At 48.3% G+C, this 53927-nt stretch carries 73 protein-coding genes, 2 tRNA genes and 2 pseudogenes (2 of these 77 running past the window's edge); 9 read left to right on the top strand and 68 right to left on the bottom strand.

Annotated elements, in window-relative coordinates; genetic code table 11:
- The 51 genes and pseudogenes from FZP57_RS02395 to FZP57_RS02145 form a co-directional block, all read right to left on the bottom strand.
- Positions 1-673 carry the beginning of an RNase J family beta-CASP ribonuclease gene (locus FZP57_RS02395; protein ID WP_074358606.1) on the bottom strand. Its footprint begins 680 nt before the window's first position, so only the first 673 of its 1353 coding nucleotides appear in the window; its start codon is at positions 671-673; its stop codon lies off the left edge, out of view.
- 2 nt (positions 674-675) lie between these two features.
- Positions 676-1725 carry a type 2 isopentenyl-diphosphate Delta-isomerase gene (gene fni / locus FZP57_RS02390; RefSeq protein WP_074358605.1) on the bottom strand — a complete coding sequence of 350 codons (1050 nt, stop codon included), beginning with the start codon at positions 1723-1725 and terminating at the stop codon, positions 676-678.
- Positions 1726-1839: 114 nt separating this feature from the next.
- The gene (locus FZP57_RS02385) at positions 1840-2640 is read right to left on the bottom strand and encodes an isopentenyl phosphate kinase (RefSeq protein ID WP_074358604.1); all 801 of its coding nucleotides are present in this window, start codon (positions 2638-2640) and stop codon (positions 1840-1842) included.
- Positions 2641-2675: 35 nt separating this feature from the next.
- A complete protein-coding gene (mvk, locus tag FZP57_RS02380; RefSeq protein ID WP_191216397.1) occupies positions 2676-3602 on the bottom strand; it encodes a mevalonate kinase in 927 nt (308 codons plus the stop codon).
- A 15-nt stretch (positions 3603-3617) separates the two neighbouring features.
- Positions 3618-4457, bottom strand: a complete 840-nt coding sequence (gene amrB / locus FZP57_RS02375; protein ID WP_191216396.1) for an AmmeMemoRadiSam system protein B — start codon at positions 4455-4457, stop codon at positions 3618-3620.
- Positions 4458-4466: 9 nt separating this feature from the next.
- The gene (gene rpsB / locus FZP57_RS02370) at positions 4467-5063 is read right to left on the bottom strand and encodes a 30S ribosomal protein S2 (protein WP_074358601.1); all 597 of its coding nucleotides are present in this window, start codon (positions 5061-5063) and stop codon (positions 4467-4469) included.
- Between the two features lie 26 nt (positions 5064-5089).
- Positions 5090-6346: a phosphopyruvate hydratase gene (gene eno / locus FZP57_RS02365; protein ID WP_074358600.1), complete on the bottom strand. Its 1257-nt coding sequence runs from the start codon at positions 6344-6346 to the stop codon at positions 5090-5092.
- A 51-nt stretch (positions 6347-6397) separates the two neighbouring features.
- Positions 6398-6577, bottom strand: a complete 180-nt coding sequence (locus FZP57_RS02360; RefSeq protein WP_074358599.1) for a DNA-directed RNA polymerase subunit K — start codon at positions 6575-6577, stop codon at positions 6398-6400.
- A gap of 50 nt (positions 6578-6627) precedes the next feature.
- Positions 6628-6751: transfer RNA gene (locus FZP57_RS02355), tRNA-Pro, on the bottom strand.
- Positions 6752-6919, bottom strand: a complete 168-nt coding sequence (locus tag FZP57_RS02350; protein WP_074358598.1) for a DNA-directed RNA polymerase subunit N — start codon at positions 6917-6919, stop codon at positions 6752-6754.
- Between the two features lie 58 nt (positions 6920-6977).
- On the bottom strand, positions 6978-7379 hold the full coding sequence (locus tag FZP57_RS02345) for a 30S ribosomal protein S9 (RefSeq protein WP_074358597.1): 402 nt from the start codon (positions 7377-7379) through the stop codon (positions 6978-6980).
- A gap of 18 nt (positions 7380-7397) precedes the next feature.
- Positions 7398-7820: a 50S ribosomal protein L13 gene (locus FZP57_RS02340; protein WP_074358596.1), complete on the bottom strand. Its 423-nt coding sequence runs from the start codon at positions 7818-7820 to the stop codon at positions 7398-7400.
- A gap of 11 nt (positions 7821-7831) precedes the next feature.
- A complete protein-coding gene (locus FZP57_RS02335; protein ID WP_074358595.1) occupies positions 7832-8197 on the bottom strand; it encodes a 50S ribosomal protein L18e in 366 nt (121 codons plus the stop codon).
- A gap of 3 nt (positions 8198-8200) precedes the next feature.
- A complete protein-coding gene (locus FZP57_RS02330) occupies positions 8201-8995 on the bottom strand; it encodes a DNA-directed RNA polymerase subunit D (protein ID WP_074358594.1) in 795 nt (264 codons plus the stop codon).
- Between the two features lies 1 nt (position 8996).
- Positions 8997-9389: a 30S ribosomal protein S11 gene (locus tag FZP57_RS02325; protein ID WP_074358593.1), complete on the bottom strand. Its 393-nt coding sequence runs from the start codon at positions 9387-9389 to the stop codon at positions 8997-8999.
- A gap of 17 nt (positions 9390-9406) precedes the next feature.
- Positions 9407-9922 carry a 30S ribosomal protein S4 gene (locus FZP57_RS02320; RefSeq protein WP_074358592.1) on the bottom strand — a complete coding sequence of 172 codons (516 nt, stop codon included), beginning with the start codon at positions 9920-9922 and terminating at the stop codon, positions 9407-9409.
- Between the two features lie 16 nt (positions 9923-9938).
- Complete coding sequence (locus tag FZP57_RS02315) at positions 9939-10388, bottom strand: 30S ribosomal protein S13 (protein WP_191216395.1); 450 nt, start codon at positions 10386-10388, stop codon at positions 9939-9941.
- 99 nt (positions 10389-10487) lie between these two features.
- Positions 10488-10572 (bottom strand) — tRNA-Ser (locus FZP57_RS02310).
- A gap of 91 nt (positions 10573-10663) precedes the next feature.
- A pseudogene (locus tag FZP57_RS02305) lies at positions 10664-11622 on the bottom strand (RNA-guided pseudouridylation complex pseudouridine synthase subunit Cbf5).
- Positions 11623-11652: 30 nt separating this feature from the next.
- Positions 11653-11880: a 50S ribosomal protein L14e gene (locus FZP57_RS02300; RefSeq protein WP_074358590.1), complete on the bottom strand. Its 228-nt coding sequence runs from the start codon at positions 11878-11880 to the stop codon at positions 11653-11655.
- Entirely contained in the window at positions 11880-12398 is a 519-nt protein-coding gene (cmk, locus tag FZP57_RS02295; protein ID WP_191216394.1) for a (d)CMP kinase, read from the bottom strand. Before cmk ends, FZP57_RS02300 begins: the two co-directional genes overlap by 1 nt.
- Positions 12398-12664, bottom strand: coding sequence for a 50S ribosomal protein L34e (locus tag FZP57_RS02290; RefSeq protein WP_074358588.1), 267 nt, complete (start codon positions 12662-12664; stop codon positions 12398-12400). Before FZP57_RS02290 ends, cmk begins: the two co-directional genes overlap by 1 nt.
- Positions 12665-12684: 20 nt before the next feature.
- Positions 12685-13248 (bottom strand): EMC3/TMCO1 family protein, encoded by a 564-nt coding sequence (locus tag FZP57_RS02285; protein WP_074358587.1) that lies wholly within the window; start codon positions 13246-13248, stop codon positions 12685-12687.
- 21 nt (positions 13249-13269) lie between these two features.
- Positions 13270-13827 carry an adenylate kinase gene (locus FZP57_RS02280; protein ID WP_074358586.1) on the bottom strand — a complete coding sequence of 186 codons (558 nt, stop codon included), beginning with the start codon at positions 13825-13827 and terminating at the stop codon, positions 13270-13272.
- 31 nt (positions 13828-13858) lie between these two features.
- On the bottom strand, positions 13859-15229 hold the full coding sequence (gene secY, locus FZP57_RS02275) for a preprotein translocase subunit SecY (protein WP_084531149.1): 1371 nt from the start codon (positions 15227-15229) through the stop codon (positions 13859-13861).
- A gap of 18 nt (positions 15230-15247) precedes the next feature.
- Complete coding sequence (locus FZP57_RS02270; protein ID WP_191216393.1) at positions 15248-15688, bottom strand: uL15m family ribosomal protein; 441 nt, start codon at positions 15686-15688, stop codon at positions 15248-15250.
- A gap of 16 nt (positions 15689-15704) precedes the next feature.
- Positions 15705-16163: a 50S ribosomal protein L30 gene (rpmD, locus tag FZP57_RS02265; RefSeq protein ID WP_074358583.1), complete on the bottom strand. Its 459-nt coding sequence runs from the start codon at positions 16161-16163 to the stop codon at positions 15705-15707.
- Positions 16164-16175: 12 nt separating this feature from the next.
- A complete protein-coding gene (rpsE, locus tag FZP57_RS02260) occupies positions 16176-16820 on the bottom strand; it encodes a 30S ribosomal protein S5 (protein ID WP_191216392.1) in 645 nt (214 codons plus the stop codon).
- A gap of 2 nt (positions 16821-16822) precedes the next feature.
- Positions 16823-17401: a 50S ribosomal protein L18 gene (locus FZP57_RS02255; RefSeq protein WP_074358582.1), complete on the bottom strand. Its 579-nt coding sequence runs from the start codon at positions 17399-17401 to the stop codon at positions 16823-16825.
- Positions 17402-17412: 11 nt separating this feature from the next.
- Positions 17413-17859: a 50S ribosomal protein L19e gene (locus FZP57_RS02250; RefSeq protein WP_074358581.1), complete on the bottom strand. Its 447-nt coding sequence runs from the start codon at positions 17857-17859 to the stop codon at positions 17413-17415.
- Positions 17860-17960: 101 nt separating this feature from the next.
- Complete coding sequence (locus FZP57_RS02245; protein WP_074358580.1) at positions 17961-18287, bottom strand: 50S ribosomal protein L32e; 327 nt, start codon at positions 18285-18287, stop codon at positions 17961-17963.
- 13 nt (positions 18288-18300) lie between these two features.
- Positions 18301-18834 (bottom strand): 50S ribosomal protein L6, encoded by a 534-nt coding sequence (locus FZP57_RS02240; protein ID WP_074359710.1) that lies wholly within the window; start codon positions 18832-18834, stop codon positions 18301-18303.
- A gap of 9 nt (positions 18835-18843) precedes the next feature.
- Positions 18844-19236, bottom strand: a complete 393-nt coding sequence (locus FZP57_RS02235; protein WP_074358579.1) for a 30S ribosomal protein S8 — start codon at positions 19234-19236, stop codon at positions 18844-18846.
- Between the two features lie 15 nt (positions 19237-19251).
- A complete protein-coding gene (locus FZP57_RS02230) occupies positions 19252-19404 on the bottom strand; it encodes a 30S ribosomal protein S14 (protein WP_010875659.1) in 153 nt (50 codons plus the stop codon).
- 2 nt (positions 19405-19406) lie between these two features.
- On the bottom strand, positions 19407-19913 hold the full coding sequence (locus FZP57_RS02225) for a 50S ribosomal protein L5 (RefSeq protein ID WP_074358578.1): 507 nt from the start codon (positions 19911-19913) through the stop codon (positions 19407-19409).
- Positions 19914-20642 (bottom strand): 30S ribosomal protein S4e, encoded by a 729-nt coding sequence (locus FZP57_RS02220; protein WP_074358577.1) that lies wholly within the window; start codon positions 20640-20642, stop codon positions 19914-19916.
- A gap of 3 nt (positions 20643-20645) precedes the next feature.
- Positions 20646-20999 carry a 50S ribosomal protein L24 gene (gene rplX, locus FZP57_RS02215; RefSeq protein WP_074358576.1) on the bottom strand — a complete coding sequence of 118 codons (354 nt, stop codon included), beginning with the start codon at positions 20997-20999 and terminating at the stop codon, positions 20646-20648.
- A gap of 10 nt (positions 21000-21009) precedes the next feature.
- Complete coding sequence (locus FZP57_RS02210) at positions 21010-21408, bottom strand: 50S ribosomal protein L14 (protein WP_191216391.1); 399 nt, start codon at positions 21406-21408, stop codon at positions 21010-21012.
- 1 nt (position 21409) lies between these two features.
- Positions 21410-21730, bottom strand: a complete 321-nt coding sequence (locus tag FZP57_RS02205; RefSeq protein WP_074358574.1) for a 30S ribosomal protein S17 — start codon at positions 21728-21730, stop codon at positions 21410-21412.
- 10 nt (positions 21731-21740) lie between these two features.
- On the bottom strand, positions 21741-22022 hold the full coding sequence (rnp1, locus tag FZP57_RS02200; protein ID WP_074358573.1) for a ribonuclease P protein component 1: 282 nt from the start codon (positions 22020-22022) through the stop codon (positions 21741-21743).
- Between the two features lie 10 nt (positions 22023-22032).
- Complete coding sequence (gene yciH, locus FZP57_RS02195; RefSeq protein WP_074358572.1) at positions 22033-22338, bottom strand: stress response translation initiation inhibitor YciH; 306 nt, start codon at positions 22336-22338, stop codon at positions 22033-22035.
- Positions 22339-22350: 12 nt separating this feature from the next.
- Complete coding sequence (gene rpmC / locus FZP57_RS02190; RefSeq protein ID WP_074358571.1) at positions 22351-22545, bottom strand: 50S ribosomal protein L29; 195 nt, start codon at positions 22543-22545, stop codon at positions 22351-22353.
- A 45-nt stretch (positions 22546-22590) separates the two neighbouring features.
- Complete coding sequence (locus FZP57_RS02185; RefSeq protein WP_074358570.1) at positions 22591-23364, bottom strand: 30S ribosomal protein S3; 774 nt, start codon at positions 23362-23364, stop codon at positions 22591-22593.
- A 3-nt stretch (positions 23365-23367) separates the two neighbouring features.
- Entirely contained in the window at positions 23368-23829 is a 462-nt protein-coding gene (rplV, locus tag FZP57_RS02180; RefSeq protein ID WP_074358569.1) for a 50S ribosomal protein L22, read from the bottom strand.
- A 12-nt stretch (positions 23830-23841) separates the two neighbouring features.
- A complete protein-coding gene (gene rpsS / locus FZP57_RS02175; RefSeq protein WP_074358568.1) occupies positions 23842-24252 on the bottom strand; it encodes a 30S ribosomal protein S19 in 411 nt (136 codons plus the stop codon).
- A gap of 15 nt (positions 24253-24267) precedes the next feature.
- Positions 24268-24993, bottom strand: a complete 726-nt coding sequence (locus tag FZP57_RS02170; protein WP_074358567.1) for a 50S ribosomal protein L2 — start codon at positions 24991-24993, stop codon at positions 24268-24270.
- Between the two features lie 22 nt (positions 24994-25015).
- Complete coding sequence (locus FZP57_RS02165; protein WP_191216390.1) at positions 25016-25276, bottom strand: 50S ribosomal protein L23; 261 nt, start codon at positions 25274-25276, stop codon at positions 25016-25018.
- Positions 25277-25299: 23 nt separating this feature from the next.
- Positions 25300-26064 carry a 50S ribosomal protein L4 gene (rpl4p, locus tag FZP57_RS02160; RefSeq protein WP_191216389.1) on the bottom strand — a complete coding sequence of 255 codons (765 nt, stop codon included), beginning with the start codon at positions 26062-26064 and terminating at the stop codon, positions 25300-25302.
- A gap of 12 nt (positions 26065-26076) precedes the next feature.
- Positions 26077-27090 (bottom strand): 50S ribosomal protein L3, encoded by a 1014-nt coding sequence (gene rpl3p, locus FZP57_RS02155; RefSeq protein ID WP_074358564.1) that lies wholly within the window; start codon positions 27088-27090, stop codon positions 26077-26079.
- A 4-nt stretch (positions 27091-27094) separates the two neighbouring features.
- Positions 27095-27916, bottom strand: a complete 822-nt coding sequence (locus FZP57_RS02150; protein ID WP_074358563.1) for a putative RNA uridine N3 methyltransferase — start codon at positions 27914-27916, stop codon at positions 27095-27097.
- 375 nt (positions 27917-28291) lie between these two features.
- Positions 28292-28927, bottom strand: coding sequence for an METTL5 family protein (locus FZP57_RS02145; RefSeq protein ID WP_074358562.1), 636 nt, complete (start codon positions 28925-28927; stop codon positions 28292-28294).
- 159 nt (positions 28928-29086) lie between these two features.
- Here FZP57_RS02145 and FZP57_RS02140 point away from each other — a divergent pair, with 159 nt between their 5' ends.
- Together FZP57_RS02140 and FZP57_RS02135 are read left to right on the top strand one after the other, a co-directional pair.
- On the top strand, positions 29087-30562 hold the full coding sequence (locus tag FZP57_RS02140; RefSeq protein WP_074358561.1) for an acetyl-CoA carboxylase biotin carboxylase subunit: 1476 nt from the start codon (positions 29087-29089) through the stop codon (positions 30560-30562).
- A 4-nt stretch (positions 30563-30566) separates the two neighbouring features.
- The gene (locus tag FZP57_RS02135; RefSeq protein WP_074359709.1) at positions 30567-31349 is read left to right on the top strand and encodes a biotin--[acetyl-CoA-carboxylase] ligase; all 783 of its coding nucleotides are present in this window, start codon (positions 30567-30569) and stop codon (positions 31347-31349) included.
- A gap of 158 nt (positions 31350-31507) precedes the next feature.
- Here the strand turns inward: FZP57_RS02135 and rtcA are convergent, their stop codons facing one another.
- From rtcA to FZP57_RS02105, 6 genes are all read right to left on the bottom strand, one after another.
- Positions 31508-32464 (bottom strand): RNA 3'-terminal phosphate cyclase, encoded by a 957-nt coding sequence (gene rtcA, locus FZP57_RS02130; RefSeq protein ID WP_370518332.1) that lies wholly within the window; start codon positions 32462-32464, stop codon positions 31508-31510.
- Positions 32465-32560: 96 nt separating this feature from the next.
- A complete protein-coding gene (locus FZP57_RS02125) occupies positions 32561-33697 on the bottom strand; it encodes a TIGR03576 family pyridoxal phosphate-dependent enzyme (RefSeq protein WP_074358559.1) in 1137 nt (378 codons plus the stop codon).
- A 54-nt stretch (positions 33698-33751) separates the two neighbouring features.
- Positions 33752-34270, bottom strand: coding sequence for a TIGR00288 family NYN domain-containing protein (locus tag FZP57_RS02120; RefSeq protein ID WP_074358558.1), 519 nt, complete (start codon positions 34268-34270; stop codon positions 33752-33754).
- A 91-nt stretch (positions 34271-34361) separates the two neighbouring features.
- On the bottom strand, positions 34362-34688 hold the full coding sequence (locus FZP57_RS02115) for a hypothetical protein (RefSeq protein ID WP_191216388.1): 327 nt from the start codon (positions 34686-34688) through the stop codon (positions 34362-34364).
- A 234-nt stretch (positions 34689-34922) separates the two neighbouring features.
- On the bottom strand, positions 34923-35702 hold the full coding sequence (locus tag FZP57_RS02110) for a DUF6282 family protein (RefSeq protein WP_191216387.1): 780 nt from the start codon (positions 35700-35702) through the stop codon (positions 34923-34925).
- A 71-nt stretch (positions 35703-35773) separates the two neighbouring features.
- Entirely contained in the window at positions 35774-36367 is a 594-nt protein-coding gene (locus tag FZP57_RS02105; RefSeq protein WP_074358556.1) for a FumA C-terminus/TtdB family hydratase beta subunit, read from the bottom strand.
- 101 nt (positions 36368-36468) lie between these two features.
- Between FZP57_RS02105 and FZP57_RS02100 the strand changes: the two genes are divergently transcribed.
- On the top strand, positions 36469-38286 hold the full coding sequence (locus FZP57_RS02100; protein ID WP_074358555.1) for a DUF2070 family protein: 1818 nt from the start codon (positions 36469-36471) through the stop codon (positions 38284-38286).
- 148 nt (positions 38287-38434) lie between these two features.
- Here FZP57_RS02100 and FZP57_RS02095 read toward each other — a convergent pair whose 3' ends face one another.
- The gene (locus FZP57_RS02095) at positions 38435-38725 is read right to left on the bottom strand and encodes a DUF5379 family protein (RefSeq protein WP_074358554.1); all 291 of its coding nucleotides are present in this window, start codon (positions 38723-38725) and stop codon (positions 38435-38437) included.
- A gap of 132 nt (positions 38726-38857) precedes the next feature.
- Here FZP57_RS02095 and rqcH point away from each other — a divergent pair, with 132 nt between their 5' ends.
- Entirely contained in the window at positions 38858-40813 is a 1956-nt protein-coding gene (gene rqcH / locus FZP57_RS02090) for a ribosome rescue protein RqcH (RefSeq protein WP_191216386.1), read from the top strand.
- Between the two features lie 113 nt (positions 40814-40926).
- On the opposite strand, the gene FZP57_RS02085 is transcribed toward rqcH, so the two are convergent.
- The 5 genes from FZP57_RS02085 to FZP57_RS02065 are packed head-to-tail and all read right to left on the bottom strand — an operon-like array spanning position 40927 to position 44220.
- Complete coding sequence (locus FZP57_RS02085) at positions 40927-41217, bottom strand: Zn-ribbon domain-containing protein (RefSeq protein ID WP_191216385.1); 291 nt, start codon at positions 41215-41217, stop codon at positions 40927-40929.
- Positions 41201-41569 (bottom strand): DUF2073 domain-containing protein, encoded by a 369-nt coding sequence (locus tag FZP57_RS02080; RefSeq protein WP_074358551.1) that lies wholly within the window; start codon positions 41567-41569, stop codon positions 41201-41203. The genes FZP57_RS02085 and FZP57_RS02080 overlap by 17 nt, the downstream gene beginning before the upstream one ends.
- A gap of 9 nt (positions 41570-41578) precedes the next feature.
- Complete coding sequence (locus FZP57_RS02075; protein ID WP_074358550.1) at positions 41579-42199, bottom strand: Era-like GTP-binding protein; 621 nt, start codon at positions 42197-42199, stop codon at positions 41579-41581.
- Positions 42200-42226: 27 nt separating this feature from the next.
- Positions 42227-42922 (bottom strand): metal-dependent hydrolase, encoded by a 696-nt coding sequence (locus tag FZP57_RS02070; protein WP_191216384.1) that lies wholly within the window; start codon positions 42920-42922, stop codon positions 42227-42229.
- Positions 42922-44220 (bottom strand): hypothetical protein, encoded by a 1299-nt coding sequence (locus tag FZP57_RS02065; RefSeq protein ID WP_074358548.1) that lies wholly within the window; start codon positions 44218-44220, stop codon positions 42922-42924. Before FZP57_RS02065 ends, FZP57_RS02070 begins: the two co-directional genes overlap by 1 nt.
- 195 nt (positions 44221-44415) lie before the next feature.
- On the opposite strand from FZP57_RS02065, the gene FZP57_RS02060 reads away from it, so the two are divergent.
- A complete protein-coding gene (locus FZP57_RS02060; RefSeq protein ID WP_074358547.1) occupies positions 44416-44595 on the top strand; it encodes a class III signal peptide-containing protein in 180 nt (59 codons plus the stop codon).
- Between the two features lie 27 nt (positions 44596-44622).
- Here the strand turns inward: FZP57_RS02060 and FZP57_RS02055 are convergent, their stop codons facing one another.
- Positions 44623-45171, bottom strand: coding sequence for a hypothetical protein (locus FZP57_RS02055; protein ID WP_191216383.1), 549 nt, complete (start codon positions 45169-45171; stop codon positions 44623-44625).
- 155 nt (positions 45172-45326) lie between these two features.
- Here FZP57_RS02055 and FZP57_RS02050 point away from each other — a divergent pair, with 155 nt between their 5' ends.
- Both FZP57_RS02050 and FZP57_RS02045 read left to right on the top strand, forming a co-directional pair.
- Positions 45327-45509 (top strand): Flp family type IVb pilin, encoded by a 183-nt coding sequence (locus FZP57_RS02050; RefSeq protein ID WP_191216382.1) that lies wholly within the window; start codon positions 45327-45329, stop codon positions 45507-45509.
- Positions 45510-45534: 25 nt separating this feature from the next.
- Positions 45535-45708, top strand: coding sequence for a class III signal peptide-containing protein (locus FZP57_RS02045; protein ID WP_084531147.1), 174 nt, complete (start codon positions 45535-45537; stop codon positions 45706-45708).
- A 312-nt stretch (positions 45709-46020) separates the two neighbouring features.
- Here the strand turns inward: FZP57_RS02045 and FZP57_RS02040 are convergent, their stop codons facing one another.
- From FZP57_RS02040 to FZP57_RS02025, 4 genes and pseudogenes are all read right to left on the bottom strand, one after another.
- On the bottom strand, positions 46021-48090 hold the full coding sequence (locus tag FZP57_RS02040; protein ID WP_084531145.1) for an STT3 domain-containing protein: 2070 nt from the start codon (positions 48088-48090) through the stop codon (positions 46021-46023).
- A complete protein-coding gene (locus FZP57_RS02035) occupies positions 48090-50201 on the bottom strand; it encodes an STT3 domain-containing protein (RefSeq protein ID WP_191216381.1) in 2112 nt (703 codons plus the stop codon). Before FZP57_RS02035 ends, FZP57_RS02040 begins: the two co-directional genes overlap by 1 nt.
- A 16-nt stretch (positions 50202-50217) precedes the next feature.
- Positions 50218-50750, bottom strand: a pseudogene (gene yjjX, locus FZP57_RS02030) (inosine/xanthosine triphosphatase).
- Between the two features lie 7 nt (positions 50751-50757).
- Positions 50758-51252: a phosphopantetheine adenylyltransferase gene (locus FZP57_RS02025; protein WP_074358541.1), complete on the bottom strand. Its 495-nt coding sequence runs from the start codon at positions 51250-51252 to the stop codon at positions 50758-50760.
- A 201-nt stretch (positions 51253-51453) separates the two neighbouring features.
- Between FZP57_RS02025 and FZP57_RS02020 the strand changes: the two genes are divergently transcribed.
- Complete coding sequence (locus FZP57_RS02020; protein WP_191216380.1) at positions 51454-53004, top strand: radical SAM protein; 1551 nt, start codon at positions 51454-51456, stop codon at positions 53002-53004.
- A 94-nt stretch (positions 53005-53098) separates the two neighbouring features.
- Positions 53099-53927 carry the 5' portion of a guanitoxin biosynthesis PLP-dependent (S)-gamma-hydroxy-L-arginine cyclodehydratase GntC gene (gntC, locus tag FZP57_RS02015; protein ID WP_145924508.1) on the top strand. 287 nt of this gene lie beyond the right edge of the window, so only the first 829 of its 1116 coding nucleotides appear in the window; the start codon lies at positions 53099-53101; its stop codon lies off the right edge, out of view.

The raw sequence follows: 53927 nt of genomic DNA, 5'->3' as shown, positions 1-53927 counted from the left end.
TCCTTGCAACCTTCTCTGAGTGTGTTTTGACCTCCTGCTTCTCTGTCGCCCTTGTGGTCTCAACGATCATTGCAAGGACGCCCTTCCTCCCGAGTTCCCTGAGGCGGTGGTAGTCAGGTGGAGGGGATATCTTCTGGTGATCATCGAATTTGAAGTCAAGGGCGTAGACTATTATACCCTCCGGTGTGTGGAGGGCTGCTATGACTGACTGGGGTATGCTGTGTGTTGACTGGATGAACTCCAGGGTTATGCCCGGGGATATCTGGCACTTCTCCCCTGCGTTAAGGACCTGGAGGGTGTTGAGGACGTTGAACTTCCTCTCGGCCTTTATGGTCCTCTCTATGAGGGCTATGGTGTAGGGCGTTGCGATTATCGGTGCCTGGTATCTGTGGGCAAGTTTTGCAACGGCCCCTATATGGTCAAGGTGTCCGTGGGTGAATACTATGGCCCTTACCTTACCATCAACGTCCTTCATCAGCGTGTCATCGGGTATAACCCCCCTTTCAATGAGGTCAAGACTGTGCATCCTTGCTATGTCCATGTCCTCATGTATATGGACCCTGTCAAGGTGGATCCCCATATCAAATATTACAACATCATCTCCAACTTTAACGGCGGACATGTTCTTTCCAACTTCCTCGTATCCACCGATTGCAATTACTTCAACGCTCAAAATTATGACCTCCTGGCGTATTTTGCTGTTTCAAAGCCCCTTTCATGTAGCCATTCTCTTGTATGACCTCTGATTATGATTGGTGATTTTTTAAGATCTTCAAGTGTCTCTGCACCTGCAAGGTACATGGCTATTCTGAGTGATTCATTGAATCTCTCTATGAGTCTGATAACTGACCGGTAACCGTGGCTGGCGGCCTCGAGGAGGGGCAGGGCTATTCCAACCATCTCGGCGCCGAGGGCTATTGCCTTTGCAGCGTCAAGGCCGCTTCTTATGCCTCCTGATGAGATCACAGGGATGCTGACTGACTGGGTGACCTCCACGGTGCTTGCAGCGGTTGGTATCCCCCAGTCCCAGAATATTTCTCCCTGGTACCTGTCATCTGCCCTGTAGGTTTCAACTGCAGCCCAGCTTGTTCCTCCGGCACCTGCAACGTCAATGGCTGACACTCCACGTTTTTCAAGTTCTATCGCGTCCTCAGAGCATATACCTGCACCTGTCTCCTTCACTATGACCGGCACGTCAACCGATTCAACTATTCCCCCTATTGATTCAAGGGCTCCCTCTGAATTTATGTCTCCTCCTGGCTGGATTGACTCCTGGAGGGGGTTTAGGTGTACTGCAAGGGCATCCGCGTCTATCATTTCAACAGCCCTTTCAGCGTATTCCGTATGGGAGCTTCCAATGTTACCTATGATCATGGCCTCAGGTGCCTCGCTCCTTGCAATGGAGTAGGTCCCGGCTAGTTCAGGGTGTTCAACTCCAGCCCTCTGGCTTCCCAGTGCAAGTGCAACTCCAAGTTCCCTGGCTGCCCTTGCAAGTTCCCTGTTTATTTTGAGGGATGCAGGGTGCCCCCCTGTAATGGCGCCTATCATTACCGGTGATGAAAGTCTCTTGCCAAGGAAATCAAGACTCAAGTCTATCTTCTCCTTGTTGATCTCGGGCACTGCCCGGTGCACTATTTCAATTTCTTCAAATCCTGTTTTCTTCCTGTACTCAACATCACAGTTGGCGCACAGTATAAGATGCTCCAGTTTTCTATCTGAAATCATTTTAACGCCCTTTATTTCCCTTTTTGATTGATAATCGTAAATGAATTAACCCTGGGGACTGTGCCTCCCTCAGTGATACCCATGATCTGCCAGGTCCGCCTGCTGCAGGTAACGCTAACCCTTAAGGGTTATCCTTGTCCCCCTTACCTCACGGCCCATGAGGGCTCCTTCAATGTTCCCCTTAACACTTGCATTGATTATCTCTGACTCCACACCCTTCTCTGCGAGGGCCAGGAGCTCCCTTATCTTTCCAGCCATTCCACCTGTTACATCGGTGTTTACGGTCCCCTCAAGGGCTTCAAGGTCATGGATGGAACCTATGACCTCTAGGAGTTCCGCGTCAGGGTATCTCCTTGGATCCCTTGTGTAGACCCCGTCAACATCGGTGCCGAGTATCACCCTCTCGGGCATGAGTTCCGCCGAGAAGTGGTTTATAAGCTGGTCCCCTGACACCACAGAGAACCTTCTTTTCCTGTTGAGGTCAAGTACAACGTCGCCGTAGCTTACCGGTACGAATCCCTCGTCAAGGTATGATCTTATAAGTGAAAGGTCAGGGTCCTTTATGCGGCCGTCCTCAGCCACCATAAAGGCTGATGGCTGCACCGATACAGCGGGTATTCCCTCATCAAGGAGGGCCTGGCATACATGGGTGTTCAGTCTTTTAACCCAGTTCTGTGTTATGCCGAATCCCATCCTCCTGTACCTGAATTCATCTTCATCCACTATTTCTGATCCTATCGAGTATTTCATTGCGAAGGGGTGTCCGAATGAACCGGCCCCATGAATTATTAAGAGTGATGACGGTGAAGCATTTGCTACTTCGGATGCTATCCTCTGAAGGTTATTCATGTCAATTCTGGGTTCATCAGAGTCCTTTCTGGTAATTACGCTTCCACCGAGTTTAAGAATTATCATTATAAGAGCCCCTTAATCACTGTGGCCAGAAAAACTTAAAGATGTAAAACTCCTTCACTGGAGAATTCCGCCCTGAGGGTGTTCCATTTCCTGCCAAGCGCCTCTGCAACACTCCCTGCAGTGCCGGGACAGAAGGCCACTATGCTGCCGCCTCCACCGGCCCCTGTAATCTTTGCTCCTGCTGCTCCTGCAGCCCTGGCCTCATGGACCATCATGGAGAGCTCGGGTGTTGAGACTCCCATGGCATCCAGCAAGCCATGGTTGATGTTCATGAGTTCACCCAGGGGTTCCAGGTTGTTTTCAAGGATAAACCTGCAGGCTGTCCTTGTTATCATTTCTGTTGCATCCATTATCATTGACATGACCTCAGGCAGCCTCTCATACCGTTCCCTCACCGAGGCAACCATCTCTGCCGTGTTACCTGACCTATGGGTGGATGAGATTACAAGGGAATCTCTGAGGTCGGCTGAGAGCCTCCTCACGGTCCTGTCAGGTGCAAGGTATATGAGGCCGCCGTAGGTGCTCACGGCCGTGTCCAGGGGGCTGGCGGCTCCCTGCACATCCAGCTCCACCCGATGGGCCCTTGAAGCCGTATCATCTGGGCCCGCTTCTCTTCCATGGTAAGCGTCAAGGGCTCCTATGAGGGCCACCGTGAGTGCCGCTGATGATCCGAGACCTGACCCTGCAGGTACCTCCATGTCCACCCTGACCCTGAGGGGTGAGCCGTCATGGTAGAGTTCAAGGGCCCGCATGATGTAATCAAGTATACCCCCCGCAGGGGTCCCTGACTCTCCTGTGAAGCTGATGCCGAGTGATGGTATATCTATCCTCATCTCACCGGAGTCCTCAAGGGTGACGGTGGTCCTCCTGTTGATGGCGACTGCAACTGCTGGTTTGCCGTATACGACTGCGTGTTCACCAAAAAGAATGACCTTGCCGGGTGCAGATGCCGCTGACCTCAAAGTTTCACCCTCAGATCATCTCAGGACCAGTGATGCGTAGCCCACAACTGAACTGTAGTCCCCGGTTATATCCCCGCTTGTGGCATGCTTGAGGAGTCTGCACCCAGCTGCACCCCTCAGCCTTGATGATATTATGTTTGCAGCCACCGGTCCATAACCGCACATGGTGGCGTTGAGTTCACTGATAACAGCATACATCCCTGTATCATCCATGGCCCTTATCCTCTCAATTATAAGGTTATCGTTTCGCACTGCAAGGTCCTGGGGACTGTAATGGGTGAAGTCCGTGCTTGCAACCACCACGGCGTCTATGCCCGTTCTCTCTATGGCTGATGCGACTGCATGCCCCACATCGGCTGCTGTTTCCTGGTCCTGCATCCACATGGTTACGGGTACTATGGAGAAGTCATCTGTGAAGTACTGTATGAAGAGGAGGTGGACCTCACAGCTGTGCTCCCTGCTGTGGGCCAAGGGGTCTGGGTCAATGATGCCCGATTCCCTGATCACCGCATCTGCAAGTTCGGTGTCTATCTCCACGGTGCCCAGGGGTGTCTCCCATGCACCCCTGTGCATGATTGAAACACCTGAACCCATCCCTGTATGGTTTGGGCAGATTATTATAACCGTTTCGGGTATGCCATCTGTGACAAGTTCGTGGTATGCGTGGGCTGCCACGGGTCCAGAGTACATGAAACCTGCGTGGGGGGCGATCACCCCCTTTATGGTTCTGCCGGAGCCCATGGAGGGTATGCTTCCAGGGCCGAGTTCATGGCTGAAGCACCACTCTATCCTCCTCTTCAGGGCCTCAGGGTCTGCCTCATAGAAGGCCCCCGCCACTGCAGGTCTTCTTATCATAGAACCACTCTAGATTTTCAGTTCAAATTCGGTTGGAGGTATATCCAGGTCCTCATCCTCCTTGAGAACACCCTTCTCCCTCAGGAACTGCCTTGCCAGTAACCAGTAGACCAGTGCTATGGCCTTACGTCCCTTGTTGTTCACAGGGATTGAAATGTCAACGTTACCCAGGAGGTTCTCGGTATCGCAGAGGGCGACGACCGGTAACCCTATCTGTTTGGCCTCGATGATTGCCTGTGAATCTGACCTCGGATCGGTTGCAACCAGGACCTCAGGTTCAAGGAACTTTGCATAGTTGGGGTTTGTCAGCGTACCTGGAATGAACCTCCCTGGTATGGTCCTTGCACCTGTAACCTCACCGAATTTCCTTACAGGCTCCTGCCCGTACTGTCTGGTTGAAACTGCAAGTATATCGTCTGGTTCGTACTTTGCAAGGAACTTTGAAGCTGCTATTATCCTTTCATTCGTCTTCCTTATGTCAAGGACGTAGAGTCCGTCTGACCTTACACGGTAGATGTACTTTTCCATGTCAGCTGTCTTCTGCTGTGTTCCTATGTGCAGTCCTGCTGCAAGGTATTTGTCAAGCGGTATGAGTAGTTCTGACAATCTATCACCTCTAATAAGTTTGAGTGTTATTCAGTGAATGGCAGTTCAGCCATCCTTGAGTATGGAATTTCTTCCTGTATACGTATAAGTTCGTTGAGTTTGGCTATCCTTTCACCGCCAATGGCGCCTGTCTTGATGAGGGGTGCTCCGAATGCCACTGCAAGGTGGGCTATTGTCTCATCGGTTGTTTCACCTGACCTGTGGGATACGACGGGTGTGTACTGGTTCTCCCTGGCGAGTTTAACCGTCAGGTAGGTGTCGGTGAGTGTACCTATCTGGTTGGGCTTGATGATTATTGCGTTGGCCGCGCCCATGGCTATGCCCTCGGCGAGTATCTCTCTGTTGGTCACGAATATGTCGTCACCGCAGATTATGCAGCTGTCACCGACTTGTGCTGTGAGCTCGGCGAAGCCCTCAAAGTCCCCTTCATGGAAGGGGTCCTCAACGTAGTACATGTCATAGGTTTCAATTATCTCCCTGACAAAGTCCACCTGTTCACCAGTATCCTTACTGACATTCTCCTGCTTGTAAACGTATTTTTCCTGTTCAGAGTCCCAGAATTCGCTTGCTGCAAGGTCCAGTGATGGTCTCACCCTGACTCCCAGTTCATCGGTGACCTCCTCACAGGCGGTTACCTGTATTTCAAGGGCGTCATGGTTTGAAATGTTTGGCACCCAGCCACCCTCATCACCCTTACCTCCGGTGAATGATGGGTCCTTCTTCTGTATCAGTTCCCTTATCTTCTTATGTACAGCTGCATTCGCGAATACCGCCTCTGATATGTCCTCCGCCCCTGTTGGGACAACAAGGAACTCCTGTATATCGGGGGCGTTTTTTCCTGCATGGGCGCCTCCGTTTATCATGTTACCCAGGGGGTAGGGTATGCATGTTGCAAGGTTTCCGCCCAGGAACCTGTAGAGGGGCATGTTGTATGATGATGCCGCTGCCTTGGCAACTGCCATGGAAACAGCAACCACGGTGTTGCCGCCCAGGGATGACAGGTTTTCTGTGCCGTCGATCTCCTTAAGAACAAGGTCTATGTCCTGGAGGTCCTCCGCGTCCATCCCTATGAGTTCTGAGGAGATTATATCCTCAACCTCTGTTATTATCTCATCCACCCCACCTGATGGGAAGGCAACAACCTCCCTTGAACCTGTACTGGCACCGCTCGGGGCTGCCGCCCTTCCAAAGCCATTCCAGGTTACAACATCAACCTCAACCGTGGAGTTTCCTCTGCTATCAAGGATCTTCCTTACTCTAACATCTTCAATGATACTTTCCACAAAAACACCTCACAATAAACTCTATCCTGAAAAATAGTGGTTTATTAGAGTTTATTTATCTCTTCTAACGTCCAGTGGTATAACCTTCTTTTCAAGTTCCTTCCGGGCTATGTCAACAGGGTCCAGTGACTCCTCAATATCAACGAGGGGCCTTGCACCCATTGATATCTGAAGTGCCCTGGCACCTATCAGCCTTGCCCTTTCAAAACGTGTAAGTTTTTTTGACGCCATATTCTGCCTCCAAGGAAAAACAATAAATTGTTCCTGGATTAAAAGTTTGATGGGACCGCCGAGATTTGAACTCGGGTCTCCAGCGTTCCGGTGCTGACCATCCCCGTTCCAGTTGAAGAGCCATGGAAACTTCTTCAATGGCTGGGAGGATGGACCAAGCTACCCTACGGTCCCCTACCATGTCTCAACGTGTGAAATTAACATTCTCCTGCAACAGTACCTCTTAAGACCCAGGTCATCAAGGACCTTTCCAGGGTCTTCGCCATCAGCCACTCTCTCCTGATACTCATTGAAATAGGCTGATACAGGTTTTCCGCAGCTTAAACATCTTACTGGAATCATACTGAATCATTCTACTCTTTAGTTTGTAAATAAAAAATATATAAAGTTATCGATGGGTTTACCTGTAACTCTTCTGTCTCCTTGCACGGGCTCCCCGGCCACCGTACTTTTTGGGTTCTGAACGCCTTGGATCCCCTACAAGCATTGTCCTGTCATACTGTACGAACCTTTCCTTGAGGTCCATGTCACCTGTCCACTCGACAAGGCCCTTGGCGATGACCATCCTTGCAGCCTCTGCCTGACCAACAACTCCACCGCCAACGACCCTGACGTTTATGTCGACGTCACCGGCAGCTTCGCCTGCAAGTTTGAGTGGCTCCATGATCTTGAGCCTTGCAAGTTCAGGTGTGTAGAGTTCCACAGGGACCTTGTTGATCCTTACCCTGCCTTTACCTTCCCTGATGGTCCCCCTTGCAATGGCGGTTTTCCTCTTACCACTTGTATGAATAACCTTTTTCATGATTACACTTCCTAATGTCTAGAATTTTGCGCCCAGGAGCTTTGAGATCTCTCCGAGTTCCATTCCCTTCTTAACGTTACCTGCCTTTGCATCAGGTATCTCTGCAAGTTCTTCATCCTGGAATTCCCTGGGTACACCGACGTATGCCTTCAGACCCTTGAAGGCTTCTCTCCCCTTTGTTTTCCTGTAGGGTAGCATTCCCCTTACCGTTCTCCTGAATATGTCATCCGGTCGTCGGGGGTACTTGGGCCCCATCCTTCGGGGGTTGGATATGCTTGCCCTGTCGATCCTCTGTTTGTACTTCCTGTATGCCCATTCCTTTGAACCGGTTATTATGATCTTCTCTGCGTTTAAGACAACCACTTCCTCTCCCTCGAGGAGTTTCTGGCTGACCACGCTTGCCAGTCTTCCAAGGATATGTCCTTCTCCATTGATAATCATGAGCAACACCCTTATTCTATTATCTTTATGTTCTTTATGGCCTGGTTTTCCTCAACTACGCTTCCGAGGGTCAGGCACTCTCCACCGGCCCTTTCTATTTTATCCCTGGCTGCCTTTGAAAATGACAGGGCAACGACCTGGACACTGTGGTCAAGGCTTCCGCTGCCAAGAACCTTTCCAGGTACAAGTACTGTTTCATTTTCATCTGAGTGCCTGTTTATCTTTGACAGGTTGACTGCAGCCCTTCTGCGTGTAGGCCTCTCAAGCCTTCTGGCAACGTCCTTCCATATGGCTGCGCCTTCCTGGGACGACTTTTTCCTGAGATTACGTATGAGTTTTAGAAGATTGGGATTTGTTTTGGTAATCTGCCTTACCATAAGTTAGCCTCCTTCACAAAATGCTATAATATTCTCTGCCTTTTCCCTTAGGATATCGCATGCCTTTAAGAGAACATCCCTGGGGTCAACTGATCCGTCGGTCTCTATCCTGAATATGAACTTACCTTCCTCGTATCCCACATCTACTGCCCCTTTATCGCACGCCCTCAGACAGCTCTTACACATTGAACAGTTCTCAGTGTCAAGGACCGCTGGTTTACCATCTTCCTCTCCAAGAACTCCCCTTGGACATGCATCGACACATTCAAGGCATTCGTCACAGTTCTCCCTGAAAACTATCCTGGGGTAGTACTTGTATGCGCATGCAGTTGTTGGTTCCCATTTTGCATGTTCCCTTCCTGTTCCAAGCTGTGCGATTGCCTCAAGTTCAACCTCATCTTCATCTCCAAGTTTCACGAGGGGTATGTCCTTGAAGGCGGGTTTGACCGATGGTGTCTCCGGTGAGAGGTCCCCTGAGTAGACCACACCGGGCCCCTCCTTTTTGAGGGTCAGGGAGACGCTGCACTCCGGGCAGTACTCCTCACACTCACATTCCTCAGGCATGTTAAGAGTGTCCATGAGTTCCTGTTCGGCAGCGAGGGGTACGAGTCCAAGCCTGTGGGCAAGTACCTCGTCGAACATTTTGGCGTCGTTTTTGTACATGTTCACGTATTCAATTGCCAGCTTTGGGACCTCCATCATGCAGGTCCTTCTTATGGCATTTATGAATGGAACTGTGACGCCGGTTACCACAAAGACCATTTCGGTGTCAGTTTTTTCCTTAACAGCGATATCCATTTTAGACCCTTCTTCCCCTCTTACCTCCAGGTCTTCCTGTTCCATCGTGAGGTATGGGAGTTACATCCTCAATTTTACCTATCCTCATTCCAGCCCTTGCAAGGGCCCTTATAGCTGCTTGTGCACCGGGTCCGGGTGTCCTTGGACCGTTTCCGCCTGGTGCCCTGACCTTGATGTGTAGGCCAACTATGCCCTCCTCCTTTGCATCATCAGCTGCCCTTGTGGCGGCTTCCATTGCAGCGAAGGGTGATGATTCCTGACGGTCGGCCCTGACAACCTTACCACCTGACCACTGTGTGATGGTCTCTGCACCGGTTATATCTGTTATGGTGATTATGGTGTTGTTGAATGATGAGTAAATGTTTGCTATTCCCCATTTTTCCTTTTCAGCCATTTTATCTCTCCCTGAATTTATTCAGCGTCCTGGGCTGCTTCCATCTGTTTTTTCATTGGGGATGAGGGGTAGAATCCTATCTTATCCTCTTCTCCCCTTTTAACAAGGTAGCCTGGGGCGTCAAGTTTTTTTCCGTTCAGGGTTATGTGGCCATGGACAACCAGCTGCCTTGCCTCATTCACGGTCCTTGCAAGGCCCCTCTTGTGGACGATGGTCTGGAGTCTCCTTCTGAGCACATCCTCAACGGTGAGGTCCAGGACGTCTTCGAGTTTGGCTCCCTCATTGAGTATCCCTGCCCTTACAAGGTGGCCGAGGAGCTGCTCCCTTTCTGTCTTTGTGTGTTCGCCTGATAGACCAAGGAGGTACCTTGCGTCCCTCCTGTATCTCCTCACCATCGTCTCTGCCTTCCAGACTTCCTTCTTGTTTTTAAGGCCGTACTTTGATACAAGCCTGTTTTCTTCCTTTATCCTTTCAGCGTTCCATGGGTGAGGTGGAGTATCATATTTTTTTCTTGCTTTACGTGGATGTCCCATCTTAATCTCTCCTTATCTATCTCTTCTTCCTTCTTACACCGACAGATGAACCCTTCCTGAATGTGGATTTTGTCCTCTGTCCCCTGACAGGCAGGCCCAGTTCGTGCCTTCTTCCCTTGTAGCTCCTTGTTTTCCTCATCCTGTTAAGGTCCTCTCTGAGGCACATGTCAAGGTCTGACTCTATGAGGTGCTTGTCCTCACCGGTCTCATAATCGTTACGCCTGTTAACAATCCATGAGGGGATGTTGTACTTTGCAGGGTTCTTTATAGCCTCTTCAAGTCTTTCTATTTCCTCATCGGAAAGGTAACCTATTCTCTGGTTAAGATCGTATCCTGCTGACATGATTATTGCCCTTGAAAGAGCCTTACCAACACCCTTTACACTTGTAAGGGCATTTTCCATGGTCTTATTACCATCTATGTCCTTCCTGGCAATACGAACCATATGCTTGAATTCTTCTTCCATTCATTAACCTCCAGTAAGAGTGAATTCGCGGGACGGGGGTTCTGCGAATTCATAACATTTCATAAGAGTCGTAGGTGCAACCTCAGTTGCTTCAACCGACGCCGGGACTGGGATTTGAACCCAGGAGGAGCAGAGCTCCACAAGATTTCCAGTCTTGCGCCTTACCTGGCTAGGCTATCCCGGCATATGATGTATTCAGTTAAGTGTGTAATCTGACAGCTATTTAAGTATTGCTGATGGCATGTTTCAAGGGGATGTCTGCATCGATACCAGGGCTATCTCCACATACGGGGATAGGTGCCTGGTTTCATGAAGACTCTCCGGGTTTCAACGACGATGCCCTTCTCCGCCGCGATGATGTCCAGGGAGGACATTGTTGACTCTCCAACAGCCACCAGCTCCCCCTTGAGGGTCAGTACCGCAACTGTACCCCCCTTAACTATGCTGTCATCAAGGCCTGCTACGCCTCCTCGGGCAAGGTCTGCGCCGTGGCAGATGGCGTCGACCGCAGAGTCAAGGATAACCACCCTTGGCAGGTGACCTGCAGCCACCTCCATGGGCAGTATACATTCCCTCAGGAAGCTCTCGTCTCCATCCTCCACCCAGAACTGGTAGGCGTCCTTGAGGTCATGGAGTGTTACAATCCCCTCCTCGGTGAAGGGTCCGACCCGTGTACGTCGAAGTTCCGCCATATGGGCGCCCACACCCAGGCCTCGCCTATATCATGGCAGTACTTACGTACATAGGTCCCTGCCTCGCATGCAATCCTGAAGAGCACATCCTGACCATCCATCTCCAGGATGTCTGCACTGTAGACCGTCCTGACACGGAGCTCCCTTTTAACAGCGGATTTGAGGGGTGGTATCTGGAATATTTTTCCCTGGAACTCCCCGAACACTTCACGTACTCTGTCCTCATCCACCTTCCTGTGCAGTCTCATAAGGCAAACATATTCCTTGGGGGCCTCGAGGAGGAGCTGCATGACCCTTGTTGCCCTGTCTATACCCAGGGGTAGGACACCCGTAACCCCGGGGTCAAGGGTGCCTCCGTGGCCAACCTTCTCTGCATTGAGAATGTCCCGCACCCATGAATCCACCTGGTGGGATGTGGGGCCTGCGGGTTTGTCAAGGTTAATGACACCATGTGATATGTGTGTCTGGATATCCCTTTCATAGGGAGGACATCCATAGTCGGGGTCTGTCCGAGACTCCCTTAACTCGATGAAGTTTGCCATGAAAGATACTTGCAAAAATAAGAGGTGGGTTTATTCAAGGGATTCCAGTTCCTTCTTTATCTCCTCAACATCCTCTGATTTGATTTCAATCTTCTTTTCGGTGGGTTCAAGGTGGTTTATGTTGCACCTTCTGTTTTTAACGTTGACTCCCACCACTTCAACAAAGTTTTTGTCGATGATGTCGAGTATCACACATTTTTCACCGGCTTCTCTTCCTGCGGTTTTTATACATACTCTTCCTACTTCTATTGCTGCCATTAAATCACCTCAGTAACTTTTATTATGATCTCAGCCACCCTATCAGCGTCAAAATGGCTGGTGTTTATTACAATGTCATACACGTCAAGGTCATCCACATCGATTCCATGAATCTCCAGGTACCTCTGGGCTTCACTCTCCTCACGTATGCGGATCTCTTCCTTCACTGTTTCAATGTCCTTGGATTCCCTTACACTTATACGCTGCGCCCTGACATCAAAGGGGGCTATCAGAAGAACCTTGAGGTCCGCCCTGGTGAAGTGTGCCGAGAGCCTTCCCTCAAGGATGAGGTCCTCATTTTCATCTGCAAGTCTGGCCTGCCTGCGATCTATTTCAATATCGATTTCAGGGTTTTCCTCGGCTAGTTTACTGAATTCCAGGAGGTCCATGTTCTTCTCAGCAGCCATCTGCCTGAACACGTCCCCCGCAGAAACGCATGGAATTCCAAGCCTCTCAGAAAGTATCCTGGCAACGGTTGTTGTACCGGTGCCTGCCAGACCACCGATGGTTAGGATCATCAGGACCTTGCCTCTCTCTTGAAGACTTTGCGGGCGCAGCTTGAACAGTAGTACCCGCCGTATGGCCTGTTGGGTCTCTTCTTGGATTTGGCGAGTTTCCTTATCTCGTAGGGTCTTCCCCTGGGAACACCATGTAGTGGTTTTCCACATCCGGCACAGACATGCTTTGATGGTTTTTTCCTTCGGTAATGGATAACCGTTCTTCCTCCAGGGGTTTTCTTGAAGATTCTCTTATATGATCTGGATCTGTATCTTAATTCTGGCATTTTTAATCTCTCCTTAGGATTTACATTCCTTTAAGTCCCATGAATTTTCTGAAGATCTGGGACATTGCAAAGGAGCATAATATGTACCATCCCAGCCAGCCGATGGCATAAGCCGGTGCGTTTGGTGGCATGCCATAGAACATGTGCCACAGTGGGACAAGGAGCACATAGTATGCCACCTGGGGCAGTATCACCAGGGTATTCACTATATGGGGCTCCTGCCCCATCCAGTAGAAGACAAGGATTATGGGAAGGAAGGTGACGATCATGGGTTTGAATGACATTGTCATCATTTCGCGCTGCTTATCCATAAACTCCATCTGTTTCTTCTGGATCTCCTCCAGCGCCTGGACGTCATTCTTCTTCCTTGCCTCCATCATTTCCTGCTGGAATTCCTGCATCTCAGCCTTCAGGGATTCCAGTCTCTCCTGATCCACCAGGAGTTTGTTGGCCAGTGTTATGACAAAGGCCACAATGGTGGATATCAGGAAAACCGTGAATATGGGGTTCTGGGGGTTCGGGTCCATTGCGATGAAGGGTCCGAATACAGCGTTCAGCGCCCCATATACAACCTCGAGTACCATCTTAGCTTCCTCGTAGATCTGTTACATCAGAACACTTTTCATCTCACCAACTGCAGACTCAAGCTGGTTGTTATGATTCTTAACTATCTTTACGGTCGCCCCGGTGAGGGTTGCATAGGCCATTGCAGCGGCCCTGTTCATCTGCTGATGGAGGTCTATCTCCTGAAGGGACTCCATGTCCCTGTTCCTTGTTTTATCACTTATTCTCCTTGTGAAGATTTCCTCTGCATCCGCCTCTATAAGTATGAACATGTCCGGTTCCAGTTCCTCAAGAACCCATACCGGAAGCCCTGGTAGAAAACCAGCAGGTGTCTTTATTGTGCAGTGTGTGTCAACGATTATATTATTTTCCCGTGACCTTTCTCTTATACTTTTCGCAGCAGCCCTCTGTATATCCTTCTGGATGTCGGGGGAGAGTGTCCTGATCTCATCCCTGTGTTCAACAAGCCCCTTCTCAATGACTATCTCCAGCATCACGTCCCCGTAATTCACGCTGATGTAATCCAGTTCTTCAAGTGTGTTTTCGAGGACCGTTGTGCTTCCTGAACCCGGTATGCCTGCAACTACAACAACCTTCATGGTACCACTCCCATTAATCATTATTCACTTATCAGTCGCCCAGGAAGCTTCTAAGTACTGGATGCATGTCCATGAGCTGTTCCTGGGCTATCTCCTCATAGAGCCTGTAAACTATACCCACGGTTAGAAGTACCCCTGTTCCTCCACCCAGGGCACCTGTGAGATCAGCCACAAATGCAAGAAGCCCCACGAAGGCCCCTCCAAGGATGGTTATTGCAGGTATGTAACGTTTGAGTATCCTTTCAAAGTGTCCCCTGCTGCTCCTGAAGCCAGGTATCTGCATACCCATCTGGTAGAGCTGTTTTGCAACATCCTTGGATCCTATATTACTTATCTCAACCCAGAGCCATGCGAACAATACGCAGAGCCCTATGAACACGACAGCATAGAATATAACCCTGAAGGGGTCGAGGATTATTGCATCGAAGGACCTTGGTGCCGTAAGCAGGTATGCGAGGCCATTTACTGGCTGCCCATTAACCACGGTTCCCAGTATGGGGTACCCCAGTTTCTGGAATACGTTCGCCATTAACTGGACGTTGAGTAGCAGGGCGCTTGTGAGGATAACCGGCATGTTACTTGCATACACGAACCTCAGGGGGTACTTACCAACAGCACCCCTTGTGAGCCTCTTACCCCCTCCCATAGTGATGGGTATCTCGACGCGCATACTCTCTGCATAGACAACCACAAGGAAGACTGCAATAAGTGCAACCACAGGGAGCACATAGTACTGGAGGTCAGGGGCCTGTCCTGTTGTCAGAAGATATATCAAACCAGGTATCCTACCTGCAGGCACTCCTGGCTGAACCGGTGAAGAAAGCGGGTTGAAGGCACCGACTATGATCTCCTGAGACACCCCCGCTGCGATGAAGAGTCCCACACCACTACCGAAGCCCCACTTGGACACCACCTCATCAAGGAATATTATGAGTATTCCTCCAATGGTGAGCTGTAGTATCAGGATCCAGGTGAATGCAGGGGCTGCCGGTGCAAGTGAACCCGTCACCACAAAGATCAGTGCCTCGAAGAAGGTGAAGACAATGGCAAGGAGTTTCTGCAGTCCCTGGAAAAAGGCCTTATCCTCATGTTTCGAAAGATCCAGTTTAAGGATATTACCACCAACCAGGAGCTGGAGGATAATGGATGCTGAAACGATGGGTCCTATACCAAGGGTCAGTATTGAACCGAAGTTCCCTGCAAGCACCGCCCTCAGCTGGGCGAACTGGTCAACAGCCCCTGGGCTCAGCCCGTAGAGTGGTATCTGGGCCAGGAAGAAGTAGAGGATGAGTATTACTCCTGTCCATTTGAGTTTCTCCCTGAAGGGAACCCTGTAGCCCGGTGACTTGACCTGTGGTATTAATGAGAATATGGGGTCAAATTTTTCCTTCAACTGCTTCACTCCCTGCCTGAATCAGAGTTATTCTATGATTTCAGCCATTCCTCCGGCTTCCTCTATCTTCTCAGCAGCACTCTCTGAGAACTCGTATGCCTTCACATGCACAGGTCTTGTGAGCCTGCCGCTTCCAAGGATCTTTTCAAAGCCGAGCTCTGTAACGTCTATGACGATCATGCCGTTTTCTTCAACTGCAACGCCACTTTCAAGGAGTTCAGGTATCTTCTCATCAAGGTAAGCAAGGTTCACTGTTTCAGGTCTCTTTATGAGTTTCTGAGGCCTCTTGAACCCGTATTTTCCAAAGTGTTTGGGGTCGTACTTGACTATCCAGGACCAGTGGTGCTTGTGTCCGCCCGCCTGTCCTCTACCACCGCGGTGACCTGCTCCCCTTCTCTTCTTGGAGCATCCTCCGCCAACGGTTCGTGAACCCCTCATCCTTGTGATCTTTCGTCTTTTTCTGATCATCGGTAATTCCTCCGGATTAGATCATCCTTTTTAAAAGGTTGTTTATCTCTTCACCACGGTAACCCAGACTTCCACCCTCATTGAAGGCCTTCTTTATTGCTTCATAACCCTTCCTTGGGGGGTGCAGTCTGAATACAGGCTTTATACCTGCGTCTTCCAGTTTAACATCGCCCTGGAAGACTGCTTCCGCGAATTCCTCCACGGAATCGTAGTCTGTCTTTTCCTTTATGTAGTCGTCGGTTATTTTATCTCCGCCGATGATTCTTCCCCTTTTCATTATCATTGCCTTGAGGGTTTCCTGGTCGATTTCACCCCATGTTATGTAGTCCTTGGCCTTCTGGAGCATGCCAAGGTAGCTGGGTGTTTCCTCAACCAAGACGGCGTGGTTGATCCTGTTGAGCCTTAACATTTCCATGGTATCAGCTATGTCCCTTCGGACGCCTGCTGATCCCCTTACCCTTACTACTGCGAACATCTGCCATCACCTTCAGGTACTGCAAACACCAAGGTTTTTAAGGTCCTTTTCGCTTGCCTTTACTTTACTCAGCTGTTTAAGGGCGTCGAAGGTTGCCCTGGCAAAGTTAACCGTTGTCTGTGTCTGTCCACGGGTGTGTGACCATACATCGTCTATGCCTGCAAGCCTCATTATGGTTTTGCCCACGTCACCGATGGCCAGTCCAACACCACCGGGTGCCGGTATGAGGGTTACGCGGACGCTTCCGCTCTTACCTGAGACCTTGAAGGGTACCGTGTGTTCTCTTCCGCAGACACAGCCCCAGTCACCGCAGCCCCTCCTTACCTTTATTATATTGAATTTTGCATCGTCAACTGCCTTTCTGATTGCAGGTCCGACCTCTCTTGCCTTACCCTGGCCAAGTCCAACGTATCCGTCCTTGTTACCCACTGCAACTATGACCCTGAAGTTAACCTTCCTTCCTGATTTGTGCATCCTCTGGACAAGGTTAACATCAATCACTTCCTCTTCAAGGTCAGGAAGCAGGGCGTCAATTATTTCGAGTTCCATTATAGGGTGTCCCTCTTCAAAGATCTCATCGATGCTCGTTATGACACCCTCCTTGACAAGGCGTCCCAGGTTGGTCCTTGGCTCCCATTCCTCCATGTTGAAGTTCATAATCATACCTCTTCATCTATCCTTTTTTTGATTTCATCAAAGTGTTCTGGAAGGTCCACAGGGGAAAGACCCCTCTCAAGGTACCTTGAAAACCTCTTCTGCATCTCTTCATCATCAAGGGATTCCGCGTATTCCTTTATGTGTTCGCCCCTGATCCTGGATTCGTCAGGAAGTATTGCCTCTCCATGCGGCACGTTGAGTCCTGCGTCAACAGCTCCCTTGAGTGCAGCGAATACCTTTGAACCCCTTATGGCAGGTCTCATGCCTATGTCAAGCACAGCCTCTGTTATGCCTGCCTTCAGGGCTCTTTTACCGCACAGGTATCCTGTGAGGTATGCTGCTGCTGTGTTGGCTGTTGCTCCCTTCCATCCCATCTTCTGGAGCTGCTTTGAGTGGGCTGAAACAAGTGTTTCATCGCCCTCCATACCAACATTGATGATCTGTGCAATGACATGATATGTGGTTATCCTGACAACAAGCCTGGGCTTGCCTGTTTCTATCATCTTGTAACGGGCCCGGTAATCAGTTTTACCTTCCCTTCGTCTTCTGAATGCCATCTTATATCTTGGTCCATGTGCCAATCAAATCCCTCCTACCTCAGCATGTCATGGTCCCGGGCGTAGGTTTTCATGTAAGATTTGCTCTTAAATGCTCCACCCTTCGCCATCTTGTAGAGTTTACGGTAGGTGCTCCTGTTTATTTCACGGTTGTCCCTCATCTCCTTGAGGTCCTTCCTCAGGGCCCTTATGGTTGTCATCCATTCCTCTTTTTTAGGCCTTCTTGCGCCCTTGGCACCCTTTATGCTGCCCGGTCCTTTTCTTCTACCTTTCTTTTTCTGCTGGGCTATCTTCTTGGATCTGTAACTGCTTATACCCTTTTTTAGTTTAGCCCTTATAGCTCCGTCTTTTATTAGCTGCTTGACACCATCCCTTGTTATGGCCCCTGAAACCTCATCGATCCTTTCAGGGTCTATCCATATCCTGTTAACCCCTACTTTGAGTATGTCTGCAGCTAATCTTTTCTGAGTAGTAAGATTCATTCAAGAAACCTCCTTGTATTCAGCATTTTGCTGATAAACCTGAAAAAATTCAGGTTTCCCCTTAAATTTTTTTAGCCTGGTCTGTGAACCCTTTGACCAGATTATGGGTTGAGTACATTGATGCCGAGTTCCCTTGCCTTTTCAAGCATCAGGGTCTTTTTTCTGGCCCCTACTGTTGAGGCTATCCTCGCTGCCTGTTTCTCAGGTTCCAGTGCCTCAAGTTCGCTGAGGCTGGATATCAGGACATCCTCATACCCTGATGGATGGAGACCCCTGCCTGCCCGGGGTTTTCTGTAGCCTATTGCAGGCATTGCTGGTTTTCCCTTTTCGTATCTCCTCATTTTGCTTGTTCTTCCCCTGGGCCTCCTCCATTTTTCCCCTAGTTTTTTGTATCGGGCGTATTCCTGTCTTTTAAATTTTTTCTTCATTGAATCACCATCCCTATTCCTTGCTCACAAGGTATATGCCGTCCTGGAATACCCTTGGGTCCCTTCCCTTAATCCTTGTGGCCTGTTCGATGTTTGCCATTGTCTGACCAACGTCTTCCTTGTTGATGCCGCTTACTTCAACCTCATCTCCCTTGACCTGGACCTTTGTATCTCCAACTATCCTGGCCCTTCTTGGGTGGCGCTCACCAAGGAAGTTTTCTATTACAACACTATCCCCTGCCACCTTCACGCTCATCGGGAAGTGGGCGTAGACTATCTTCATACGGTAGGTGAAGCCCTCGGTAACACCCTTTATCATGTTGTTTATGTGGGCCTTCACCGTTCCCACCATTGCCTTGTCCTTCTTCTTTGGGAAGTTAACTTCAAGGACAATCTTATCGTCTTCCATTGACATTGAAATCTCTGAATGGTTGAATTTTCGGGAAAGTTCACCCATGGGTCCCTTAACACGGACTTCACCATCAATGGTGACGTCTACATCCTCAGGGATAGGGATTTCCTCCCGAATTAGAGCTGCTAGAACCATGTTTATCACCTAGTAGACGTATGCCAGCAGTCTGCCGCCGATGCCCCTGTCCTTTGCTTCCTTGTGGGTCATTATACCCTCAGGGGTTGATACTATTATTATACCGAAGTTCTTGGCTGGCAAGTACCTTTTTTCAAATTTCTCAAATTCGTCCTTTTTAACAGCGTGCCTGGGCTTTATAACTCCGCACTGGTTTATGTTTCCTTCCAGTTCAACGATGAATTTCCCTGCTCTGCCATCATCAACGTATTCGAATTCCCCGATGTAGCCTTCCTTCTGCATTGTCCTTAACACACGCCCTATCAGCTTTGAGGCAGGGGTTATCCTGCACCTGACGTTACCCCTTATCTCATTGTTCCTTATGTTTGTCAGGGCGTTTGCAAGAGGATCCATAAGAGTCACGGTAAACACCTCTGATTAGTTATACTTTTTAAATCCGATCTTCGGGGCAAGTTCCCTGAAGCACTGCCTGCACAGCATTAACCCGTATCTTCTGACCAGGGCAGAGTGGTCCCCGCATCTTGAGCATTTCCTTGATGCCTTTCCATATTTCCTTGGCAATACAATCACCTTCAAACTATTTTAACCTGGAATCTGTTCTTCATGAATTCCATTGCCTCTTCACGGCTGACCCTGTGCTTTTCAGGAACCTTCCTGCGCTGTATTCGTCTCCTCTTTATCCTGTGACCTGGTTTTTCAAATGTCACAGAGAGGTTCATACCGAATATCCCTATTTCCGGGTCGTACTTCATCCCAGGTATGTCAATGTGTTCATCAATTCCCATTGAAACATTACCGTACTCATCAAACTGTCTGGCCTTTAACTTGTTCCCTATTCCTTCAAGGAACATTTTAAGTATCCTTTCGGCCTTTTCACCACGGAGAGTGACCTTACATGCAATGGGCTGTTTCTTCCTTATACCGAACTCGGGGTTTGTGACCTTTGAGTGTGTCCTCACGGGTTTCTGGCCTGTCATCTCCTCGAGGAGTCTCTCAGCCCTTGCAAGCCTTTCACCCCCTTCACCTACACCTATGTTGAGGGTGACCTTGAATATCCTTACTTCCTCCATCGGGTTCATCTATTTCCCTCCTGGAAGTGAAATCACTGATTCATCCCTTCCGATGACAAAGACGTAATCCTTGAGTGTTAGGAATGTCTTCTTATCAGCTGTCTCAATAACGGTGGTATTTGGCATGGATGACCTTGTTATGTTTATCTTCTTGATCCTGCCGATCTCACCTGTGTGCCTACCGCCTGTAACAAGTCCTAGGCTGCCCTTCTCGAAGGGTATCCTTTCAAGGATCTCCTGGTCAGGTATGGATAGTTTAACAACATCTCCAACCCTGAATTCATTCTCTGAAAGGCAGTTTCGACCGTCGTGCATGTTCAGCTGTGTCCTACCACCCTTGAGGGTTGTCTTGTTGATTATCTTGCACAGTTTAAAGGAAGCCTTCTCCTCGTCGATCTCATGGAGAACCAGCCTTCCCCTCTCATCAGGCAGGACCCTGTACATTCCACCTGTTTTAGGTATGGTCACAACGTCCATGAACCCGACCGGGAACTTGTAGTTCTTCCTTGGCCTTCCATCCACCAGGATCTCACCGCTGTTTATGATCTTCCTTGCTTCCCTGGCATTGTCTGCAATTCCAAGAATATCCCTTACAATCACAAGGAGGGGCAGTGAGCTTTCAATGGCGTGGGGCCCGGGTGATGGTTTAACCGTCCATTTGTACTCCTTGGGATGAATGGGCCAGTGACTTGGTGCTTTGAAACGTTTAAGATGTTTTCGTGATGCCATTATTGCCATTTTTTATCCCTTCCGTTCTAAGATTTGAATCCTCTTTTCATCATCAAGGTTAAGATCCACTATCCTCAGGTTTGAGGGGTGTATCGGAAAGTAAACTGATGTCCCGTCAACCTTCTGGATTGTTGCTCCCTCAACATAAACCCTGTATCTCTTGAGATCCACCTTTTCCACTTTGCCTTCGTGTCCCTTGAAGTCGCCGCGGAGGACTTCAACCTTGTCCCCCTTCCTCAGTGGCAGGGACCTTCTACCGTATTCTTCCCTCAGTTCCCTGCTGAGGTTAGCGCTCATCATCTTGCGGCGAGCATGTAACGGTGCTTCATAAATATATTTCCTCTGTTTTCTGGGCTGTTTTGACATTATATCACCCTTACACTATTATGCTGGCTGCGCTTCCCACACTGGGCCACCTGTCTGCTGCCTCCTTTGCAACAGGACCCCTTATCTCTGAACCCTTAAGGACACCCTCAGGGCTCACTATAACTGCAGCGTTGTCCTCGAATTTCACCCTTAAACCATCAGGTCTCCTGTATTCCTTTTTCTGTCTTACGACAACAGCGTTGAGGACTTCTCTCCTCATGTCAACCGTTCCCTTCTTTACAGAGACCACAACCATGTCACCTACACCGGCTGCTGCCAGTCTTCTGCGGACACCCTTGTATCCCCTGACAGATATTATCTCAACTTCCCTTGCACCGGTGTTGTCAACGCACTGAAGTCTGGCGCCTACAGGTAATGCACGGGTAACCTTGGATGTAATTGCCTTCATTTCAGTCTTCCCCCTTAACCTCAACAACCACAAAGTTCTTTGTCTTGCTCAGGGGTCTGCACTCAGCAATCTTTACTGTGTCCCCCAGGTTAACCTCTATACAGTCAGGTTTGTGGGCTTTAATCTTGGATTTTCTCTTTTCGTATCTCTCATATTTGCGTATAAATTTGTAGAAACTCCTTTCAACCGTAACTGTCCTTTCTGCCTTGTCACTGACTACAGTTCCTTCCAGTATCTGACCCCTCAGAGGGAGGTCCCCATGGAAAGGACAGTTAGGATCACTACATTTAGATTTAGGTTCTGGAACATCAATGCCAACCATCATATCACCACTATGGTTTTCTAAATTTCTTCTTTATTCTCTCCTCAGGACGAGCCACCAGAGCTCTACCATCAATTTCAACCACTTCACCCTGCGGTGTTATGAAATGGAAGATGGCTATTTTCTTTGGAACCGTTATTTCCCTGCCATCCCCCATCTCAATTCTAAGGGTATTCCTGGTTTCATCCACGACTCTTCCAGATATCCCCTGAATGTCCCTGTGAACACTTCTGGCTACCGTAACAGAAAGGCCAATAAGTTCATGTCTGAAAATATTCCGGGGGGTTATCAAAGGGGACCCCCTACCTTATCTCGATTGTATCTGATGAAAAGCCCATTTCAGCAAGAACTTCCTTGACCTTCTTCTTATGGTCCCCCTGAAGTTCTATCTGGCCCTTCTTGGCGGTGCCGCCACAGGCACATTTTGCCTTGAGTATCTTTGTAAGTTCCCTTATGTCTATATCGTGTTCGTCGATGCCCTCGATGATGGTCATCAATTTACCGAATCTTCGTCTTACTGTGTAAACCTTCAGTGTCTGAACTTCGCGTGCTATTTCCTCGCATACGCAAAGTTCTTCCGGAAGACCGCATACATCGCAGATTTTCATTTATTTCTCCTTCTATTTTTCATTCATGATGGTGAGAACACGGGCTATTGTTCTTCGGATTTCCCTCATCTTGCCGGGGTTCTCATGAACACCGGCGGCGGCGCTCTTGGAAATGTATCGGGCGTATTCTGCTTTGAGTTCATCCAGTTTCTTCTGGATTTCCTCCCTTTCCATTTCCCTTATCTCTTCGCTCCTAAGTATTGCCATTTCAATCCCTTTCTATTATCATTGATATGAATCTGCAGATATATATTATTTTTCAGATTCTTCACCATCTTCGTCCTGTGTCTCTGCTTCCTCTTCGGCCTCAAGTTCCTCTTCAAGTTCCTCAATGTCCTCAAGCTCTTCAAGTTCCTCGATATCCTCAAGCTCATAGACCTCTTCAAGGTCCTGGATCTCATCCACAGGTTCCTCTGAAGGAGCTTCCTGAACCTTTGGGGCTTCTATGTCCACCTTGTCTGGAAGAACAACATCTGGAGGCATTATGCGTACGTATACTCCAAGAACTCCTGGTTTAAGCTGCACAGTGGCGAATCCTTCCCTTACATGCTTTGTTGATGGTTCACCGCATTTCTTTATGTATCCATCAGTGAACTTTGCTGTTGCTGAACGGGCGCCCCTTATCTTACCTGAAATGGTCACTTCAACTCCCTGGGCGCCTGCGGCCATTATCCTCCTCATTGTGGTGTAGGCAACCCTCCTGAAGTGCATTCCCCTCTGGAGCATGGCTGCTATCTTGTGGGCCATTATCTTGGGGTTGAGTTCAGGGACATCAACCTCCTTGACCTCAACCTGGGGGTTTTCGAGGTCGAACTTGTTTTTGAGTTTCTGGGTTATGGTCCTCACTGTCTTACCTCCACGACCTATGACCATACCAGGCCTTTCAGCGTAGACCACGACCATGGTACCCATGGGTGTGACCTGGACGTCCATGCCACCGTAGCCGGCCCTTTCAAGCTCCTTTTCCAGGAATTCATCTATCCTTGTTCTTCTGAGACCCTCGACGACAAAATCCTTTTCTATCAAAATCTACGCCTCCCCCAGAACTATCTGAACGTGTGTTGTTGGTGTGTTGAATGGTGTTGCTCTTCCAAAGGCCCTCGGTATCCAGCCCCTTATCACAGGTCCTCTGTGGCTGGATATGTGGATTATCCTTAGCTTCTCTGTGTCAAGTCCCTTGTACTCTGCATTTGCCTCGGCATTTTCCAGGACCTTCAGTATATGGGTCGCTGCCTTTACAGGGTAGCGGCCGCTGGCCCATCCTGTAAGGCCCCTCCTGTGGCCCACCTTCCGGTTGTATCTCTTGAATGCCACCGGTCGCTCCATGTTGATGACCTCTTCAAGGTACTTCCTTGCCTTCTCCACTTCCATTCCTCTGATCTCCCTGCAGATCTCCACTGCGTGCTTTGGTGAAATTTTAAGCTGAGTTGCTGACGCCCTGGCTGTTCTGGACTTATCTTCATCTTTATAAGCGTATTTAACCTTAGCCATTGTCTAGTCTCCTTATTTAAGAGGCACGAACATTGATGATCTGGTAGCTCCCATACCGGGATCTCCGTGCTCAACCTTCTTCCTTGTGGGTGCGAATTCGCCGAAGTAACAGCCGATCATTTCAGGCTGGATTGTGACCTCAACGAATTCATTGCCGTTGTGGATTCCAAAGGTCATGCCAACCATTTCAGGCAACACTATCATGTCCCTGCAGTGTGTCCTGATTACAGGGGGTCTTCCCTCGGTTTTTCCTTCCTTCTTTATTTTCCTTATCTTCTCGAGTACCTTCTTCTGCCTTGGCAGGAATCCCCTTTTAAGGGACCTTCTCTGCCTTGATGGGAACAATTTTATAACATCGTCAAGTGGCATCTCCTGCAGTTCTTCCAGGGTGTAGCCACGATACCTGAATTCTTTACGTGCCAATAGGTCACCTCCTATTTATCTCCTTTTCCCTGTTCTTCTGGCAGCTATTGAACCAACCTTTCTTCCTGGAGGAGCATGCCTTGAAACAGTTGTTGGCCTTCCTGGGTGCTGTCTGTTTCCACCACCATGAGGATGGTCGACTGCGTTCATTGCAACACCCCTGACCCTGACAGACTTCTTACCCTTTGCCCTGAGGGCATGGTACTTCTTACCGGCCTTCAGGAATGGTTTCTCCCTTCGTCCTCCTCCAGCAACAACACCAACGGTGGCCCTGCACTGGGGGTTCAGTGCCTTGAGTTCACCTGATGGGAGTTCAATCACTGCCTTGTCAGCATCATGGGTGATTAGAGAAGCATATGTACCTGAGGACCTCACAAGTTTTCCTCCGTCCCCTGGCCTGTTCTCAATATTGTATATGGGTGTCCCCTCAGGGATCTGGCTGAGTGGAAGTGAGTTCCCGGGTTTTACCTTTGCCCCGGCACCGCATTCAACTTCATCCTTGAGTACAAGTCCTTCAGGGGCAAGTATAAGGTTCTTCTCACCATTCTCAAATTTAACAAGGGCTACAGGGGCTGTTCGGCCCGGGTCGTGCATTATGTCAACAACACTCCCCTTAAGGCTTCCCTCACTCTCAAGGGAGTCGTAGGCCCTGTATTTTATTTTCCCCTTGAAACGGTGGGATGCGCTTCTGTAAGTAGGAGTCCCCCTTCCTCTCCTCTGTGATATTAATCTTTTTCCCATTCAAATATCCTCCAGATAGTTTTTAGAATACTCCCAGTTTAACGGCTATGTCCTCTGCACTGTGTTCCTTTGCCAGTTTTATGTAGGCGAGTTTATGGCCCTTGGGGGTTACCTGTGTGTTAACCCTCTCAACCTTAACCGCGAAGAGTTCCTCAAAGGCCCTTCTTATGTCCTTCTTTGTGCTTTTCCTCATAACCACGAATGCCAGTTCATTGTTCTGATCTATAAGGTTCATGCTCTTTTCTGTGACATGTGGTTTTACAATAACAGCATATGGATCCATATTTACACCCGTAATCTAATTTTTTACTGGAACAGTCCCTCAAGTTTTTCTATCGCTGATCTTGTAAAGATGGTGAGCCTTCCAGGGTGGGTTCCGGGGGCAAGGAGTTCTGCATTGAGGTTTTCAACCGTTACAACATCGACGCCGGGGTGGTTTCTTGCACCGAGTGCTATACCCCTATCCTCACCGACCACTATGAGGGGTCCTTTTGGTGACCTGTATTTCCTTCCCCTCATCTTTCCCTTACCTGCGCGGATCTTTTTACCTTCCTTTGCCTTTACTATGTCATCCATGATGCCCAGCTTCCTGAAGACTTCCCTTGTATCAGCTGTCCTTTTAATCTTTGAGAGTTCATCGTTAACCACCAGGGGGACCTGGGGCAGGTCCTCTATCCTGTGACCCCTTGCCTCAACAAGGTCCCTTCGTGCTGTTGCGGCTATTGCTGATCTTATGGCCAGTCTCCTTTCCTTCCTGTTTATCCTTTCATGGTAGTTCTTCTGTGGTCTTGGTGGATGGGCCCTTCTACCTCCAACGGCCTGCGGGACGAACGCTGCCCTTGAACCGTTCTTTATACGTGGAACCATGGCAACACCGCGTCCGGCACCGTAGGACTTTGCTGAAGTCCTTTTACCTGCCATCGGGTCAGGTCCCCAGGGCTGTACCCTTGCTGTCTGTGCCGAGATAACAGCCCTCTTTATCACGTCTGGTCTGAACTCTTCATTGAATATTTCAGGAAGTTCCATTTCGTCTATGGCTTCACCTTCCAGGGAATAAACCTTGATCTTCATTTTAAACCACTCTTATACTCCTTGTTTTGATGCTGTGCTGATGTAGTTGATCTGGGGTGCCTCCTCCTGTTTACCGGCAGCCCTTATTGCCTTCCTGAGTACCACAAGCCTCTTGGTCGGGCCCGGTACTGACCCCTTAACCATAATATAATCGTTCTTCACAAGACCGTACCTTACAAAGCCTCCCTTCGGGTTTACATGGTCTGCTTCTTCAGCATCTCCTATCTTGAGTATCTGTTTGTTGTACTCTGTCCTTCTGTGGTAACCCATCTGACCGGCCTGGGGGACGGTCCACATTGTCCTTGATGGTGTCCATGGACTCAATGAACCTATGTGTCTTCCCTTACTGCTCCTTGCAGCCTTACCGTACTGTATCCTTATACCCCATCTCTTAACAGGGCCCTGGAATCCTTTACCCTTTGTGACTGCTATTGCATCAACAAAGGCTCCCTCTGTGAATATCTCTGATGCCCTGATGTCCTTTCCAAGGACTTCGAGGGCGTATTCAAATTTCTCTTCAGGTGTCTTTCCTCCGAGACCGCATTCGAATACTTCGGGTTTCTTTTTAGGCACGCTTGCAAGCCTGGGGTTTGTGTGAACTATAACCCTTACGTCTGCCACGTGTTCCATGTTTGACCTTATCTTCTCAATTGCAGCTTCCTGGTCATAGTCCTCTGCAGGCGGGGTGAGTTTCCTCCTGAGATCATCCTTGGTACTCTTTGCAAGGACTTCCCCGAGGGTTTTAAGTCCTCTGCTTGTCTTTTCATAGGCCCTTACAGCCATGACGGTAAGTGGCGGTACCTCAAGGATGGTTACAGGTGTGGAGACTTCCATTCCCTCTGTGGGGGAATTCTTTCTGTTGTCAATCATCATGACATGGGTCATCCCTGCCTTGTAGCCTGCCAGGGCAAGCAATCCCGGCTCATCCACACTGGGCCATGACTTGACCCTAGGGGTTTCCCTTGCCGCCCTTTTTCTTGGACTGAATGCAACTGATCCTTTTCTTGGTTGATGATGTCTAGCCATAACTTTACCTCCTTACATCATTTCCTATGGGTTCATCAATCTGAGTTAGCATGTTAAATATTGAAAGAGTAGCCATAACGGCCTCTTCAGTCCTTACAGTCTCCGTGCACTGTCCTGGAATGGTGTTGACATTTATGTCTGCCCTGACCTCTGGTAATCCCCTGTAAGGACCGCCAAACAGGATGGTCACTTTCCGCGCCCCATCCATCTTTGACTTTACTTCATTAAGAATAGAAGTAATGGGCGAAGCATACCTGGATGTTGCGATCACAACATCCGCGTCTACTGTTTTAAGGCTTTTTGCGATATCCCTGCGGGTATCCAGTACCTCATATCCCCAGTAGGTGTCCTCTGGTTCATCTGGCTCTATCTGTATTTCCTTACCCATCCTGGTGATCCGGAAACTCATTACCCTGTTTACGCTGAGTTTTTCTCTGCACAGTGCAAGTTTATCTGCGCCGATATCCACAAGAGTTCCTTTTTTTACCCTTTTAACTGTGAGACCCTGTCTGTACTCTCCCGTAACCGGCTTTCCAGTTGGGTGATGAGGAGTTCTCAGAGGTGGGAGTATCCCCACATGTTTCAACTCCTTCATTATCGGGAAAACCTTCCTTCGAAGGTATTGAGGTGTATCCATATAAGATAGGATATCCCTAATAAACCTTGCCTCTCCATCTGCACCATCGCGATAGATCACAATGCGCTTAACCCCGAATATTGAAGCGGCCCTTGCAATAAGACCCACCTTGTAGGTCTTAATTTTAAGATCCTTTGTTTCCGCTGTCAGTGAATCCGGGATGAATATGGACAAATCTAATTCATTCATTTATTAATCTTTGTCCCGATCTTTTATAAATATTTTCATAATGCAGACTGGGCAAGTAAAGCCACAGACCACATCATATACTCCTGTATACAATGCGAGCGGATTCACCGCAAATTTGCAATAGGTACTAAAAATTGTACGGTGGGGGTATTTAAAGTTTCCGTTATCATGTCACATGCGGATGGAAGGGAGCAGACATCTCCACGGCAGGGAACCATCCGTGACCGTAGAGGGTTCATGGTGTGTAAAGAGGGAGTTATGGAATCATATAGGATGATATGGTTTATCCACATTTTCTAGGAGTTATGGAATCATATACGATGATATGGTCCAAATAAGAGGGAAGCCCCCATGATGATCTAATATCTTATGAAATCATATACTCTCAATCCTGAGAACAACCACATTAACAGTGGAAACTTCCTCCCTGTGGAAGCTGTAGGTCCTCGGTATCGGGAACCTGAGGGGCATCCTGTGGGTGACCCTGCCTCCAAGCTTCTCATAGTATCGGCATACAAAGTCCTCTGCCCCTGCCATGTGAAATGAGTATATCACCCTGCCAAGGGACAGCGCAGTCTCCATGAAGACCCTGTCAGCACCCCTCTCAGCCCTCTCCTGGGAACCGAAGGGAGGGTTCTGAATTACAGTATCTGCCGGTTCAATGCCCGGAATGTCCTGGCCCATAGACCGGATGTCCGCAGCGATGAAGGTCATGTTCTCAAGTCCAAGATCATCTGCCATTGCCCGGGCCACTTTCAGGGCCTCCTCATCAATATCAACACAGTAAACATGTTCTGCACCCAGAAGGGCCGCTCCGATCCCCAGCATCCCTGTACCGCAGCCAAGGTCAATCAGGCGCCTCTTCTCAATATCCCCCATGCTCCTTGCCGACCACAGAACCTCAGCGGCGATGGGGGCTGGAGTCAGGTACTGTTCAAGTTCAGGATCGGGTCCAGGATGTGGGGGGATTTTTTCAAGAAGCATCTCAAGGTGTCTTTTCCTCTTTATCATACAGTCACCATCTCCAATAAGACCATATCATACAACAAAGCAGATCAACCCCCTCCAGGCATAGAACCCCCGTATATATAATATAATAACTGGCTTTACAGTTAAAAAGAGGTAGCTCCATATATACTTGTATGATATCCAACTACAGGATGCGGTCACATGTTCAGTAAAATCCTTGTTGCAAACCGTGGTGAGATAGCGATAAGAGTTATGCGTGCATGCAGAGAGCTGGGAGTCAAGAGTGTGGCGGTCTACTCAGAGGCAGATAAGAACGCCCTCTTCACCAGATATGCTGATGAGGCCTATGAAATAGGAAAACCCGCCCCCTCCCAGAGTTACCTCCGTGTGGACAGGATCATTGAGGTTGCTGAAAAAAGCGGTGCAGAGGCAATACACCCCGGTTACGGTTTCCTTGCAGAGAACCCCTCCCTGGGTGAGGAATGTGAAAAACATGGCATCAAACTCATAGGGCCAAGGAGTTCAGTTATAGAGGCCATGGGTGATAAGATAACCTCAAAGAAGCTCATGGAAAAGGCCGGGGTTCCGGTGATCCCCGGGACAGAGAAGGGTGTTGACAGCCCCGACGATGCTGCCAGGATAGCTGATTCCATCGGCTACCCGGTCATCATAAAGGCCTCTGCCGGTGGAGGGGGTATAGGTATGAGGGCCGTCTATGAGGAGGACGAACTTGTAAGGGCCTTTAAGTCCACAAGATCAGTTGCTGAATCCGCCTTCGGAGACCCCACCATCTACATAGAAAAGTACCTTGAAAAACCAAGGCACATCGAATTCCAGGTAATGGCAGATGAATCAGGTAAAGTTATACACCTGGCGGACAGGGAGTGCTCAATACAGAGGAGGCACCAGAAACTCATAGAGGAGGCACCATCACCCATCATGACCCCTGAACTGAGGGAGAGGATGGGTTCAGCAGCTGTCAGGGCAGCTGAATACATCGGGTATGAGAATGCTGGAACCGTTGAGTTCCTCTACTCAAAGGGGGACTTCTATTTCCTGGAGATGAACACAAGGATACAGGTGGAGCACCCCATAACCGAGGTGATAACCGGTGTTGATCTTGTTAAGGAACAGATAAAGGTTGCTGCCGGTGGGGAGCTGGAGTTCTCACAGGAGGATGTGAGTATAAGGGGCCATGCCATTGAATGCAGGATAAACGCAGAGAACCCCCTTGCAGACTTCGCCCCGAATCCTGGTAAGATCACGGGTTACAGGTCCCCCGGGGGTATAGGTGTCAGGGTTGACAGTGGGGTTTACATGAACTATGAGATACCCCCATTCTATGACTCCATGATATCAAAACTCATAGTCTGGGGCATGACCCGTGATGAGGCAATAAACAGGATGAAAAGGGCCCTCAGCGAGTACATAATCCTGGGGGTTAAGACAACCATACCATTCCATAAGGCGATAATGAGGAATGAAGCCTTCAGAAGGGGGGAACTCCACACCCACTTCGTCGATGAGCACCGGAGAGGAATAGACGCTGAGATGGAAAAAATCGTTAAGGAGGATCAGGAGATGGTTGAACGCCTCCAGTCAACATTCCTGCCATCAAAGAAGGTGGCTGCCATATCCGCAGCCATAGGAACATACATGCATGCCCGGAGGGGGTGATGTTATGGGAGATTATGATCCATGCAGCGTTAAGGCAAAAACGAGTTACATAGGTCATAGAATTGAATGCTTTGATGAGGTTGACTCCACAAACAACGTGGCGAAGCGCCTGGCTGAGGAGGGTGCCTCTGAGGGCACGGTTGTAATTGCAAAGACCCAGTCCCGTGGTCGTGGCAGGAGGGGGAAGCCCTGGATATCACCAGAGGGCGGTATCTGGATGTCAATCATCCTGAGGCCTGAGGTACATCCATCAAGGGCCCTCCTCCTCACCCTTGTAACCGGAGTTGCAGTTGCAAGGACCCTGCAGGATGAATGTGGCCTTGAAGTTGGTATAAAATGGCCCAATGACATCCTTATAGGGGACAAAAAGGTCTGCGGAATACTTACAGAGGCCCATGTCCGTTTCAACACCCTGGAATATGTTGTTGTGGGCATCGGTATAGATACCAATGTGGATGTGAAGGCATTCCCTGATGACCTCAGGGAAGGGGCGACTTCACTTAAAAATGAGCTCAAAAGGGACATAGAATCCGGTGCATTGATAGAAAAGTTCCTTGAAAACTTTGAGGATGTCTATAACTCATTTAAAGATGGTGAAATTGATGAGATTCTATCCGAATGGAGGAAACTGTCCAAAACCATCGGCAGTAGAGTTGAAATAAGAAAACAGCTCGGTGAGATTGTATATGGTGAGGCTGTTGGTATAAACAGTGAGGGGGCCCTTATCCTTGAACTCGATGATGGTACCCTGAGGAAGATAATATCAGGGGAGTGCATACACCACTGATAAACAATTACTTCTATTTTTTAAGAGGCAGAGCTGCCCATTAAATCTAATTAAGTAAATTACAGCCTAATAAATACCTCCGGAATCTTGCAGCACGCCTTAATAAAATCTAATTCTAAATTAGGCATTTAATCAGTTAAAACGAAATTTTGAGGACCTTATGCTGTTTCTATGATGGCGGGCTTTCCAGACGCCCCCTGTACTTTGAAGGGCCTTCCAGTTATCCTCTCGGCCAGGAATATGTTGGTCTCTGCGTGAAGGGTTAATTCATATGTCCCCACCCTTGAAGATCCGGCCATTGCAATGTAGGGTACTATCTGATCACCCATGTACCTGTCAAGGGGGCTTCCAGCTTCAATAAACCCCAGGAGCTCCTTTGCGGCTTCTGATCCTACCAGCTCAGCCCTTTTACCCGGCCTCCCAAGTGATGTTGCGCCAAGTCTCGTGTTACCCCCCGCCCAGAGGGTTATCCCCGAGCCCCTGCCCAGGGGACAGTCGGCTTCCTCTACAGCTATATCAACATCAAGACCCGTCTTCCTTAAAACCCTGAGGGCTTCATCTGCCTGTCTTTCAGCCACATGGAGCGGCAGGTTTCCTGCGTGGGAGATACCGGCTATGAAGTCAATTTCTGCATCCTCAAGGATGATGGGTTTTAGTTCTGACGGTTCTATAGTTGCCCTCACCCTTCCGCCGCCGCGGGGATAGTAGCCCCTCTGAATGAGTTCCAGCCTGGCACAGTAATCCATCTTCTCCAGTAGTGGCAGGGTTACCTCTGAAAGGTAATCGATTGTGGGGGCCCAGAGAACATCGGTACCCCCTGATACCGTGACATCAAGTCTGCCATCAGCTGCCGCCCCTGCAATCAGGATGGCCTGGAGTACCAGGCCCGTGCTTCCTGCTGTTTTAACGTCGAAGGTGAAGTTCCCGCCGCCTATGGTTCCCGGTGAAAATTCAAGTTCCTGGGATCCGAGTTCATCCCCCCTAAGGGTTCCATCACTGATTTCTGCAATGGCCCTTACAGCTGTAAGGTGCTGATGTGAAAGGCCTTTACGGGGCCTTCTGGCCCTTATACTGTGTATCCGTATCCTCCTGGAGGTTACCGCTGCAAGTGCCACCGATACCCTTACAACGGCACCCCCTCCCTCACCGTAGGATCCATCAATAACTATCAGATAAGATACCTCCCAATTAAGCTACCAGGAGATGGAAAATCAGCCGAATATGGTTCTCCTCATTGCCGAAGCATCATCGATGATCCCTGCAAGCTTCCTCATTGAATCAGTGAGCGCAGACTTTATGGCCTCTGCTCCAAGTCTTCCTGCATCCGCGGCTGCAAGGTCCAGCCTGATGGTCATTGATGCCCCCGGCATTCCAGCCGCAGGTATTGTGATTATCCCATGGTCCTCAAGGAGTATCATTGCAAGGGCCGCGGAGAGATCCTCACCGCTCCATGTTGAGCCGTATCTCCTCCTTAGGGACTCTGTTCTGATCATGATACCTGTCGGTGTCTCCTCAATGTCAGGGTCATCCATCATCTCAAGGAGCTCCCCTTTCCTTTCAAGGGCTTCAAGGATATCTGAAGGATCAAAATCCTCAAGGGCCCTTACCATTGCAGCTATAAGGGGGGGCTGCGCCTCAAGTCCAAACTGATACGCCTTTGACTTCACCCTGTCAATGAGGTCAGCCCTGCCTGCCATCAATCCTCCCCGCGGACCATGCATGAGTTTATCCGTGCTTGTAACTGCAAGGTCAGCGCCCAGGTCGCAGGCCCTCCTCTGATTAAATATAACCGTCCTCAGCCTGGCTCCCGATGCATCGTCCACGAGGACAGGAATGCCTGCATCACCGGCCCTCCCTATGATGTCCTTGAGAAGTGATTCTGAGATGACCCGGTGGTCCATTGTGGAGCCTGTTACAACAACAAGGCTGGTGTCTTCAGGGAAGGGTTCTCTGAAATCATCGGTTTCATGGTACCTTACAGATGCAAGCTCGGCGCTCAGAGGGACCGATGGATGGGATGGCATCTCAGGGAGATAGTGTATCAGCGCTGAACCTGGCTCTGTGATTGCAAGTACGGCTGCAAGTATTGCGCTGCTTGTCCTGTTGAATGCAGCAACCTTCTCCCCTCCAAGGTGCCTTACACCCGCCTCCTGGAGTCTTTCCTCGAAGACTGCCGGCCCCACATAGGTTTCAAGGAGGGCCATGTCATCCTCATCAAGGGAGAATCCGCCTGAGAGCCCTGTAAGGTCATAGATGCCGCTGCGGCCATGATCACCTATACGTTTCCTTATTATTTCAAGGGCGTGTTCCCTGCGTTTAACCTCATCCATGATGTCTTCAGTAAGCATCCCTTCACCTTTTAAAGTTCACACACAGCAGTTCCAGTATATGTCCATCTGTTCCTAATGTTCCTCAGATGGCCGGGGTCTTTTTGCCCTGCTGTTCTCTGATTTCAGGATTATTGCATGGTCTGCAGAATTCTGAAGTGCAGCGCTGAATCCTGGTTCAGCCCCTATAACAAGGGTGTTCTTGCCATTTTCCTTTGCCTTGTTGATTATGGGGAGGAAATCAGCATCACGGGTCATGAGGGCTATTATATCAATATTAGGGTTGTAAATCAATTCCATGGCTTCAACAGCCATGTAAACATCGGTATCTCCTGCAACAACAATAGGTGTAAAGCCCTGGTTAACGATTGCCTCTATAAGTTTATCAGAGGCGTACTGGTTTAAAAGAACCTTTCCAACCCGCATGTTTCCGTATTCAGATAATATTTTCCTTACAAGGTCAAGGTTGAGGCTGAACTCCTTCCTCAGCATGTTAGGTCCATCAACAAGGAGGCCTATGTTTTTCTCCCCGCCCTCCTTCTTCTTTATAGGGATGTATTCCTTAAGGGAAGTCAGTTTCTCAAAACTTCGCATGGTATTGAATCCTCCACTAAAAAAATTCAGTCATGATAATTATCGAACTCATTATAAATAAAGTTAAGTAATAGGGGAAGGAAGGCGCCAGTTACTCTATTTCAAGGGACAGCTCATCCTCAAAGAGATCCTTCACAAGCATGAGGGAATCTTCATCCAGCTGTTTAACCGCAGCATCACCGCCCTCATTGTAGTAGTACTCGGCATTAACTATTTTACCCTCATCATTGAGGTAGAGGAAAAGACCATCATAGTATTTATCAGGATTGGCTGATGGAAGAAATATTTCAATCCTCACAAGGATCTCTGAACCGCATATGCTGTTATAGAAGTTTTCTCTTTCTTCATCATTCTTCAAAAGTTTTTTAAAATGATTTATCCTCTTTTTAAGTTCCCTTTCAATCTTTTTATCGGACATTATATCACTCGCAGAGTTAATCCCAAGAATGAGTTGTTTTTACCCTTAATTTGATTTCTCATATATAATTTTTGCATGCCTTGGAGGCATCAGATAAACCATCAGGGATGTATCGTTCCATGCCCTGATGAAGACCGCTGGGAGGATTTCAAAGACCTGAAAAGAAATGGGGCGACCATCCACTGCCTCATCCGCCATTTAATATGTATCGGATGCTCCCATCAGGACAGTGCCTCAGGATATCAGTTCCAGGGGGTTGTCCCTGCACATCCTGATAATATCCTCATCCCTGAACCCCTCCATCCTCATGAGGTGTATGAATTGCTTCAGACCATCCATGGGTGATGGGTTGTGTCTCTGTCCAAAGTCAGTGGCTAGGATGCACCTCTCCGGTCCAACATACCTCACGGCTTCAGTAATCCTCCGGAAGTCGAGTCCATCATGCCGTGGCATGCAGGCGACAAGGCAGTGCTCAAGGTAGGCCCTTCCTGACATCTCCTTCTGCTCCTCAAGGCTGGCTCCAACCACTCCGGTGAGGGGATGATTGACTATAACCTTCCTGATACGGTACTCTGCTGCAATGTCAAGTACATGGAATATCTCATCCGGTTTGAGGTGTCCTGTCCCCAGGACCATGTCATGTTCCCCTATTATTCCCATTATCTCATGGAGGTCCCCTGTCACGTTTCCGGCTGAAACCGTTGGGAGCCAGACAAACCTGCCCCCCATCCGGGCCGCTGCCCTTACCGCATCAGGGTTCAGTCCCCCCACAGAATCATTGAGGGTGACACCGCCAAGAACCCTCATACCGGTTGCCTCCGATGCCAGCCTGGCCCTTCCTGCAGTTGACTCAACATGGCTCTTGATCACAACAGCCTCCATGCCCTCCCTGAGGGCTGCCGATGCAAGGTCAAGGTCATTCAGAAGCCTCTCCCTTACATCGGGGGCTGTGTGGATGTGGGTGTCCACAAGGCCATCCAGTTTAATATGGAAAGAAGATTCGAAATCAAACATGGATCCACGTCCCGAACAGTGCACATGATGGTTAAGACTTCAGTGAAGGATTTTTGATGGTTCTTGGCTTCCTAAAGTATCTTCTGGACTTCAAGATCAGGTTCGCTGACTGTATCACTGTAAAGGCTCCTCCCCCTTGAGTCCATTGCAACCACCAGGGGTCCAAAGTCCTCCACCTCAAGTTCCCATATGGCCTCGGGGACTCCCAGGTCAAGCCAGTGAACAGCCTCTATCCCCTTAACCGCGGCACCGTAAAGGGCTGCGCATCCACCAACCGCTGCAAGGTAGACGGCCCCGTGCTTCATGAGGGCCCTTCTTGTATCTTCATCCATCCCCCCCTTACCTATAACCGCCTTCACACCCATCCCTATAACCTCCGCCTGGAATGGGTTCATCCTGCTGCTTGTGGTTGGACCCACAACAACCATCCTGGCAGGGGGCTTCTCTATGGTCCCTTCAGGGTTTTCTATTTCACCCTCAAACCTTATGATGGGGCCCGCATGGAATATCACGGATCCCTCAATATCGAAGGGCGCACCCCTCTCGATTATCCTTTTATGGGCTCTGTCACGTGCTGTGAATATCTTTCCTGTGATGTAAACAACATCCCCTGCTTTGAGTTGGGCTGTCTCATCTGCAAGTGGTGTTTCAAGTTTAAGCTCCATGAGAAACATCTCCATAACGTATAAATGATCCTGAATAAATTAATAGTGAGCATCTCTAATTAAATTTTCCAGGATACCCAGAATCATGATAGAGGTAGAACATGTCAAGTATGAAGAATGTTACGGATCTCTCAAAGTACATCATGACACTCCCTGAAACCAGGGTGTCGCTCCTCTCAATGATTTTTATAAGTTTCATTGTTGGTTCCCTTGGTTTTCTCATTGACCTTGTGCCCGGGACCAGCGCCCTCCATGACATACTCTATGGTGGTGCCAACGGTGTCCTTGTGCTGGGCTTCAGTTCAATAATGGCCGGTGCCATCACACAGCCCTGGGTGAACTCCCTTGGCGGCAGAAGGATGAAGATGAAGCAGTCCATGTTCCTTGCATTCTTCTCAATGATGATATTCTCCCTAATCTACCTTGCAGGGTGCATCATTTCATCCCTGGTGAAGAGTGACCTCATACTTGACTCAATAATACTTGGCTCCGCGGTTATATTCGCATTCCGCCTCCTGGTCATCTGGGGCACATCAAACATAAGCTTCATGAATTCAACCCTGGTGTCCTCGGTTCAGCCGTTACTCATCGTAAGCATGAACATAGTTGTGGCCTTTCTCAGTTTAACCACGAATATTGGCTACTTCAGTGTCATCGGATTCCTGCTGAAGATAATCATAGCCTCGGCGATACTCATCCTTGCAATCTACTCCTTTGTAATGGTTGTAGAGTCCCCCATGAGGAGGAACCTGGGGGTTGGTTCGCTGGAATTCCTGAGCCTCTTCCTCTCACATATAACCGAGGACTCACCGGAACTTGAGGGAATCTTCACTGAGATAGGTGAACCCGTGGACACCCTTGCAGGTGTTGTGTCCTTTAAAACAGCTTCGGGATTAAAGGCCCTCCTCATAAGCCCCTCGGTGCACCCTGGACCCATCGGGACCATCGGCGGGGCTAACATGCCAACCATCCTTGGAGAGAGGTTCGGTGTATTCACCATGGTTGCCCATGGACCCTCAACCCATGACTTCAACCCTGTATCTTCAAGGGAACTGGTGAAGGTTGAAAATGCCGTTAAAGGCGCCCTTAAAGACATGGAGTATACTGATGAGGTGAGTGAGTTCAGGCGTTCGGTGAAGAACCATGCCACCGTGGGTTTCCAGTTCTTTGGAGAGGACCTTCTGCTCCTTGCAACCATGGCCCCAGAGGGTTTTGATGATATAGAATTCGGGGTGGGGCTTTCAATGATGAACCTTGCAAGGAGCCGGTGCGGGTCACGGAACGTGGTTATGATTGACTGCCATAACTCCTTCAGGGGCGAATCAGGCCGCATACTCCCTGGGAACCCAGAGGTCTTTGACTTCCTTGACGCTGTTGAGTCAATTGAATGCCCCCCCGAAAGGTACTCCCTGAGGGTGGGGTGCGCCCACAGGCCAATGGATGGGCTTTCAAAGGAGGATGGTGTTGGCAGGAGCGGTGTCAAGGTCCTGGTGGTTGAAGCGGGTCCGCAGAGAACCGCCTACGTGCTCCTTGACTCCAACAATATGGTGATGGGGTTTCGTGATGAGATCATATCCGCGGTGAAGGGGCTTGGAGTCAGTGATGTGGAGGTTATGACAACTGACACCCACTTTGTGAACACGCTGGCAGGTGGCCACAACCCTGTTGGTAGGAGAAAAAGGGAGGAGATTATAGGGGAGATATCCCTTGCTGTTGAGGAGGCCCTGGATGACCTTGAGGATGCCATGGCAGGTTGCAGGGTTGTCAGGATAAACGGCCTGAACACTCTTGGCCCTACAAATTCAACAGAGCTTGTCTCGACCATAAGCTCAATAGTCGCGGTGAGCCGGGTGATAGCTCCACTGATATTCGTACTTGCCATCATATTTGTCCTCGTATGGATCTTCTACTGGGCATGAATCTGATCAGCAGCAAGCCTTCTGAAAACCTGAAAAAAGATTTTTTCCTGTCCTGAAATAAGCATACAGGATTGGGTGGAATAAAAAACTAAGTTATGGTCACCGAGGTTATCAGCACAGACTTACTGCAGGAAAAAAATAAAAAAGACTAAGTTATGGTCACCGAGGTTATCAGCATGGCCCATACGACAAACCATATAAAGAGAAATGGGACTATGCCACTCCAGAGCCACCCCTTGAATCCTCCGGCTTCCTCCTTTCCAATTATTCTCTCAGCAATGTTTCCTGTGATCAGAAGGATCACAAGACCTAAAAATGTTCCCATCGCCTGATTTTCGCCTAAGGTAGGTATTGAACCGTTTGAAACATAAAATGAAGCCACAGCCGCGATTATACCTGCAGGAACGTGAATTGCAGTCATCTTAGCATCAGCATCCATATTGAAACCTCCATGGTTTAATCTGCCCCGATAATTCATCATAAACTGAGGACAGCACAAGATATTAATTAGCCATTTGTACCATATTATATTTAAGCTTATAAATTGCTGATTCTAGGAGAGGTGTTGGAAATGAAGACAATGTCAAACGTTGATGTATTCGCGGTCACCAATGAACTCAATGAGCTCCTCACCGGCGCCAGGGTCGATAAGGCCTACCAGCCCCTTAAGGATACGGTGATAGTCAGGTTCCATGTACCAGGGGAGGGAAGGGTTGATATTGTTATGCAGGCAGGTGTAAGGATTCACAGGACGCGCTACCCCCCGGAGAACCCCCGGACCCCGCCATCATTTCCAATGCTCCTCCGGAAATACCTCAAGGGAGGTATAGTAAGGTCCGTCAGGCAGCATGGATTTGACAGGATAGTTGAGATAAAGGTTGAAAGGGACCAGGAGTACACCCTGGTTGTTGAACTATTCTCAAAGGGAAACATCATACTCCTCAACCAAGAGGGTGAAATAATCCTCCCCCTTAAAAGGAAAACCTGGAGTGACAGGAGGATAGCCTCCCATGAAAAATACGCCTACCCCCCATCAAGGGGCTTGAACCCCCTGAAATATGAACTCCATGAGCTCACAGAGATCCTGAAAAATTCAGATACTGACCTTATAAGAACCCTTGCAAGGAGCGGCTTCGGGGGTCTCTATGCCGAGGAGATAGTGCTGAGAACAGGCCTCGATAAGGAGACTCCAGCCAGTGACCTGTCCTCCGAGGATATTCAAAGGATCCATGAAGCAATAAGGGAAACATTCAGTCCACTTGAAAGCCTGGACCTCAAACCCCACATCATCAAAGACGGGGAAGAAGACGTGCTCCCCATTGAACTCAGAATATACAAAAAAAGGCCAAGGGAATACTTTGAAAGTTTTAATGATGCTGCAGATGAATTCTTCAGCTCAGTATTCAGGGAGGAGATAAAAAGGATCCATGAAGAGCGGTGGGCAAAGGAGGTTGGCAGATTTGAAAAGAGGCTCAGAATACAGAAAGAAACCCTTGAAAAGTTCAGGAAAACAATTGAAACATCAACAAGGAAGGGGGAACTCATCTACGCCAATTATCAGAGGATCCAGGAGATACTGGACAGCATAAGGGATGCCCGTGAAAGGTACTCATGGAAGGAAATAAGGAAGATAATAGCCGACGCCCGGAAAAGGGGGCTCCCTGAGGCCCAAGATATAATTGAAATTGACCCCATGGGGAGGATAACCCTTGAGATTGAGGGTGAAAGGATACAGATTGACTCAAAACTTAGCATCCCCGAAAATGCAGAGGTCTACTATGAAAAGGCAAAGAAGGCCCGGAAAAAGATAGAAGGGGTCCTGATGGCCATAGAAAGGACAGAAAAGGAAATAGAGAAGATCACCAGACGGAAGGACGAGGCGCTGAGGAACATTACGGTCCCAAGGAAGAGGGTTAAAAGGGAAATGAAGTGGTTTGAAAAGTTCAGATGGTTCCTCTCCTCAGACGGTTTCCTTGTCCTAGGAGGCCGGGACGCCGGGACCAACGAGATTGTTGTTAAGAGACACATGGAACCCAGGGACATATACCTCCACTCTGACATACATGGAGCGCCATCTGTCATCATCAAGAGCCAGGGAAAGGAGATCCCCGAGACAACCATACAGGAGGCTGCGGTATTCGCTGCATCATTCTCAAGTGCATGGACCCGCGGATTCAGTTCCCTTGACGTCTACTGGGTCCATCCTGAGCAGGTGTCAAAGACACCAAAATCCGGGGAATTCGTTGCCAGGGGAGCCTTCATAATACGCGGTTCAAGGAATTATATAAGGGGCGTCCCCCTCAAGATAGCCGTCGGCATCGTGGACTATGATGGAGAAAGACTCATGAGCGGTCCCCAGTCAGCGGTTGAGAAGAGAACAGATAACTACGTGGTTATAAAGCCAGGTTATACAAAGAAAGAAGCCCTTGCAAGGGAGATAAAGTCAAGAATTGATAAAGAAAACATTTTAACCCTAGAGGACTTTATAAGGGTCCTTCCGCCGGGTAAAGGGGATATAGTTCAGTGATGTCCCTCAGGATTACTGAAGTCCCTTAAACTCTCCCCCTGGTTAGGGTATCAGTTAACCTCCTTAAGGTTGAAAATCTCCAAGGTTTAATCCAGGCATTCGAGGATAAGGTATCACTTAACCTTCCTTTTAAGGTTTTTTTTAAGTAAAAAGTTGAGGTCTATGAAGTACTTGCCCTCCTCATCTGAGACTATGATGGAGTCATCCTCAAGGAGGGATGTGAGGTTAACCTCATAGATACCTTTCTTTTTAACCATTATGGTTTCAATAGCCTCACCGGAAGTTCGGACCTCATCCTTCTTCTCTGCAATGTACCTGAAGTATCTGCTCCCACAGTTAGGGCAGCCATCTGCCAGTTCATCTGAAGACCTGAACGTTGCACCGCAGTTAATGCACTGATGCACCGGAATCACCAATCTCTGCAATCATTGAAAGGAAGTTTGACTTCTTCTTAACAGTCCTCATAACGTTTGCAGGTCCGATTATGGTGAGGCCAACAGTCCTCCTTTTTGAGAGGCCGAGGAAGGCCTTTTCATCCTTCTCAAGGGTGTATATGTCTATACCTACAAAGTTATCGACATCAATTTCCCTCATTGTTGTCTCTATCAGCTCCGCCTCCTCCGATGGTGAAAGGCTGCCCTCGAGTACAAGTATGTCCCCGTCCTTCACACGATCTATGATGAGTGAAATCTTTTCCATGCTGCTTTTATCTTCAAGAGCCTTTGATGAAAGGAAATCCATTTTTAAGCCATCCATTTTAACCCCCTACCTGAATTTTTTAACCATTTCCCTGTAAAGCTCGTCTGTTTTTTCCCCATGAAGGGCTGAGATAGGGACAACCGTGTGCTGCGGGAACACCGATATTATCCGTTCAGCCGATGAATCTGGAAGGTCTATCTTGTTGGCGACTATGATGAATGGTATCTTCCTTGCCTCAAGGTTACCTATTATGGTTATGTTTGCCTGGGTAAGGGGGTCCTCTGTTGAGTCCATGACAAGGAGAACACCGGTGACATCGTCAAGCCATTTTATTGCCTCTATTATACCCTTTGTAGCCTCCTTAGCCCTTTCCTTGGCCTCCTGCTCGGATAATCCAAATTCCAGGAAGTTCTTGTAGTCCACCTTGGTCGCTATACCTGGTGTGTCGATGATGTCAAAGTCCAGCTCCGCCCCATCCTTCTTTATGGTGACCTTCTCCTTCCTGTAGACTGTTCTTGTCTCATGGGGTATCTCTGATGTAAGGCCAAGGGGCTTTCCAAGCCAGTCCTCGCACATCCTGTTTGCAAGGGTTGTTTTACCTGAGTTTGGGTGTCCATAGAGCCCTATCTTAACCTTTCTGTTCCTTCCAAGGAGTTTGTCCAGAAAATTTGTGAAAAAGTTCGCCATCCTACCACTTCTTACCTGCTTTCAATGTTATTCCTCATAGATGCCTCCGACCTCAAGCACAACAACCTCCGTGCCCGGGGAGGACCTCTTCACCAGTTCAGCGAATATCTGCGGGTCCTGTTCAATAACAGGGAATGTGTTGTAGTGCATGGGGAGCACCTTCTCGGGCCTTAACCAGGAAGCTGCAATGGCCGCATCCTCCGGCCCCATGGTGTACCTGTCACCGATGGGGAGAAGTGCAATGTCAGGCCGGTATATCTCACCGATAACATCCCTCATATCAATGAAGAGCCCTGTGTCTCCTGCATGGTATATGCTTCTCCCCTTTCCTGTCTCAATGATGAATCCACAGGCACTACCCCCTGAGGTCACCTCCTCTGTAAAATCTATATCCGAGGAGTGCTTAGCATCAACCATCCTTATCCTGATGTCGTCAAGGTTTACTGTGCCGCCGATGTTCATTCCGTTGCTTTCAAGGCCCTGCCTTGAGAAGAATACTGAGAGTTCATGGTTTGCTATTAAAAGTGCGCCGCTCCTATCAGCGATCTCCATTGCATCTCCAAGGTGATCTGCATGTCCGTGGGTTACACAGATCACGTCAGGTTCAAACTCCTCAACTGCCGTGCTACAGACAGGGTTGTTGCTTATGAACGGGTCTATAAGTATCCTCGTGTCACCGGATTCTATCTCAAAGGCTGAGTGTCCAAACCATTTTATCCTCATTAAGTCCCCTCCAGGTTGATTTCATCTGAAAGGTTCCATGCCTCTTCAAAGAGTTTCTTTATCTCTGAAATTGATTTCTTGTCCTTGTAGATAACTCCCACTTCAAAGCTCTCATATATTGGGTCCGTGGAGATTATGAGGCCGTTCTTATCATCTGAAACAGCTGCAACGGTGTGTATATGAGGCATTGTCCTTATCCTGACATTGTTGTCAAGGAGAACCTTTATAAGTTCAACCGATGCCTCATCATCAAGGCTGGCCTCCTGGATTATGAGGCGACTGTCTGTATCCATGAATTTTTTTAGAACAGAAACATCTATATTCTTTATCCATGGATACATGAGCATTACCTTCTCCTCTGCACTGTTTATTGTCTCCTTCATTGCATCCTGAACATCCGATGCATCAAATGACCATATTATGCTGGGTTCACTTGTCTCAGCCCTTATCCTGTTTATTGCGCCCTTGAATGAATCAAGGCGGTCCTCGAGGAGGTCCTCAACATCATCCACGTTCTCAATGTATTCCTGTTTAAGTTTCTTCAATCTTTCAGTGACATAGCTGTTATCTGCGGGTGGAGTTTTAAGGGTCTTTGCAGTTCTCTGAGGAGCAACCTTACTCTTAGCGGGTTTGGGTTTTTCCTTTGACTCAGGAGTCTTCTTTCTTCCCAGTTTTGGTAGTTTGAAGAGTTTTTTCCTGGTTTGAGATGGTCTTCTGGGTGCAGTTTCTTTCACTGCTTCTTTTAGTGGGACTTCAGGTTCCTTCTTCCGGGGTGATACCCGGGAAGGTGTTATTTCCATTTTTCTGGATGAAGGTTCTGGAGTTGCAGGTTCAGGCACCTTAACCCTTGAGGTAACCCCTCTTCCAGGTTCCTTCTCAGCCGATGCATCTGCAGACTCTCCTTCAACCCCGGAAACAGACCTAACCCCACCAGAAGAAACACCAGCAGATTCATCCTTTGTCTCAGGAAGAGGTTTTTTTATCTGCCTGAAGCTTTTCTCTGTTTTGAAAGTCTGTTTAGGTTTAACTTCTTCTGGAAGCCTTTTCATCCTTCTTGCTGGTCTTACAGTAGCCTTTGATTTTTTATCCCTGGAAGTCCTGGCTTTTGATGCCTTAGTTATGGATTCAAGATCGATTTTTCCTGCGAAGAGGAGTGTTATTATAAGTCCCGGGACAAAGAGAAGGAGACCAAGCATGAACATGAAGATATCAGGTGGTGTGGCAAAACCAAGGGACATGAAGTAAAGACCTGCAAATATCATAACAATTCCTGCGAATGTGATTAACAAGTATATCATTGAATGCCTCCCGCTCCCAGGGTACTACTAACTGGTTTTAATTATTTATTTCTGCTTCCCTTTATAAAATGTTTTGATTTATTGCGGAGGAGTTACTCACAGCTGCAGAAGAAGAGTCCCCTTCCATGAAACCAGAAAATATATAATCTTTGAATTTATCATAATTAATGATCATAATTTTGTGGAGCGATTTCAATGATAATATCTGATGAAAGAGGCCAGGGAGCCGCGGAGTATATACTTCTATTTGGTGGTGTAATTGTAATAGCGATAGCAACCCTCATGATCTATACGAATTACATAAAAAGTACAAATCCCCTGAACGTGGCAGCAGACATGGAAACCGTAAGAAGTAATGTAAACTCTACGTTGTAGGTCCTAGAACAAAAGAAAAAATTTGAGTTACAGTGTCCCCGCCCTGATCTCAAAGTAGGTGATGAGGTGCTTCAGCTGTTCTGCTGCTTCTTCATCATCACTCAGGGCCACCGCAAGTTTCTGTGTGATCACTCTTCTCTGGTCAGGTTCAAGGGAGAGTATTTCATTTATTATCATCCTGAATATCCCCTCAGCATCAACACCCATCTCAGCAGTCTTTGCCATGAATATCTTTTTAAGTCTTTTAAGGGCTGATTCAGATTCATGGAGATTTTCAGACTCAAGTTTCCTTATTAGGATGTTCATCTCAATTGGGTCCCTCTGCACGATACCGAAAACTATGCCGTCAGGTTTAAGTGACTGGACCCTTTCAACACCATCATATATGCTGAGGTCATACCCGGTAACGGTTATTCTGTTGTTCTTAAGGAGCTTGAATATCGCCTCATTCACTGTTTTATCGGTTACATTAAACCCGTGCTCTGACCTTATTTTATTCCCTATTTCAGATCTGCTGAGATCCCCATCCTGAAGGATCTCAAGTATCACCCTATCAATGTTGTACTTCCGCGGCATACTCATCCCTTTGTGACATTATGAACAACAGTACTTAAATATGTTCATATGGTTGTGAAGAGGATATCATGTCCAGGGAAGGTGTCCATTAACTTTATATGTGGGTGCCCTCATAAAGAATAAACACAGCATGTTATAATGGGAGGTGTAAATGTATGAAGTTCTTAAAAGATGAAGCTGGACAGGGAGCAGCTGAATACATACTGCTTTTCGGTGGTGTGATCGTAATAGCCATAGCAGCACTAGTGATCTACAAAGCATACTTCAGCAAATCAAACCTGGACGCAGCAAAGGACATAGACGAAGTAAGAACCAACGTCACAGAAGCCCAGGTCTGACTGAACTTAAAAAGAGTAGGTTGAATTGTTAATCGAGGAAGAGGCACAGATAAGCGCTGAAATGATACTCATAGTAGGAGCCATCCTAGTAATAGTCATAGCCGTGGGCTCCTACATTTTCAGCATTTCCGGATCAATAGCAGGAAACATCAGCGAAGTAATCAACACCGCCCGTGACTCCACGATTAACAAACTCTAAACTCTATAAACATAAAATGTTCCAGTAATACAAAAACCTTCTTTTTTTATGAAACTGTCCTTCTCTGGTGTGATCGTAACAGCCATATTATATAAAATATTCTCTCATTTTCACCCCATCAAAGTTCATGATGGCCATATAATTAGATGGCCCTATTAGGTTATTATTTAATTAACCTCTTATCATGGCTTATGGCAAATAATTTCACCTATCACTCCTATAATCCTTCAGAAGAAGACATACCGCATCCATAATAGCAGGAAACATCAGCGAAGTAATCAACACCGCCCGTGACTCCACGACTAACAAACTTTAAACCCTATAAACATTTATAAATCTGTTTCTATAACACGGGATGAAGCCATCCTCTTTTTCACCCATCAAGAGCTTCAAGATCACTGAATCAGTATAATTCCTGTCCATAAGATATTCTCTACCGTGAATGCTCACCACTGATAGATTTCCGGATGCATTCAGTATCCGCTCAGTGACTCCGTCATCAGGATCAAACTCAATGACAGAATAAATCTCATTATTTAACGTTCCATTAAATCTGCAGAACACTGGACTGGATTCTGATGGATAATAAATTGCCTTGAACATGCCTGATGCGATTCCAATCATCTTCCAGGGCACAACCACGATTATCTCCCGTGAACTGACCGGATGGCTTTTATTGAGGATGCTGGATGCTTCAGTCTCTGAGAACCCATAATCCTTAATTAACACTCCACGAGCCTCTTCCCTGTCAAGTGCAAGGATCCTCTTCAGTATCCTGAACGAAAGATCCCTGTCCCCGGTATAGTTTTCAAGGGTGAGGTATGCGTCATCACCTGAATTTCCAAGCATCCTGAATATGTTTGTCGAGAGCTTCGGGTTGCTGGTTCCCAGGGCAAGGTTCACCCAGTAGTCCCTGGCTGTTGACGGAATCTCCGGATTTAGGGAGTCATCATACCATAATTCCCTTGCAGGCAGGGTTTCAATGTAGGCCAGCCTCCCATCATATAGGACTGGTCTTCCGGCCTCGGATGCATAGAAATGACCGTAACTCCAGTCTGTTATTATGACAGCATCAGGGGATGTGTTCTCAGCGATCCAGCGGGCTGAATCCTCAAAGCAATCATCATATCCCGGTTTCAGATTATCAATGATCATGTATGATGCTGCTACTTGAGTGAATACTGTTAAAATGAGTATGATTGAGAATAACGGTCTGATCCAACCCCTACTGTAACTCCCAGTATAATCCAGGAATATGCCCATGAATAAACCAGCAAGGACAGACATTGGAGGCACCGAAAACATCAGGAACCTTCCACCCGTAAGTGAAAGTAAAATAAATGAAACTGTCCATACCGAGATGAATATCTGCATAAGACGTGACCACCCTGCAGAACGTGACCTTAAATTCATTAAAATGAACCCTGAAAACCCCATCAAGATCAAAACAGGGGATAAGACTATTAGCGTGTCCTCAGGGGATGTCCTCTGAAGTTCAGCCACATTCAGGTATGAATCAGGGAAAGGATACCAGACATCGGTGTTTCCTGCAAGATCAGAGAGATGAAAGGGTGCTGTGATGAACTTGAGGAATTCCAGACGATTGAATATTATGAGAAACATGAATAGAACCGCGAATGCTGGTAGAAAGGTTCGAAGGACTTTTCCCATGTCAGTAGATTTCATGTGTATTAACATGATAAAGAAGGTTATGAATGTCATGTAAAATATTATCTGCCATCCGCTCCATGAAATGGAGTAGGTGAACATTATAAAACCTGCGATTGATGAAAGGATAATCCTGTGTCTTTCCACCTTCACAGAGTCAGCTTCAGCAAGTACAAGCAGAAATGCGAGTGGAAAGATGAGATTGAACATGTCAGTATCATAGAAACCATAATTGGTTCTTAAAAGGTACAGGGGTGCTGATACCATCAGTATCCCTGCAAGAAATGCTGGTAGCCAGTCCTGAGACCTTCTGACGAGCAGAAAGACAAGGATCCCTGCAGCTGGAGCTATCAGTGCGGGGAGAACCATGCAGATACTCCTCAGACTAATTGATGCGAATAGGTCAACCATGTGATAAATGAAGACCGTTACGAAGGGTAGTGCCGGGGGGTAATCAAGGGGGACACCTGGAGGGTAATATGAATGGAGATCCCATTCAAGTCCATTGATGATGGCATCACCCGGATGACCCCTCATGAGCACATTACATGTCAGGCGATAGTTGTAGTAGGAGTCACTCTCCTGGAAGTACTGGAGGCCCTCACTATCCAAGTATGCAGGGTCTGTAAGATCAGCGTTGGCCATCCTTAGGAAAACTCCAGTGAAGAATATGATCATGATGAGGATGAAGGTCCCCCTGGATCCCCTCAACATCACCTGACACCCCACACGGTTACATCACCCTTCTGGTAGATCTTCCTGAAGTGTTCTGTCTCCTCTCCAAGTAAAACAAGTTTTACAAACAGGGAATCATTGAATGAGCTGTCAATGATGAACGCTTTCCCTTCAGCAGGAAGAAATATTACGGAGAACTTGCTACTGTTATCCACGCTGATGGTCTCAATCCCCCTATCATCGCTTATAATAAAACTGTGGGGCCTCTTACCATCCCATAATCCCCTTTTCAGTGAACGATCGATCTGTGACACGTCAACGGTTTCCACATGATAAACGGGTATGGTGTTCTTTGAGGTGAAGTTCCAGTCCCCAAAATAGAAGTACCAGTAACCTGCATACTTCATACCTTCAGTTGTGAGGATTATGAAGGGTCTTCTCTCAGCGTAGGTGGCTGAGAGCAGCTCATCCGTGAATTCATGGCCCATACCATATTCATCAGTGAGTAACCCTGCTGCAGTCTCCCGGTCCACACAGAGTATACCGTTAAGTATCTCTGCCGTATCTGCAGTGTTTCCAGTGTAATTTTCAAGGAGATCGATGGCCCTGTCCCCTGATGCCGTCAGCATTGTAAGTATGCCCAGGGACAGTGTTTCATTATCGGTGGCGAATGCCTTGAAGATCCAGTAGGCCCTTTTAGTGTTCTGAGAGCCCCCGTCAAATAATACAGGCCTCCCTGAGGCTGCAGTAAAATAGTGTCTATAACTCCAGTCAGTCACAATTACGGTTTCAGGGGGTGTTTCATCATGTATCCATGCTGCAGCAGATTCATAGTCATCATTTATGAAGGGTTTCATCGTGATCTCAGATGCCTGCACCACGGAGACTGAAAGAACAAGTAATGATATGATGGCCACCATAATGGTTCCTGCCCCATGTCCCATGAGAGACATCCAGGACTCAACCTCACCCATATAGGAGAAGACCAGTCCAAGGAATACTCCTGAAATAAATGTTAAGGGAGGGATTGCAAGAATGCTGAATCTGACGCTTGAATAATAAGCCAGTAAACTCACGGCCATCCACAAAATTGAAAAGATAAAAATGAAGACATTAAACCCTCCAAGGTGTTTATCCCTCATTGGGGGTCTGAGCATAACCGATGTTATCATTATCAACCCCAGAACCCCGAATCCGAGATTAAGGGGTCCTGCAGCGGATACAAATATCTCAAAGGATGGTCTGCTAAGTTCAGAGACAGATAGGTATACATCAGGCCATCCTCCAGTGGCTGAAGTTGAATTCATTATGTTCAGGGGGTTAATGATGTGAATGACATCACTCCACGCGTTCAGAAGCCCACAAAATGTTATGGATAGCAGGAAAAGCACTGAAAACATAATAGCAGGAAATGACCAGTCTTTACCTCCAATGGCCCTCCATGAAAGATAAAGTATGCAAGAAACTGCAATGATGTAGAGGATGTATGGCCAGCCCCTCCATGACAGTGAGAACAAAAGAATTAAAAGGGAACTCAGAACAATGCAGAACAAACTCCTCTTCCTATCCTCGGCCTCAACGGCCTCTGTAAGGAAAAATACAATCATTACAGGTATCAGGATGTTAAACATATCCGTGTCAAAGAACCCGGGGAGGGTCCTTGAAAAGTAAAGCGGAGCTGTTACTGTCATAACACCTCCGATGAATCCTGCAAGATCCCCTGAATACTTCCTGAGTAAAAAGAACATTGCTATTCCTGCAAAGGGTGCGATGACGGCCGGTAACCAGAAACAGGTCTCATAGAAACTTATATCCATGAATATGCTGAGCACCCGGTAAACCCTTGTGGAAACCCACGCAATGACTGGAGGATAACTGGCGGGTCTTCCCGGGGGGTAGTATGAGTAGGAGTCCCATGGGACACCATCCCTCAATGAATCCCCAAGGTGACCGTTCATCAAATAGTTCCTGCTTACACGGTAATTGTAGTAGGAGTCAAGTTCATACATGTAGGGGAGTCCATGCTCATCTGTAAGATAGGCCTTCTCATCGACACTGAGGTCGTGGAGCTTTGATGTCTCGACCCTGAAAAGGAAACCCGTTAAAAATATGATAAGAACGATGCTAAAAATCCTAAGACGCTCATCCAAACTACCGTCTCCTGATTCAGTCAATACCGTAAAGTGATGGGTTCATCCTAGGTATCATAGCCATCAGGACGCACTGCTCCGTATTACCAGTCCTGTCCAAGAGCCCATGTGACAGAAAACTGACAGCACCCCTCTTTTTACCCAACTCATCAACACCCGTGAGTTCATCCATGACCTCACCAACCTCCCTGCCAGCCAGCACATCCCTTATAACGGAGGGGGGTACTCAAAGCCCGCACTGACACCAATGGTTATCCTGGATCCGTCATAGATGGCACACCACTGGAGGTCAATGAATCCTGTTATTGTTTCAGGGGCCCTGTGAAGCCCTGATTCAATCCCTACACTGAGGTCACAGTCCATGAATGCATTCTTTGCCCTGTTGACGGCTCCCCTGATTGTGAGCTCCATCCCCACGGGCTGGTCAGGGACCCCTGAGTCAACCTCAACACCCCTTACATGGACACTCCCGAGTATTCTTCCAAGGACGTTCTCTGTGGCTCTGATCTTCACAGGATTTTTTGATCCGACATTAACCCTCGTGGACATCTTCAAATCACCTTTTTCTTTTAAGTGCACCCCTTATCCTCCTGATGAGATGGCCCATCCTGTCTATCTCACCCCTACGTATCCTTGTGGATGATATGGGGATCCCATCATCTGCAGGGACCATGTCAATGACTACGACATCCATCTCCCTGAAGCCCCTCTCCCTCCTTATCCTGTTTATCTCATGGGCCACCGGCTCTGTTTCCCTGCTGACAACTATGGCATCGAACCTTTCATCGGTTACCGTTGTCCCGTAGGGGTCGTCCAGTCTCATTATCCTGTAATGAGAATCCTTCTTTGAGAGGTACTCCTCAAGGTTCTTCATCCGGCTCCTGCATGGCTCAATATCCTCACCCTTACGTGAAGCGAACTCATCAGAGGTCACCCCAATCATAACGGTTTCTCCCACCCGGAATGCCTCATCAAGGAGTCTCCTGTGGCCCCTGTGAAACCTGTCGAATGTGCCGCCAACAGCTACCAGCGAGTATCTTTTCCTCTTCATCCTATCATCTTCAGGTCGATACTTTAAATTATGCGCGATTAATTATATAGATTGCGCACTACCCCCCCCTGAGTACCTCCATGAGATTAAAAACCTCCCATCATATAGAATTTGCAACCAGCATGAAGAGAGGCCTGCTTAAACCCCTCAACCCTTACCGTAGGGATATAGATAAAGAGCAGGAGCTACAATATATTAGTTATGCAGCTTAGGGAGTACAACACAGTCATAAAAAACCCGCGGAACATTGACCTGAGGGTTGCATCATGTTACCCTGGGCCCTACAGGACTGCCATGTCCTCGCTGGGTTACCATATAATCTACCACCTTCTCAACTCAAGGGAGGACGTGTGGTGTGAGAGGGTCATACACCCCTACCCGAGGAGTTTTGAATCCGGCAGTCCTCTCAGGGACTTTGACCTGCTGAGCTTCACCATACACTATGAGGAGGACTACCTGCGGGTCCTCCAGATGCTGAAGGATGGGGGTCTCGGCGTGCGGAAGGATGAACGTTCAGGGCCCCTGGTGATTGCAGGCGGTCCCTGCATAACATCCAATCCCCTGCCGGTATCGGATTTCATAGACCTCTTCATAATAGGCGAGGCTGAACCTGTCCTTGACCAGGTTGCTGACCTCTGCATTGAGCTGGATGACCCCCGAAGTGATATAGAGGAATTCATGGATATAAGGGGGGTTTATGTGCCTGATAACCCTGCAGAGAGGGTTATCGTTGAGGACATGGACAGGGCCTGTCACCCTGTAAGGCAGATTGTCACTGAAACAACCGAAAAATCCCTTACACCCTCCCTTGGAAGATCATTCCTTCTTGGAGTGTCAAGGGGATGCTCAAGGGGGTGCAGGTTCTGCATGTCAGGTTACCTTTACAGGCCAAAACGTGAAACATCCCTTGAAAGGCTCCTTGAAATCGCTGCAGAAGGCAGGAGGGCCACAGGATATGATAGAATATCCCTTATAGGTGCGGCTGCATCCGACTACTCCCGCATAGAGGAACTCTGCAGTGAACTCACAGATATGGGGTTCATGGTCTCGATGCCATCCCTGAGGATAGAATCCCTTACAGAAACCCTCCTGGATACACTTGCAGGTGGTGGTCTGAGGACGGTGACTGTGGCCCCCGAGTCCACCATGAAGATAAGAAGAAGTCTCAACAAGCCCATTGAGGATTCAATGGTCCTTGAAAAAACAGGCATGGCCCTTGAGATGGGCTTGAGGGTTAAAATGTACTTCCTGATAGGGGTCCCGGGTGAAACATCAGAGGACCTCAGGGAACTGGCATCCTTCATGAAGAAGCTCTCAGACATGAGAAGGGGTGCTGTGAGCTTCAGCGTGAATCCACTCATACCAAAGCCACACACACCCATGCAGTGGGAAGGCTATGATTCGAAGACCCTGAAAAAGAAGATAAGATTCATGAGAAATCTACTTAAGGGGCTTCCGGTTAAATTCGCAGGCCCCAGGAATGGCCTCATACAGTACGTGCTCTCCTGTGGTGGCCCTGATGTGGGGAAGCTGCTGGAGATGGCTGCCTCCTCACGGGTGCCATTCAGGGAATGGGAGCGTCACACACCCGGATGGCGGCCCGGGGACAGGCTACCCTGGAATAATATAGACCTTGGTTTCAGGGAAGATTTCCTTATGGAGGAATACATAAAAATGAAAAGGGGCATACTAACAGATTGGTGTGATGAATCAGGATGCCATGGATGCATGAGGAAAGGGTGCCGGGGGTAGTATAAATTCCCAGTTCTGTTCTGATTTAAAGGAAGCATTATAATCATAATTCAGGGGATCCTGCGAGATTTAAGAGCAGTTAAGGGTTGAGATCATGGAGTTTGCATCAAGAGTAAGGGATATAAGACTTTCAGAGATCAGGAAGATGTTTAAAGTTGCAGGCGAGGACACCATCAACCTTGGTATAGGTGAGCCTGACTTCAGTGTGCCTGAACACGTCAGCAGGGCTGTGAAGGACGCCCTTGACGAGGGATTCACCCATTACACCTCCAACATGGGGCTGGAGGAGCTGAGGGAGGCCATAGCAGAGAAACTTAAAGCTGAAAACAGGATTAAAGCCGACCCTGATTCAATAATAGTGACCGTGGGTGCCAGTGAAGCAATATTCATGTGCACGCAGGCACTTGTTGAGACGGGTGGCAGTGTCCTCATACCCGACCCCGGATTTCTTTCCTATGAAGCCTGTGTGAGGCTTGCAGGGGGACGCGGGATACCGGTACCCCTCAGCATGGAGGACGGCTTTGCCATGAAGCCCGAAACCGTTGAGGCACTTATAACCGAGGATACAGCTGCAATAATCATGAATTCCCCCTCAAATCCCACCGGAAGCGTCATGGAGAAGGATGATGTCAGGGGTATTGCTGAGATAGCAGAGGACCGTGACCTCATAATAATATCCGATGAGATATATGAGAAGATAATATATGATGGGAAACATTACAGTCCTGCCAGATTCACGGATAACGCCCTTGTAATAAATGGTTTTTCCAAGACATACGCCATGACAGGCCTCAGGGTGGGTTATGTTGCCGGCAGGGAGGATATCATTGAGGAACTCCTTAAGGTGCACCAGTACAGTACTGCCTGCGCACCTTCACTCTCCCAGGTAGCTGCCCTTGCAGCCCTCAGGGGACCCCAGGACT

It is taken from the genome of Methanothermobacter sp. THM-1 (genome assembly GCF_009914355.1).
In the GTDB taxonomy this organism is placed as follows: domain Archaea; phylum Methanobacteriota; class Methanobacteria; order Methanobacteriales; family Methanothermobacteraceae; genus Methanothermobacter; species Methanothermobacter wolfei.
This window is presented reverse-complemented; position numbering and strand designations above follow the sequence as displayed.

What these genes read in the sequence shown, in the direction of transcription:
- amrB (WP_191216396.1), bottom strand. Translation starts at nt 4,457, where the DNA reads ATGATAAGAAGACCTGCAGTGGCGGGGGCCTTCTATGAGGCAGACCCT.
- FZP57_RS02020 (WP_191216380.1), top strand. Translation starts at nt 51,454, where the DNA reads ATGCAGCTTAGGGAGTACAACACAGTCATAAAAAACCCGCGGAACATT.
- FZP57_RS02220 (WP_074358577.1), bottom strand. Translation starts at nt 20,642, where the DNA reads ATGGCAATAATGGCATCACGAAAACATCTTAAACGTTTCAAAGCACCA.
- FZP57_RS02025 (WP_074358541.1), bottom strand. Translation starts at nt 51,252, where the DNA reads ATGAAGAGGAAAAGATACTCGCTGGTAGCTGTTGGCGGCACATTCGAC.
- FZP57_RS02115 (WP_191216388.1), bottom strand. Translation starts at nt 34,688, where the DNA reads ATGTCCGATAAAAAGATTGAAAGGGAACTTAAAAAGAGGATAAATCAT.
- FZP57_RS02345 (WP_074358597.1), bottom strand. Translation starts at nt 7,379, where the DNA reads ATGAAAAAGGTTATTCATACAAGTGGTAAGAGGAAAACCGCCATTGCA.
- FZP57_RS02320 (WP_074358592.1), bottom strand. Translation starts at nt 9,922, where the DNA reads ATGGGACATCCACGTAAAGCAAGAAAAAAATATGATACTCCACCTCAC.
- FZP57_RS02040 (WP_084531145.1), bottom strand. Translation starts at nt 48,090, where the DNA reads ATGTTGAGGGGATCCAGGGGGACCTTCATCCTCATCATGATCATATTC.
- FZP57_RS02135 (WP_074359709.1), top strand. Translation starts at nt 30,567, where the DNA reads ATGGGAGATTATGATCCATGCAGCGTTAAGGCAAAAACGAGTTACATA.
- FZP57_RS02340 (WP_074358596.1), bottom strand. Translation starts at nt 7,820, where the DNA reads ATGATTATCAATGGAGAAGGACATATCCTTGGAAGACTGGCAAGCGTG.
- FZP57_RS02070 (WP_191216384.1), bottom strand. Translation starts at nt 42,922, where the DNA reads ATGAGGATAAAATGGTTTGGACACTCAGCCTTTGAGATAGAATCCGGT.
- FZP57_RS02270 (WP_191216393.1), bottom strand. Translation starts at nt 15,688, where the DNA reads ATGATCAGAAAAAGACGAAAGATCACAAGGATGAGGGGTTCACGAACC.
- FZP57_RS02350 (WP_074358598.1), bottom strand. Translation starts at nt 6,919, where the DNA reads ATGATTCCAGTAAGATGTTTAAGCTGCGGAAAACCTGTATCAGCCTAT.
- yciH (WP_074358572.1), bottom strand. Translation starts at nt 22,338, where the DNA reads ATGAAAATCTGCGATGTATGCGGTCTTCCGGAAGAACTTTGCGTATGC.
- FZP57_RS02095 (WP_074358554.1), bottom strand. Translation starts at nt 38,725, where the DNA reads ATGGATGCTGATGCTAAGATGACTGCAATTCACGTTCCTGCAGGTATA.
- FZP57_RS02150 (WP_074358563.1), bottom strand. Translation starts at nt 27,916, where the DNA reads ATGAATGAATTAGATTTGTCCATATTCATCCCGGATTCACTGACAGCG.
- rpmD (WP_074358583.1), bottom strand. Translation starts at nt 16,163, where the DNA reads ATGTTCGCAGTAGTAAGGGTAAGGGGATCAGCAGGCGTCCGAAGGGAC.
- rplX (WP_074358576.1), bottom strand. Translation starts at nt 20,999, where the DNA reads ATGTCAAAACAGCCCAGAAAACAGAGGAAATATATTTATGAAGCACCG.
- FZP57_RS02170 (WP_074358567.1), bottom strand. Translation starts at nt 24,993, where the DNA reads ATGGGAAAAAGATTAATATCACAGAGGAGAGGAAGGGGGACTCCTACT.
- FZP57_RS02290 (WP_074358588.1), bottom strand. Translation starts at nt 12,664, where the DNA reads ATGCCAGAATTAAGATACAGATCCAGATCATATAAGAGAATCTTCAAG.
- FZP57_RS02075 (WP_074358550.1), bottom strand. Translation starts at nt 42,199, where the DNA reads ATGGCGAACTTTTTCACAAATTTTCTGGACAAACTCCTTGGAAGGAAC.
- FZP57_RS02335 (WP_074358595.1), bottom strand. Translation starts at nt 8,197, where the DNA reads ATGGTAAGGCAGATTACCAAAACAAATCCCAATCTTCTAAAACTCATA.
- FZP57_RS02280 (WP_074358586.1), bottom strand. Translation starts at nt 13,827, where the DNA reads ATGAAGGTTGTTGTAGTTGCAGGCATACCGGGTTCAGGAAGCACAACG.
- rpmC (WP_074358571.1), bottom strand. Translation starts at nt 22,545, where the DNA reads ATGGCAATACTTAGGAGCGAAGAGATAAGGGAAATGGAAAGGGAGGAA.
- FZP57_RS02240 (WP_074359710.1), bottom strand. Translation starts at nt 18,834, where the DNA reads ATGGTTCTAGCAGCTCTAATTCGGGAGGAAATCCCTATCCCTGAGGAT.
- FZP57_RS02105 (WP_074358556.1), bottom strand. Translation starts at nt 36,367, where the DNA reads ATGGAGCTTAAACTTGAAACACCACTTGCAGATGAGACAGCCCAACTC.
- FZP57_RS02110 (WP_191216387.1), bottom strand. Translation starts at nt 35,702, where the DNA reads ATGTTTGATTTCGAATCTTCTTTCCATATTAAACTGGATGGCCTTGTG.
- FZP57_RS02100 (WP_074358555.1), top strand. Translation starts at nt 36,469, where the DNA reads ATGTCAAGTATGAAGAATGTTACGGATCTCTCAAAGTACATCATGACA.
- FZP57_RS02385 (WP_074358604.1), bottom strand. Translation starts at nt 2,640, where the DNA reads ATGATAATTCTTAAACTCGGTGGAAGCGTAATTACCAGAAAGGACTCT.
- FZP57_RS02250 (WP_074358581.1), bottom strand. Translation starts at nt 17,859, where the DNA reads ATGAATCTTACTACTCAGAAAAGATTAGCTGCAGACATACTCAAAGTA.
- FZP57_RS02315 (WP_191216395.1), bottom strand. Translation starts at nt 10,388, where the DNA reads ATGGAAGAAGAATTCAAGCATATGGTTCGTATTGCCAGGAAGGACATA.
- FZP57_RS02205 (WP_074358574.1), bottom strand. Translation starts at nt 21,730, where the DNA reads ATGGTTGGCATTGATGTTCCAGAACCTAAATCTAAATGTAGTGATCCT.
- FZP57_RS02360 (WP_074358599.1), bottom strand. Translation starts at nt 6,577, where the DNA reads ATGGCGTCAAAAAAACTTACACGTTTTGAAAGGGCAAGGCTGATAGGT.
- FZP57_RS02065 (WP_074358548.1), bottom strand. Translation starts at nt 44,220, where the DNA reads ATGATATACTTGTTAATCACATTCGCAGGAATTGTTATGATATTTGCA.
- rpl4p (WP_191216389.1), bottom strand. Translation starts at nt 26,064, where the DNA reads ATGAAGATCAAGGTTTATTCCCTGGAAGGTGAAGCCATAGACGAAATG.
- FZP57_RS02300 (WP_074358590.1), bottom strand. Translation starts at nt 11,880, where the DNA reads ATGGCAGCAATAGAAGTAGGAAGAGTATGTATAAAAACCGCAGGAAGA.
- cmk (WP_191216394.1), bottom strand. Translation starts at nt 12,398, where the DNA reads ATGATCCTAACCATCGGTGGTCTGGCAGGCACCGGTACAACAACCGTT.
- FZP57_RS02330 (WP_074358594.1), bottom strand. Translation starts at nt 8,995, where the DNA reads ATGGATATCGCTGTTAAGGAAAAAACTGACACCGAAATGGTCTTTGTG.
- FZP57_RS02325 (WP_074358593.1), bottom strand. Translation starts at nt 9,389, where the DNA reads ATGGCTGAAAAGGAAAAATGGGGAATAGCAAACATTTACTCATCATTC.
- FZP57_RS02285 (WP_074358587.1), bottom strand. Translation starts at nt 13,248, where the DNA reads ATGGTACTCGAGGTTGTATATGGGGCGCTGAACGCTGTATTCGGACCC.
- rqcH (WP_191216386.1), top strand. Translation starts at nt 38,858, where the DNA reads ATGAAGACAATGTCAAACGTTGATGTATTCGCGGTCACCAATGAACTC.
- FZP57_RS02225 (WP_074358578.1), bottom strand. Translation starts at nt 19,913, where the DNA reads ATGAACCCGATGGAGGAAGTAAGGATATTCAAGGTCACCCTCAACATA.
- FZP57_RS02060 (WP_074358547.1), top strand. Translation starts at nt 44,416, where the DNA reads ATGATAATATCTGATGAAAGAGGCCAGGGAGCCGCGGAGTATATACTT.
- FZP57_RS02210 (WP_191216391.1), bottom strand. Translation starts at nt 21,408, where the DNA reads ATGAAGGCAATTACATCCAAGGTTACCCGTGCATTACCTGTAGGCGCC.
- FZP57_RS02055 (WP_191216383.1), bottom strand. Translation starts at nt 45,171, where the DNA reads ATGCCGCGGAAGTACAACATTGATAGGGTGATACTTGAGATCCTTCAG.
- rpl3p (WP_074358564.1), bottom strand. Translation starts at nt 27,090, where the DNA reads ATGGCTAGACATCATCAACCAAGAAAAGGATCAGTTGCATTCAGTCCA.
- FZP57_RS02245 (WP_074358580.1), bottom strand. Translation starts at nt 18,287, where the DNA reads ATGAAGAAAAAATTTAAAAGACAGGAATACGCCCGATACAAAAAACTA.
- FZP57_RS02050 (WP_191216382.1), top strand. Translation starts at nt 45,327, where the DNA reads ATGAAGTTCTTAAAAGATGAAGCTGGACAGGGAGCAGCTGAATACATA.
- FZP57_RS02145 (WP_074358562.1), bottom strand. Translation starts at nt 28,927, where the DNA reads ATGATAAAGAGGAAAAGACACCTTGAGATGCTTCTTGAAAAAATCCCC.
- FZP57_RS02165 (WP_191216390.1), bottom strand. Translation starts at nt 25,276, where the DNA reads ATGGATCCATATGCTGTTATTGTAAAACCACATGTCACAGAAAAGAGC.
- FZP57_RS02080 (WP_074358551.1), bottom strand. Translation starts at nt 41,569, where the DNA reads ATGGATGGCTTAAAAATGGATTTCCTTTCATCAAAGGCTCTTGAAGAT.
- FZP57_RS02120 (WP_074358558.1), bottom strand. Translation starts at nt 34,270, where the DNA reads ATGCGAAGTTTTGAGAAACTGACTTCCCTTAAGGAATACATCCCTATA.
- FZP57_RS02140 (WP_074358561.1), top strand. Translation starts at nt 29,087, where the DNA reads ATGTTCAGTAAAATCCTTGTTGCAAACCGTGGTGAGATAGCGATAAGA.
- FZP57_RS02125 (WP_074358559.1), bottom strand. Translation starts at nt 33,697, where the DNA reads ATGCTTACTGAAGACATCATGGATGAGGTTAAACGCAGGGAACACGCC.
- rplV (WP_074358569.1), bottom strand. Translation starts at nt 23,829, where the DNA reads ATGGCTAAGGTTAAATACGCTTATAAAGATGAAGATAAGTCCAGAACA.
- fni (WP_074358605.1), bottom strand. Translation starts at nt 1,725, where the DNA reads ATGATTTCAGATAGAAAACTGGAGCATCTTATACTGTGCGCCAACTGT.
- rpsE (WP_191216392.1), bottom strand. Translation starts at nt 16,820, where the DNA reads ATGAACTTCAACATGGAGGAATGGGAGCCAAGGACCAACCTGGGACGC.